This is a genomic window from Arthrobacter sp. AZCC_0090 (assembly GCF_014207375.1).
GTDB lineage: Bacteria > Actinomycetota > Actinomycetes > Actinomycetales > Micrococcaceae > Arthrobacter.
This window is the reverse complement of the sequence record NZ_JACHEE010000002.1, coordinates 455,241-512,911: the sequence shown is the minus strand read 5'-3', so window position 1 is coordinate 512,911 and position 57,671 is coordinate 455,241. Positions and strand designations below refer to the sequence as shown.

Sequence of the window (57,671 nt, the reverse complement as noted above, 5' to 3'; positions counted from 1 at the left end):
AGGTCAACGCTGACCTGCCCCGAAAGCGCCGCTTCCGGCGTCGTTTCTGATTGTGCAATACGTCTCATGGTTGATCACTATAGGTCATTTTGCACCGTCCTGAGAGCTGGCTCACAGGCTTACGGTGGACAGGGGAAACCGCAAACTACTCTGAAGGGACGTCAACGGTGACTGTGCCTACCACCACCCAGACCAAGCCAATACATGCCGCAGAGGCCGCTCGCCGTCCGGGGCTCGGTGCGCAACTGCTGCGCCGCAAGCCCATCGGTCAGATGGTCAGCGAAGCCGGAAGCAGCAAAAGCGGAACGCCACTGGTCCGCAGCTTCGGTGTCCTCCAGCTGACCATGATCAGCGTTGGCGCCACCCTGGGCACGGGAATTCTGGTGATCCTGGGAGAATCCGTCCCCCTGGCCGGCCCCGCGGTCTGGATTTCCTTCGTGGTGGCGGGCCTCGCTGCCCTGTTCTCCGCCGTGTCCTACGCGGAAATGGCGGGCCTTGTGCCTGTGGCCGGTTCCAGTTATTCCTACTCCTACGCCACGATGGGCGAGGGCATGGCCTGGATTTGTGGCTGGTGCCTCGTCCTCGAATACGCCGTCTCCGTAGCTGCGGTGGCCGTCGGTGCAGGGCAATACGTGAACGAAACCCTGGCAGCGTTCGGGCAGGTCCTGCCGGACGCCATGTCCCAGCCACCGGGCAGCGGCGGCGTGGTCAACGTCCCCGCCATGGCGATCGTGGTCCTTGCCATGATCCTGCTGGTGCGCGGCGCCAAGGAGAGCGCCTGGATCAACACCGCGATCGTGACCATCAAGATCGTCATCCTGCTGTTCTTCTGCGCCGTTGCCTTCACCGCATTCAACGCCGGCAACTTCGAACCCCTCATGCCGATGGGTGCCGCAGGCGTCTCGGCCGCTGCGTCCAGGGTCTTCTTCTCCTACATCGGCTTCGACGCCGCCTCCACCGCCGGCGAAGAAGCACGCAACCCCAAGCGCGACCTGCCCCGCGCCATCCTGCTCTCCATGGTGATCGTGACCAGCATCTACGTCCTGGTCGCTGTGGCAGCCATCGGCGCCCGGCCGTGGGAATGGTTCGGCGGCACCGAGGCGGCCCTCGTCCAGATCCTCGAGGAAACCACCCACCAGCCCTGGATCGCGCTCGTCTTCTCCATCGGAGCCGTGCTCGCCATTGCCAGCATCGTCCTGACCGTGCTCTACGGCCAGACCCGTATCCTGCTCTCCATGTCCCGCGACGGACTGGTACCGGAGGTCTTCGGCCGTATCTCCCCGCGAACCGGCACTCCGGTGGCCGGAACACTGATCGTGGGCACCGCCGTCGCACTCACCGCGGGGCTCGTCCCGCTCGGCGCGCTGGCCGACGCCACCAGCATCGGCACCCTCTTCGCGTTCGCGCTGGTCAACGTGGCCGTCATCTACCTGCGGCGCAACCGCCCGGAGCTCAAGCGCAGCTTCCGCGTGCCGCTCTACCCGATCACCCCCGTCCTCGGCACGCTGATTTGTGCCTACCTCATGGCCAACTTGGGCGCCGACACCTGGGTGGTGTTTGGTGGCTGGATGCTCGTGGGGATCGCGCTCTACTTCGGCTATGGACGCCGGAACTCCAAGGTAGCGGCCCTGACCGAACAGGAATACCGTGAACTATCCGCCAGGGTCGCCGACCCGGAAACTGTGAAGGCAGAACTTTCATGACCATCGCCACCGAATTGCCCACGGAACCCACACCCCGCGCAGGGGACACGGGAATTTCCCAAGCAACGCCGGCCGACGCTCCCATCACTATGCTGAATCCGGACTTCCCGTTCAGCTACGACCACTACCTGGCCCACCCCGATGGATTGGCGGTTGTTCCGCCGGAACTGCACGGCACGGAGGTCGCGGTGATCGGCGCAGGCCTGTCCGGACTCGTCACGGCCTATGAGCTTATGAAACTCGGACTACGCCCCGTGGTCTATGAGGCTGACCAGATCGGCGGGCGGCTGCGCACTGCGAGCTTCCCCTCCGCTCCAGGAGTGGTGGCAGACCTCGGCGGCATGCGCTTCCCGGTGTCCGGCAAGGCGTTCTACCACTACGTGGACCTCCTCGGCCTGGACACCCAGGAATTCCCCAACCCGCTCGCGCCCGCAACGTCAAGCACAGTGATCGAGCTGGCCGGACAAAAGCACTACGCTGCCACCTCGGCTGACCTGCCGGAGTTCTTCCACGAGGTTGCCGCAGCCTGGAAGTCCGCCGTGAATGACGGTGCCGCGTTCCAGGAAATGCAGGAAGCCATCCGGGTCCGCGACACTACCCGGATCAAGGAACTGTGGAACGAGCTGCTCCCGCTCTTGGATGAGCAGACCTTCTACGGCTTCATCGCCGCGAGCAAGTCCTTCAAGGAGGCCGGGTTCGCGCACCGCGAGGCCTTCGGGCAGGTGGGCTTCGGCACGGGCGGCTGGGACACCGACTTCCCCAACTCCATCCTTGAGATCCTGCGCGTCGTCTACACCGACGCCGATGACCAGCACCGGCTCATCGCGGGAGGAGCGCAACGGCTCCCCGAGGCACTATGGCACCACGCGCCGTCGGGCATGGCCCACTGGCCAGAGGGCACCTCGCTGGCATCGCTGCATTCCGGTTCCCCGCGCGGAGCCGTGGACCGCATCGAACGCGGCGACAACGGAGATCTGTTGGTGCGCGAACGTTGGGGCCGGGAATCCGGCTACCCCGCCGTCGTGACTACGTGCCAGTCCTGGTTGCTGTCCACGCGGATCCACACCCAGGAATCGTTGTTCCCCTCGGAGCTGTGGACCGCGATCGAGCGCTCGCACTACATGCAGTCGTCCAAGACCTTTGTGATGGTGGACCGGCCGTTCTGGAAGGACATCGACCCCGAAACGGGCCGCGAAGTGCTGTCCATGACCCTGACCGACCGGCTCAACCGGGCAACGTACCTGCTCGACGACGGCGCGGACAAGCCCGCCGTCATCCTGCTTTCCTACACGTGGAACGACGACGCCCTGAAGTGGCTCTCGCTCAGCGCCGAGGAACGCGTCAAACTCATGCTGCACTCACTTGAGCAGATCTACCCGGGCGTGGACATCGCGAGCCACATCGTGGGCCAGCCCATCACGGTCTCCTGGGAAGCCGACCCCAACTTCATGGGTGCCTTCAAGGCCAACCTGCCGGGGCACTACCGCTACCAGCAGCGCCTGTTCACGCACTTCAAGCAGGACAAGCTGTCCGAGAGCCAACGCGGGATCTTCCTGGCCGGCGACGACGTCTCGTTCACCGCGGGCTGGGCCGAAGGCGCCGTCACCACAGGGTTGAACGCCGTGTGGGGCGTGGTGAACCACTTGGGCGGTTCCTCCGTGGCCGGCAACCCCGGTCCCGGAGACTTGTTGGACGAATTGGGGCCGATCAGCCTGGACTAGCCGTATCCGGCCCTATCTCGGACACGAAATGCCCGGCAGGAGAACCCTCCTGCCGGGCATTTCGTTCTTAATCCTGTGCGTGCATCTCTCGGTGGGCCGCTGCCAGCTCCCGGTAGTGAGCCGCGTTGTGTTTCACGCCGTCGAGCTCTTCCTCACTCAGTTCGCGGCGCACTTTGGCAGGCACGCCGGCAACCAAGGATCGCGGCGGGATGACAGTCCCCTCAAGCACGACGGCGCCCGCCGCCACGAGCGAACCGGTGCCGATAACGGCGCCGTTCAGGATAGTGGCACTCATGCCGATGAGGCAGTCGTCCTCCACCGTGCATCCGTGTACGACTGCGCTGTGCCCAACGCTGACGCGCTCGCCGACCGTGCAGGGGAAGCCGGGGTCGGCGTGCAGGACCACGTTGTCCTGCAGGTTCGAGCCGGCGCCGACGCTGATGGCAGCGGTGTCTGCCCGGACGGACACACCGTAGAAGGCGCTGGAGTCCTCGCCAAGGGTGGCCTTGCCGATGATGGACGCCGTGGGAGCTACGAAGGCAGTGTCATGGATGACCGGGGTGTCGCCGGCGAAGGAGTAAATGGGAGCCATGGGCCAAGCCTAGAACATGCTGGCCCCGGCCCAACTCACTCGCAGTAGGTGTCGTTTTGACGCCTTATTACGGCACCTACTGCTAGCCAGTTGGGCCGGAAGGCGTCCGGAGGACCAGGAACTGGTAGTGCTGGATCCATTTTCCCGCACCCGGCCCGGACTCTGCACCCGTGCCTTCGGGCCAGGTCTCAAAGTGTTCCACCGTGCCGTGCGCACCGAAGATGTGGCGCACGGCGGCGTCGCTCCGCCGGCTGAAGAACCGTCGCGGCTCGTCTTCGTCTTCCGGGTTGAGAACTTCCTCATCGTCACCCGACCAGAGCCCGACGCCGATTGGCGCACCGGGCGCCGCGACCCGCACGAGTTCGCTGAGGACGTCGTGGATTCGAGTGTTGGGGACATGGAGGAGAGTACTCATGGTCCACACGGCAGGAAAAGTGGCGTCGGCGAACGGCAGGGCCCGGCCGCTGGCCACGCTGGCGTCCAAGCCTTTGGCCCTAGCGAGGTGGATGCTCTCCTCGGAAAGGTCGACCCCCGTGTAGTGGATTCCTGCCTCCACGAACTTGAGGCCCTCGATTCCGGTCCCGCAGCCCAGTTCGAACAGCGAATGCCTGTGCTCGTCCTTGAGTAGACGGATGAACCAATCGCGGCATTCCACCCGGTGCGGCGTCAGGGCGCGGGTGTGCAGGAGAGTGGCCTGCCGGTCGTAGAACGCGGCGAGATCAGCCTCGTGGTCGGCTTCCGGGATGCGCTGCATGCGAACAGCCTAGGCCGGAGCCTAGTTGAAGACCACCGTGCGGGTGCCGTCCAGGAGGACGCGGTGTTCGGCGTGCCACTGCACGGCCTGTGCGAGCGTGCGACCCTCGACGTTGCGGCCCATCTGCACGAATTGCTCAGCGGTGCGGGCGTGGTCCACACGGATGACCTCCTGCTCGATGATGGGACCCTCATCGAGGTCCGCCGTGACGTAGTGGGCGGTGGCACCGATGATCTTCACACCGCGGGCATGTGCCTGGTGGTAGGGCTTGGCGCCCTTGAAGGACGGCAGGAAGGAGTGATGGATGTTGATGGCCTTGCCGTTGAGCTCGGTGCAGAGCTCGTTGGAGAGGACTTGCATGTAGCGCGCCAGGACAGTCAGCTCGATGCCGTGTTCACGGATGAGCTCGAGGAGTTTCGCCTCGGCCTCCGGCTTCGTGTCCGGGGTGACCGGGATGTGGTGGAAGGGGATGCCATAGAACTCGGCCAGTCCTTCGAGGTCCCGGTGGTTGGACACGATGGCCGGCACCTCGATGGGGAGGGTCCCGGAACGCTGCTGGAAGAGCAGATCGTTGAGGCAATGCGCGTCTTTTGAACCCAGGATCAGGGTACGGACCTTCTGGCCCACCGGGTTGATCTGCCACTTCATGCCGAATTCTTCGGCCACCGGAGCCAGTGCCGAACCCAGTTCAGCCTGGGCAGAGGACGTGGTGGCTTCCACCCGCATGAAGAAGTTTCCCGTGGTGGGGCTGCCATATTGCTGGGAATCGGCGATGTTGCAGCCAGCCTCCAACAAGGCGCCTGCAACGGCGTGCACAATTCCGGGCCGGTCCGGGCAGGACAGGGTTACAACAAAAGACGTGGGCAGGGTGGAGTCAGTCACACAGTCAAGCCTACCGTTGCGCACCTGTTGTACTGTTTAAGTCGTCGCGACTGGCGTTGGGTGGTGTACCACCAGGGAGCGGCATTGATGAAGACCACGGATCGTACGCCTGGGCCGAGGGTCACGTTTTACTGTCGCTGTGCCATGCCCCGTAATCAAAGGGCATGGAAAAAACGCAGCCGGTAGCCTGACCTGTAGTAATACCCGTTGCCTATCCAGGAGATCTTCGTGACCACCACCATCACCTCCGCGACCATCAGCAACCAGCCGCTTGCCGAACTCGACCCCGAGATCGCAGCGGTTCTGGAACAGGAACTCGGCCGCCAGCGCGGCACCCTGGAAATGATCGCTTCCGAGAACTTTGCGCCCCGCGCCGTCATGGAGGCCCAGGGCTCGGTCCTGACCAACAAGTACGCCGAAGGCTACCCGGGCAAGCGCTACTACGGTGGCTGCGAATACGTGGACATTGCCGAGCAACTGGCCATCGACCGCGTTAAGGCTCTCTTCGATGCAGAGTACGCCAACGTCCAGCCGCACTCGGGTGCACAGGCCAACGCCGCAGCGCTGTCTGCCATGATCACACCCGGTGACAAGATCCTCGGCCTGTCCCTGGCCCATGGTGGCCACCTGACGCACGGCATGAAGCTGAACTTCTCCGGCAAGCTCTACAACGTGGCTGCCTACCAGGTGGAGCAGGACACCTTCCGCGTGGACATGGACAAGCTCCGCGAGCAAGCGATTGCCGAGAAGCCGCAGGTCATCATCGCCGGCTGGTCCGCTTACCCGCGCCACCTCGACTTCGCGGCCTTCCGCTCCATCGCCGACGAAGTTGGCGCCCTTCTCTGGACGGATATGGCCCACTTCGCCGGCCTCGTGGCAGCAGGCCTGCACCCGAGCCCGGTGCCGCACTCCGACGTCGTCACCTCCACGGTGCACAAGACGCTGGCTGGACCCCGTTCGGGTGTGATCCTCGCGAAGGAAGAATGGGCGAAGAAGCTCAACTCCAACGTTTTCCCGGGCCAGCAGGGTGGTCCGCTCATGCACGTCATCGCGGCCAAGGCCGTTGCCTTCAAGATCGCCGCGGGCGAGGAATTCAAGGAGCGCCAGGAACGCGTCCTCGAAGGTGCCAAGATCATCGCCGATCGCCTCAACCAGGCTGATGTTGCCGAAGCCGGCATTTCGGTCCTGACCGGCGGCACCGATGTCCACTTGGTCCTCGTGGACCTGCGCAACTCGCAGCTGGACGGGCAGCAGGCCGAAGACCTTCTGCACTCGGTGGGCATCACCGTCAACCGCAACGCCGTTCCGTTCGACCCCCGCCCCCCGATGGTCACCTCCGGCCTGCGCATCGGTACCCCGGCACTGGCTACCCGCGGATTCGGTGCTACCGAGTTCACCGAGGTTGCCGAGATCATCGCTTCGGCGCTGAAGTCCGGTTCCGCTACCGATGTTGAAGCCCTGCAGGCCCGCGTCGACAAGCTCGCCGCTGACTTCCCGCTGTACCCGCAGCACGAGCAGTGGTGAACCCGTCCATGGCGCAGACCGCGAAGATCCTTGACGGCAAGGCCGCCGCCGCCGCCATCAAAGCTGAGCTTACTGAGCGTGTCGCTGCGCTGAAGGCCCGCGGCGTGACTCCGGGCATTGCCACTGTGCTCATAGGTGCGGACCCTGCCTCGCAGCTTTACGTGTCCATGAAGCACAAGCAGTCTGTGGAGATCGGGATGAACTCGATCCAGCGTGAGCTTCCGGCGGATGCCACTCAGGCCCAGGTTGAGGCCCTCATCGACGAACTCAATGCGGACCCCGCCTGCCACGGTTACATCGTGCAGCTGCCGCTGCCCAAGCACCTGGACACCGACGCTATCCTCGAGCGGATCGACCCCGCCAAGGATGCCGACGGCCTGCACCCGACCAACCTGGGCCGGCTGGTGCTCAACGTCAACGGAGAGATCACCTCGCCGCTGCCCTGCACGCCCCGTGGCGTCATCGAGCTCCTGGAGCGCAACGGCTACAGCCTCGCAGGTAAGCACGTTGTGGTAGTCGGCCGCGGCGTCACGATCGGCCGCTCGATTGGCCTGCTGCTCACCCGGCGGGCCGTGAACGCCACCGTGACGCTGACGCACACCGGCACCAAGAACCTCTCGGAGCTGCTGCGGCAGGCGGACGTGATTGTCGGCGCGGCGGGTGCAAAGCACATCGTCAAGCCTGCGGACGTGAAGCCGGGCGCGGCCGTGCTGGACGTCGGTGTCACCCGTGAAACCGACCCCGAGACGGGCAAGAGTAAGGTCCACGGCGACATCGATCCCGCCGTTGCCGATGTAGCCGGCTGGATTTCGCCGAACCCCGGTGGCGTGGGTCCCATGACCGTGGCGCTGCTCATGACCAACGTGGTCGAAGCCGCGGAACGCCAAGTGGCAGCGGGAAGCGTCTCCGGCGTCGCCTGATTTTGCTCCCCACCAGCGTGTAGGGCGCCTACTCCCTCGGGAGTAGGCGCCCTACACCGTTAACCCGACGACGCAGGCGCCCTCCGCGGCTAGGCTCGGAGCATGCAGCGGCGTTTCCAGGGTCCTCCCACGAGTTTCATCGTGATCGCGGTGGCCCTGATCCAGGTCCTGGGGACCGTCTTTTCGGCGAGCCACCAGACTGCACTGCGTCCCTTGGACCCGCTCGCCTTCATCCTGTTGCTGGCAGGACCCGGGGCCTTGGCTTTCCGGACCAGCAGGCCGGTGGTCATGCTACCGGTGACCCTGGCGGCCACGTTCAGCTATGTGCTTCTCGGTTACGCCTGGGGCCCGATCGTGCTGTCCCTCGCGTTGTCGATCATCCTGACCGCGGCGGCGGGGCTGCGCTGGCAGGCCTGGATTGGGGCAGGGATCTGCGCGGCGGCCATCGTGCTGTTTGCCGTCATTGCCGGGGATGAGGCGGGGCTTGTCCGTTCCTCCGCCGGTGTCGCGTGGGCGGCGATCCTCGTGCTGATCGGTGAAGGCTTCCGACGGCGGGGCGAGCGGATGGCCGAATACCGGCGACGGCGCGAGGCCGCGAAACAGGCCGAACGGGACGAATACCGGCTCACGCTCGCCCGGGATATCCACGATGTGGTGGCCCACTCCCTGTCGATGATCAACGTCCAGGCCTCCGTGGCGCTCCACTTGGGCACCAACGATCCCGAGAAGCTCCGCCCGGCGCTGGAAGCCATCAAGGCAGCGAGCAAGGAATCCTTGGCCGAGGTCCGTCAGCTCCTCGGCGTACTGCGCGACGACGCTCCGTTGAGTCCTGCGGCGCCACCAAGTCTGGCGCGGATCCCGGAACTCGTGGAGGACGCACGGCACGGCGGCCTGCAGGTGCGATTCGAAAACTCGGTGTCCCCGGAACGAGTTGGTACGGCACAGCAGGAAACTGCCTACCGGATTGTCCAGGAAGCGCTGAGCAACGTCCGCAGGCACTCAGGCGCGGCGTCCGCCGTCGTACGTCTGGAATTGGCGGCGAACGCGCTGAAGGTGAGGATCGACGACGACGGTGCAGGCATGCGGGGAGCGGCCGCCGGCAACGGGCTGACAGGTATGCACGAGCGCGTCGACGCCTTGGGCGGGACACTTAGCCTGACGCCGCTGGATCCCGGGCTGCGCGTTGAGGGGAACCTCCCGTTGAACTTCACTCAAGGAGAACACCGGCCATGATCCGCTTGCTGCTCGCCGACGACCAGACCCTTATCCGGGCGGGATTCCGCGCGCTCCTGGATGCTGAACCGGACATGGAAGTGGTGGCGGAAGCGGGTACTGGCCGCGACACCGTCAGGCTGGCCGAGCTTGAAGCACCCGACGTCATCCTGATGGACATCCGCATGCCCGATGGCGACGGGTTGACCGCAACCCGGCAGATCCTGGCCAACCCCCGCCTCGCGCACACGCGCATCATCATCCTCACCACGTTCGAGTTGGACGAATACATCGCTGAGGCGGTGCGCGCGGGCGCCGCCGGCTTCCTCGTCAAGGACACCGAACCGGAGGAACTGATCCGCGCCGTGCGGGTGGTGCACGACGGCGATGCCCTGCTTTCGCCTTCGGTGACACGCCGCATCATGGCCCAGCTCGCCGTGCAGAGCAAGGCGGCGTCGAAGACAATACCCCTGGACCAAATCACCGAGCGCGAACGGGAAGTCCTGGCGCTGGTAGGCGAAGGCCTGAACAACGCGGAGATTGCCGAAAGACTGTTCATCACCCCACTGACGGCAAAGACCCACGTTTCCCGGATCATGACCAAATTGCTCGTGCGGGACCGGGCGCAATTGGTGGTCCTGGCGTACGAATCAGGCTTGGTCCGGCCCGGGTGGAGCAGCTAGCCGTTCCGCGCAGTCTCCCGGGGGAGTAGGCGGCCGGACGCAAGTGCCTCCCGGTGGCCGACGCGTTTCGATGGGCCAAAAACCAGACTGGAACCAGAGCCGAGATACGGCCTGTTGAGAGTTTGGACTGGACATGTTGACATCACTAAGCACCACCATCGGCGCCGCGGCCGCCCAGCTGCCTACCGACGTCGTCCATGGACCCGGGGACGGATTCGTCTTCTGGCCGTTTTTCCTCCTGATTCCGCTGTTTTGGATCCTGGTCATCGGATTCTTCATCTTCTTTGGCCGCCGCATGTGGCGCCGGAACCACTACTGGGCCGCAACCCAGGGCGCCGAAAGCGTACTGAGGGAACGCTACGCGCGGGGCGAAATCGACGAGACGGAGTACCGCCAACGCCTGGAAGTGCTGCGGGCACATCCGACGAAGTGAGGCGCCGGCGGATTCTGCTGGATCATTCGCCATCGCTCAACCAGCAAGCCCCGGAACCACGCGGTTTCGGGGCTTGGCGCGTGGAATGATCCAGCAGAATGTCACGCTGCCGGGTTATTCCAGAAAATTGCGCAATACCTCTTTCACGTATTCCTTGGCTCTACTAGTCTGCTGTGGGTGCACAATGAAGCCACCCGCTCTTTCTCCACGTCAGCCAGCCGACAGATGAACCCACCCGCAGTCATCACAGCCGAAAACCTCACCAAGACCTATGGTGAGCTCACCGCCGTCGACGGCATCTCATTCGAGGTTTCGGCGGGGGAGTCCTTCGGGCTGCTGGGGCCCAACGGCGCCGGCAAATCAACCACCATGAAGATGATCGGCGGAGTCTCCCAGCGCACGTCAGGGAAGCTCAGCATCATGGGCCTGGACCCGGAAACCCACGGCCCGGAAGTCCGTGCGCATTTGGGCGTGGTGCCCCAGCAGGACAACCTGGACGAGGAACTGAAGGTCCGCGAAAACCTGATCGTCTACGGCCGCTACTTCGGGCTGCCTTTGAGCTACTTGCGTCCCAAGGCCGATGAACTGCTTGAGTTTGCGCAACTGTCGGACAAGGCCAAGTCCAGGGTCGATGCCCTCTCGGGCGGCATGAAAAGGCGCCTGACAATTGCCCGCTCGCTGATCAACGAGCCCAAGATCCTGCTCCTGGATGAGCCCACCACGGGCCTGGATCCGCAAGCCCGCCACATCCTCTGGGACCGGCTGTTCAGGCTCAAGGAACAGGGCGTGACGCTGATCCTCACTACCCACTACATGGACGAGGCCGAACAGCTTTGCGACCGGCTGATCGTGGTGGATAAGGGCCGGATCATGGCCGAAGGATCGCCCGCCAGCCTGATCCGCGAATACTGCACGCGAGAGGTCCTGGAGCTCCGCTTCGGCTCAGAACGCAATACCACCATCGGCGTCGAGCTCGAAGGCGTCGGCGAACGCGTCGAGACGCTGCCGGATCGCGTGCTCATCTACGCGGACGACGGTGAATCGGCCTTGGAGCAAGTCTCCGCGCGCCGGCTCCGCCCCCTGACCTCGCTAGTGCGGCGTTCTTCGTTGGAGGACGTTTTCCTCCGGCTGACCGGACGGAGCCTTGTTGATTAGCGGGCGGTTGGCTTGGGGACAGTTGATGAGCGGAGAGCAGACGAGGAGGGCACATGACTGACGCGCAACTCCCGACGGCGGTCCATCCCTTGCGTGCTCACTCGCCGGCCATCTCGGCCAGCCGGGCGCGACGCTGGGGATCGTTTTTCTACGCGGAGCAGGCACTTCGAGTGATGCGTGGCTACGGTTGGTCCGTGTTCCTGTACAGCGTGGGGCAGCCGGTGGCGTACCTGTTCGCGATGGGCATCGGGCTGGCGAGCCTGGTGGACGCGAACAGTGCGGCGGTATTCGGCGGTGTGAGCTACTTGGCCTTCATTGCGCCGGCACTCCTCGTCTCATCCGCGGTCATGACGGCATCGGGGGACTTTTCCTACCCGATCATGGACGGCTTCAAGTGGCGCCGTGTGTTCTATGGCCCGCACGCTTCCCCGCTCGTTCCCCAGCAGATTGCCGCGGGCCACATCATGGCCAGTGCCTTGAAGTTCCTCGTGCAATCGGTGGTCTACTTCGTTATCGTAGCCATGTTCGGCGCCTCGCCGAGCCCTTGGGGCTGGGTGTCGGCCGTGGTTGCCACGATAGCCGGGCTGTCCTTCGGGCTGCCGCTCATGGCCTATGCGTCGACCATCACCAAGGACGCCGGCCAGTTCGCACTCGTGCAGCGATTCATCGTGGTGCCTTTGTTCCTGTTTTCGGGGACCTTCTTCCCCCTGGACTCGCTGCCGATAGGGGTCCGCTGGATCGGCTGGATCTCTCCGGTGTGGCACGGCACGGAGCTGGGCCGCGTCTTCACTTACGGTCTTGAGGAGAGCCCTGTGCTGACCCTGATCCACGTCCTGTTCCTTGTTGGCGCGGCCGCCACCGGGTGGACGCTGACGCGGCGGCAGTTCGTTAGGAGGATGGGGGCATGAGTGCCCTGGCTGAAGGCCAAACCGGACCGCAAAGCGCCACGGACGCTGCCCGCGAACGCACCTTTGGCCCGCTGTACTCCCGCAATGCACTTGCCGTTGTGGCCCGGGGGCTCATGGCGGCGAAAAGCAGTACATGGTTGATCCTGGTTTCCGGGTTCTTCGAACCGGTGCTGTACCTGATTTCCATGGGCGTTGGACTGGGTCCGATCGTGGGTACCGTGGCGGGGCCTGGCGGCCAGGAAATCAGTTACGCGGCCTACATTGCGCCAGCCCTCCTGGCAGTGTCTGCGATGAACGGCGCCGTCTACGACTCAACGTGGAACGTCTTCTTCAAGATGAACTTCGCCAAGCTGTACCAAGGCATGCTCTACACCTCCCTGGGGCCGTTGGATGTAGCCATCGGGGAGATCTTCCTGGCCCTGCTGCGTGGTCTCCTGTACGCAACGGGCTTCACCGCAGTCATGGGCGTCATGGGTCTCATCACCACGCCCTGGGCCATCCTGGTTGTCCCTGCGTCCGTGCTGATCGCTTTCGGCTTTGCGAGCTTCGGCATGGGCATCACGAGCTTCATGAAGACTTTCCAGCAGATGGACTGGATCAACTTCTTCATGCTGCCCATGTTCCTGTTCAGCGCCACCTTCTACCCGATAACCGTCTATCCGCAGTACATTCAGTGGCTCATCCAGGCGATGCCTCTGTGGCATGGCGTGGAGCTCTTGAGGCAGATCAGCATTGGTTCTTTCAGCCCTGCCACGGCGGTTCATATCGCCTACTACCTTGTGATGATCGCACTCGGCATCATGCTCACCACCGGGCGATTGCGGAAACTCTTCCTGAAATAGCCTCGACTCCTTGAAGACCAGGCTGTTCGCCGGGGGTGGAAGCGGCTGGCTCGCCCTGCGGAGTTTGCGACAATGGGTGCATGCAATCTCTCGGCGACTCCCCGTCATCTGTTCCCCCGTCCGCTTCCGCCAAGAGCCCTTTCAAAGGCTTCCGCATCGGTGGACTGGGCATGACGGTGGTGCTCATCGCTTTCCTGGTGGCCGTGATCTTCGCGGCCAACCAGAACGACGTGGTCGGCTGGATCGTCGCCGTTGTTTCCTTTGGCTGGCTCGCCCTCGCCGCTTTCGTGGTCTTCAGCATCCAAAAAGCTGCCAGGCGGGCCGGAGAGAAACTCTCCGAAGCACAGAACGCCTTCAACGCGGCAACCGGCCGGGCGCCGTCGTCGTCGAGCGCCGACCACGGCGGCACACGGGTGGTGGCGGAACGCAGCGAAGCGGATGAAATCCGTGACCTCAAACTGGACCACTCGTTCAAGATCGTCCAGGTGCAGGTTCGCGTGGTGGAGGCGGAGCGTGCCAAAGGCGAATCAGCTGATCAGGACACCATCGACCGCGCGTTGGAGACCATCGCCATCACGTCAAGCAACGCCAGGGACATGATCAAGTCGTCCGGCGGAACCGACGAGCCCGTCTCGGGCACCATCATCGACTAGAGTAGGCGGGGTGAGCTCGGCATTGAAGAAGGACTTCCTTCGCATCGCAACGGTCAACGTCAACGGCATTCGCGCCGCCTACAAGAAGGGGATGGCGGAGTGGCTGGAGCCGCGCGACGTCGACATCCTCTGTCTGCAGGAGGTTCGTGCGCCTGATGAGGTGGTTCACCAGCTCATCGGCGAAGGCTGGCACATCCTCCACGCCGAAGCCGAGGCCAAGGGCCGCGCCGGCGTAGCGATTGCCTCCCGGCAGGAACCCACTGCCACCCGCGTGGGTATTGGCGACGACTACTTCGCCACCACCGGGCGCTGGGTGGAAGCCGACTACGTCGTTCGGGATGGCGGCGGCAAGGACACTACCCTGACCGTCGTCAGCGCCTATGTGCACTCCGGCGAGGTAGACACCCCCAAGCAGGTGGACAAATACCGCTTCCTTGATGTCATGATCACGCGGCTCCCCGAGCTCGCCAAGCATAGTGACCACGCCTTGGTGGTTGGCGACCTCAACGTCGGCCACACGGAGCTCGACATCAAGAATTGGAAGGGCAACACCAAGCGTGCCGGCTTCCTTCCTGAGGAGCGTGCGTACTTCGATCGTTTCTTTGGCGACGAGATTGGATGGAGGGATGTCCACAGGGGCCTGGCAGGAAATGTCGATGGCCCCTACACCTGGTGGTCCCAGCGCGGTAAGGCCTTTGACACTGACACAGGCTGGCGCATCGACTACCACATGGCCACTCCTGGACTCGCGGCAGCCGCTCTTTCGGCCGTCGTTGACCGGGCGCCGTCGTGGGACACCCGTTTCTCCGACCACGCACCGCTGGTAGTCGACTACCAGCTCTAGGCTTTCGAAAGTTTCCTCATGACCAGTTCAACCACAACTGAACCCGCTGCAGCTGCAGCCAAGGCATCATCCACCAAACTCCCAGTCGGTGCCAAGCACCGCGTCCTGTCGGGAATGCAGCCGTCCGCGGACTCTCTGCACTTGGGGAACTACCTGGGCGCTCTGGTCCCTTGGGTCCGGATGCAGGACGAGTACGACGCCATTTTTTTCATCCCGGATCTGCACGCGATCACTGTGCCGCAGGACCCCGCCGAGCTGGCACGCCGGACGCGCGTCACTGCTGCCCAGTACATCGCCGGCGGCGTAGACGTGAAGAAGTGCACGCTGTTCGTCCAGTCCCAGGTTCCTGAACACGCCCAGCTCGCCTGGGTCCTGGGCTGCATCACCGGCTTCGGCGAGGCCTCGCGCATGATCCAGTTCAAGGACAAGTCCTTGCAACATGGTTCGGATCACGCCAGCGTCGGGCTCTTCACATACCCGATCCTGCAGGCAGCCGACATCCTGCTGTACCAGCCGCACGGAGTGCCCGTGGGTGAAGACCAGAGGCAGCACATTGAGCTCAGCCGCGACCTGGCCCAGCGTTTCAACAGCCGCTACGGCGAGACGTTCCAGGTGCCGCAGGCCTTCATCCAGAAGGAATCGGCCAAGATCTACGATCTCCAGAACCCTACGGCCAAGATGTCCAAGTCCGCAGAGTCGCCGGCCGGTTTGATCAACCTGCTGGATGATCCGAAGGTCACGGCCAAGCGCATCAAGTCCGCTGTCACGGATACCGAGACGGAAATCCGCTTCGACCGTGAGGCCAAGCCCGGCGTCTCCAACCTGCTGAGCATCTACTCGTCCATCAGCGGGCAACCGGTGGAAAAGATCGTCGCGGATTACGAAGGCAAGATGTACGGCCACCTGAAGGTCGATCTTGCCGAACTCGTTGCCGGCCACCTCGGGCCCATCAGGGACCGCGCCAACGAACTCCTCGCGGACCCGGCAGAGCTCGATCGGCTCCTGGCTCTTGGGGCGGACAAAGCCCGTGAAATCGCCTCGGCCACCCTAGCCGACGTCTACGCCAAGGTGGGCTTCCTGCCTTACGGCGGGCCTCAGGGAATCCGCTAAACCCATGTGCGCGGCTGGCAAGCTCAGCGTCCAGGCTGGCTCCCTTAGAGGGGGAGCCGGCCGGGCCGCTGATGCCCGCCCGGACGCGGGCGCACACCAGTCTGCCAGCCCGTGCGGCGACAGCATGTGCGTGGGTGTCATCCTGGGCTTCCCCCCGGATGTGGCGCAGGAGCTGCAGCAGTGGCGCGCCTCCTTCGGTGATCCCATGGCCAAGGTCATCCCTGCCCACATCACACTGGTCACCACCACGCCGGCGCAGGATTGGGAAGCCACACGGGAGCACGTTCGGGAGATCGCCAGGCGCCAGGCGCCGTTCAAGATCACCATTTCCGGCACGGGCTCCTTCCGTCCCGTGTCCCCAGTGGTGTTCCTGAACGTCGAAGACGGCTTCACGGAGTGCGTGGGCCTGCACGAACAACTGCAGACAGGTCCACTGGAACGCGATCTTCCTTTCCCTTACCATCCCCACGTGACGGTAGCCCACGACGTCGCTCCAGAAAGCTTGGATGAGGCCGAAACCGTTCTCAAGAACTACACCGCCACCTTCCCTGTGGTTAGCATGGGACTTTACGAGCACGACAACAATGGCATCTGGCAGCTACGGGAAGAGCTCGATTTTGGCGGGGACACAGATCAAGCACGGGAAAGCACAGCCAACAGCGGAGACTCCTCCCCAACCAACTGAGCTTGCCAAACTCAGGCTGCAACTCATCCACCGCAGGCTCGACTGGGGCCACGCGCGGCGCTCCAACGCCGGCACCGTGCCGAAGCTGATGGCCTTCGTGCAGTTGTTCCTTGCCCGGCTGAACACCTTCCGGCCCATGCGGGCGTGGCAGCACTACTCCTTGCGGCACGGGCCGCTCATGAGTGCCGGCATCGGGTTCACCATGTTCTTCTCCATCACCGGGTTGCTGGCCACGGGATTTTCCGTTGCGGGACTCGTCTTGAGCGGCCAACCATTCTTGGTGGACGCCATCATCGCGAACATATCCAAGAGTGCCCCGGGGCTCTTGAAGGTAGATGGTGGCGAAGGCCTGGTCAATCCACATGACCTGCTCAATCCGAACGGCCTGGGCTGGACCGCGGTCATCGCCGCAGTGGTCACGGTGTTTACCTCTTTGGGCTGGATCGCGAGCGTGCGCGAGGGATTGCGCGGGGTCATGGAATTGCCGCCCCTTCCCCGCAACCCGGTCCTGGCCAAATTGTTCGACGCCGGGACGCTCCTACTGCTCGGCGTGGCGCTTGCGCTGAGCGCAGGTGTCTCCCTGGTCTTCGGGACGGCGGCCAGTTGGGTGATTGCCCTGCTCGGCTTGGACGAAGGCATAGCGGGACCCGCGATCGGCGTCGTGAAACTGGTGGTGCCATTGCTGCTGAACTGGGCGACGGCGGCCATCCTGTTCCGGCTTGCCGGGGGCCTTCCGCTCAGGCGGCGGGCCTTCTTGGAGGGAACCATCATCGCCGCGGTCGGCACCACCGCTCTCCAAGTCTTCAGCACCGAACTCCTGGCCCGCGCGGGGCAGAACCCCGTCCTCGCACCCTTCGCCATCATCATCGGGCTTCTCATCTGGTTCAACCTGGTCAGCCAGGTCTATCTGGTGTCCGCGGCGTGGTCGACCATCAGGGAAGTGGACGCGGACGCACACGAGCCGCACCGCAAGGCCGCCCTCGGATCTCGGCACCTTCCGCCCCATTCCTTCCCCGCGAGAGGCAAGTAGGGCCTAGGGCGTGTCTCCTCATGCTGTCAGCCAGATGCTGATGGCGCGGAGGACCGCGCCGCCCCGGTAGGTGAGGGCGAGCTTGTCGTAGCGGGTGGCCCCCGCCACTGCTTGAAGGTGTTGAAGTTCCGTTCGACGACGTTCCGGCCTTTGTAGTCTTCCTTGTCAAAGGCCGGAGGTCGTCCGCGGTTGACCTTCAGATGCTTCATCAGATGCGGGAACATCGGCGCGTCCCCTCCCTGACCCGGTGCGACCAGCAAGGTCAGCGGCTGGCCCTTCCCCTCGACCAGGGCATGGATCTTCGTGCTCAGCCCGCCGCGGGAACGGCCAATGGCATGATCGGGCCGGTTTAGCAAACAGATTCATGTAATTCGACGGGGCCCCTGTGGCGCGGGGAAGGTTCGTGCCGTGCTGGTAGGCACGGTTCACCCTCGAATCGACCGAGACCGACCAATCCACCTCGCCCCGGGAATCCGCCACCGTCAGCTCGGCCAGGATCTTCTCCCATGTATCGTCGCCGCTGTAGCGGCGGTGCCGCTTCCAGATCGTCTGCCAGGGGCCGAATCCGCCAGGAACATCACGCCATGCGATCCCGCACTGATACCGGTAAATGATGGCCTCGACCACACGCCGGTCATCCCGGAACGGACGACCCCGGAGACCATCGGATGAGGGCAGCAAAGGCTGGATGCGCGCCCACTGCCCATCAGCCAAAACAGAATCACGAGACACCCGTCCAGCATCCCGGACCACCAGCCCGGACTTTAGGAGACACGCCCTAACGCGTCGGCGCAGGTTCCCCGCGGGACCCGGTCTTGGTGCTCCTCGTACGTCGACTTCGAACAGCTTCCGGTCGTTTGGACCTGATTGCCCCACTGTCTTTGCGCTGCCGGGGTGCTGCGCTCATGTAAGCGAGAAACGGATCAGAGCCGTGGCTCCAATGGCGATGTATGCGACCGGGGCGACACCTGCCGGCATTCGCCGCGCTGTCCCCGGACCCGGCGCAGCACGGGTGAGGAGGCAGGCAGTTGTGCACCACAAGAGAGTCATTGCCAGGAAGCAGGCCGCTGTCACGACTCCCGCAGCTTCATCGACGCCGTGGAACAGCGGGATGTACAGTGCCATGTTGTCTCCTCCGTTGGTGACCGTGATGCCAACGACTGTGAGTGTGGTCCCGGCCTCTGTTCTCGGGCGCTCCCTGCGGGGCTGCCTGTCCCGGCGCCGGAGTGACTTGAGGCTGATGACGATCGGGATCAGGGACAAGTACCGGATCCAGGACGTCGGCACGTCGTTCAGGGCTTTGGCCGCGACGAAGGCTGCGGCAGTGAGCAGTCCGATGCCGATGATCTGGCCCGCCCAGATCCGCGCCGTGTTCCTGGCACCCGTTGCCCGGTCCAGTGCGAAGAGCGCTGTAAGTACCAAGAAGTCGTCGAGATTGGTTGCGGCGTAGGTTCCTGCGGCGGTGGCGAGGATACCGGCGTCCATCGCTGCCTCTCAGCGCAGGGCGAAGACGGCGCAGGCGCTGCCTGCAAGGCACCCAACGCCAGCCCGGTCGGTTGAGAAAGCCCGGGCCCGGGCAGAAGCCATGATCTCGACGAGCTGATCCTCGGGCGCGGTTCTAATGGCTCGCTCGCCGCGCGGCATGGTCCGTTTGCAGCCGGGAACCTTCAGGGCGGTGCGCCTGGGCCTGTCGCCGTGCACGAGTCTCAACATGTTCAGCAGCCCTTGATCAAACGAGCGGGTGCCAGACCGCTCGATGCCTGTGCGGGTCGCGGGCTGTGTTCTGCGATGCGAGCAGGCATTGCCGGCTCGTCTAAGCGCACGATCTGCAGGTCCATGAGAGTGGGGGGCTCGGCGCCGGCCCGGGAGACCGTGACGGCGGCTGCCTGAGCCGCCAGGGTCCCCGCGGCCGCCAGTTCGGAATTGTTGAAGGGCGGCCGTCCCAGGTTGAGGAGTGCCGTGAGGAGGGCGGACATATAACTGTCTCCTGCGCCTACCGTGTCCTGAACTGTTGTTGAGACTGGCTCGATCCCGATGATGTCGCCGCCGGATACGAGGAAGGAACCTCCGGCTCCTGCCGTCACGGCGACAACAGGACCATTGCCGGCTATCGTTCTGGCCGCCTCTTGCGCAGTGAGGCTTGGATAGAGGTAGGCGGCATCCTCGTCGCTGAGCTTGACGATATCGGAGAGGGCCACGAGGCGTTCGAAGCGGGCCAATGCGCTGGCCGGATCTCCGGTGAGGGCCGGTCGAATATTGGGGTCGAAGCTGACAGTCGCGTGCTGGCCGAGTTCGCGGACGATCTCCTCTACCCGGTCTGCGCCAGGGGCGAGGAATGCCGCCACCGAGCCGACGTGAATGTGATCAACTTCCGGGAGTGCAGCTTCGACCGGGAGGCACCAGTCCAAATCGAACGTGTAGCGGGCAGCACCACCGCTCTGGATGTCCGCCAGTGCCGTGGACGTCACCGGGAGGGACCAAGACTCGGTCAGGATCTCGATGCCGGAGGCGCGAAGGCGGGCCGCGATCGCCTCGCCGCGTGCGTCGCGGCCCAGAGCGGTGAGGAACGATGTTGCGACGCCAAGCCGCGCGAGTCCGAGGGCCACGTTCGCCGGAGAGCCTCCCGGGTGTTCGCTGATCCCTTCGGCGGTGTCGATGATGTCTGTCAGGGCCTCGCCCACAACCAACACTTGCTTTCCTGGCCAAGCCCCGGACGTCATCTTTTGGCGGTTCCCGGGGCTGGTTTCGGTAACCTCCCGGCTCCCGCTATCGGGCGCCCGCTGATCAGCTACGGTCGGGTTTTGCATCTGGACTCCTTAAGTTGAATATGGTTCGAAGGTTGCCGCGGGCTCATGGCGCCGTGAAGGGGTCCGCGCCGGTTTCCTGCTTTGCGGCGCACACCAAAGAAGATGCTGGGACAGCGCCTCTCCGGGTGATCAGGCCCTCTCACACAAGACGCTGGCTCTCTGCTCCCTCCTCGGGGACACCTGGCGGCCGTTGGCAGCGGATCCGGTCCGGTCTGACTTTTCCGCAGGAAGGACAGGCAGGTCCCTTGGGCAACCAAGGCGTGCGAGCTGGCAGATCGTGGGCCGCATCCACGCCCACGGTGACTCGTTGGACATGGCTTCCTTGGCGGGACCCTCACGGATTGTCCTCCGGTTCCCGCACTAGGCCTGCCTAACGGCGGCGGAAACCTTCCATTCAATAGCGGCAGCCGCCGGAGGCTAGCCTTTGACCGCGCCGACGGTCATTCCGGCAATGACCTGCTTCTGGAAGAGCGCATAGATGACGAGCTGGGGCAACAGCACGAGAGTCGCGGCCGCCATCATGCCCCCGTAATCGACCGTGTACTGTCCTTGGAATCGCGATACCGCCAGCGAAACCGTCACCATATCCGGGTTGTTGATCAGGATGGACGCGAACGGGAATTCATTGAAGACATAGACCACGTTGAAGATGAGGATCGTCGCGATTACGGGCCGCATCAGCGGCAGCACGACGGTCCAGCACAGCCTTCCGAGCCCTGCACCATCGATGATTGCCGCTTCCTCAAGTTCGGACGGAAACTCCCTCAGGAAACCGGTCAGCAGCAGTGTATTGAACGGAATGGACACCGCGATGTAGGGCAGGATCAGCGCAGCGTACGTTCCGAATACACCGAACGCCAGGTCGAGGCGGTAGACCGGGAAAAGCAGGATGTAAACGGGCACCGCAAGGCCGGCGAGGATGTAGAAACGCAGGCTCGACTGGACTTTCCGGTGCCGGAATATCATCCGCGTCAATGCAAACGCGGCCGTGAATGAGATCGCCGTTCCGACGGAGACAGCGACGACCGCGATCAGGACGGTGTTCCCGTACATTTTCAGCAGCGGCAGCGACCCGATGACAGTCAGGTAATTGTCAAGAGTCAGATTGGTGAGTGAGAACGGGTTTCCGAGGATGTTTCCGCTTGGCTGGAATGAGAGCAGGACGATCCAGAGGAGCGGGAGGACCACGAGGAACGTGATCAAGTAGGCGACCGCGCCCGAGGCGATCGCCGCGGCCCTCCGCCGGGTCCGTTTCGGCTTCTGATGCTCCGGGGTTGTCCCGGTCAAATCGGTGCTCATGGATTCATCGATGACGTCGGTCCGGGTGGTTCTCATGCTGTCTTCCGCTCGCGCGAGAGGGCCAGGTATGCAACGGAAACGACTGCGCCCAGCACCGTGATGATGACGGCCAGGGCCATGCCCAGGCCATATTTCTGGTTGGTGAAGGTGGTGAAGTACATGTAGCTGACAAGGGTTTCGGACCGGTGGACAGGACCGCCTCCGGTGAGCATGTAGACGAGCTCAAAGATCTTGAAGACGCTTGTAATCATCAGGATTGTGACGATCGCAAAGGTCTCGCGCATCATCGGAATGGTGACGTAGCGCAGCTGCTGAAACCCGGTGGCGCCGTCGAGTTCGCTGGCTTCCATGACATCCTCGGGCAGCACCTGCCGGCCCGCGTAGAAGATCGTCATGGCGAAGCCGATGCTGCCCCAGATGAAGACCAGCGCAACCGCGTACGGTGTCAGGGTGTCCCCGCCGATCCATTGGACCGGGGCCACCCCCACGAAACCCAGCAGCCGATTGAGCAGGCCGATCTTCGGGTCGAGGATGAAGACCCAGATCAGCCCGACGAGGATCGGCGCGATGATGGCCGGACCGAAGACGAGGGCGCGAAGAGCCCCGCCGCCGGGAACCTTGCGGCGAAGAAGAAGCGCGAGAGCGAAGGATCCGGGGACCAGCAAGACGATGCTGACGATGAGAATGATGACCGTGTTCTGCAGCGCCCGCCAGAAGAAGGGGTCTTGGCCCAGCGAAATGTAATTCTGGAGACCGATGAACTCAGGGCTTCCGAATCCCTGGAACTTGGTGAAGCTGAAGCCTAGGGAGTAGATGACGGGGTAGACGAGGAACAGGGTGAAGAGGATCAGCGCTGGTGCGATCATCACGAGGATCTTCCAACGGGAACTTATCCATGTCACGGGTTGAGACTTTCTGCAGGTGTTGGACTGCCGGCGGCTCCGGCTTCGAGAGCCAGAGCCACCGATCAGCTACTTGGACTGGACAGCGGCCTGGACAAGGTCGACGGCCTGCTGGGGTGTGAGCTGGTTCTGAATCACGCCGTAGATGCTGTCATACATTGCGTTGGCGACAGGGGTCGATACCAGGAGGTCCGGCTGGGACTCTGGGCTCGAAACGCCGGGGGCGCTGGCCGCGTCCAGGGCGGCCCTCAACGCACTCTGAGATGACGGGTCCACCTTCGGCTTGTAGGTCGTGACCGGGGGCTGTCCGTTGTCGACAAGCATCTGCTGGGCTTCGTCGCCGTAGTAGAAGGCGATGAACTTCTTGACGGCGGCGAGCTTGGCGTTGTCCTTTGAGACCTTCGCACTGACAACAAGGGGTGCGGAGGCGACGTTCATGATGATGTTCTGGTTGCCGACGCCGTCTTTGAACTGGGGTCCGGCCCAGAAACCCACGTTCCCTGCAACGGAAGACTTCTGAATGGCGCTCGAGCCCCAAACGCCCGCGTCGAGCATGGCCGCCTTGCCGCTGGTGAACTGGTCCACTGCCTGCTGGTAGGTCTGGGTCGAGACGTTGGACGCGAATGCTCCTGCGTCCCGGAGCTCGGCAATGTGCTGGTAGAGGCGAAGGAAGTCCGCATTGTTGAAGCTTCCAGTGCTATTGAGGATGCCGTCGATCTTGTCGGCGTAGCCGAAGCGGTCCAGATCCGTGAGGAAGCTCCACACGCTGAAGGCAGACTGATTGGCCCCGTTCGAGATGGTGGTGATCCCCTTTTCCTTCAGCTTCTTGGCAACAGCCAGGAGATCGTCGAACGTGACGGGAACCTGGAGCCCGTTATCCTGCAGGATCTTCTTGTTGTACCAGAGGCCGGTGAGGAGTCCCTGGTAAGGGACACCATAGATGGCGTCGCCGGACGTGAAGTTGGAAACCGTGCTCTTGGGGAACTTGTCACTCAAGCCAAGCTCGCTGAGCACCGGGGAGAGATTCATCAGCTTCCCGCCCTTGAGCATGTCTTCGGCGTTGGACTTGTACACCCAGAAGACATCAGGCAGGGTATCGCTCTGCGCGGCAATGGAGAGCTTCTGCAGATGCTCGGCAACCGCTTCACCCGTGACCTCCACTTTGACGTTGGGATTCGCTTTCTCGAAGGCCTGGATGATGGCCCAGGTGGCAGGGTCGGCCGTCTTGACGTCGGGGTTCTGCATAGACAGCGAGATTGTCGTCGGGCCGTCAGATGCTGACGAGCTCGACGAACAGCCCACGAGGCTGCCCATAGCGGCTGCAGTCACAAGGGCTGCCGCGGCAAGGCGTCGGGCCCGCCCGGCGGTGGTGATTGAGAAGGACACTTTCATCTCCTTTGACGAGCGAGAGGGCGCTGGTGCCCTCTCGGATTCGGGTGGTTGGGTGCCCGCAGAAGGGGGAATGAACGAGCCACCCAAGTCTGTTTGTCGAAACGTTTGCGCGAAACGTTTGTCTGACGTTAGAACGCGGTGCTTTGATTGTCAAGCATCGGACTAGTCGCCGGCCGGTTGCCGGCGGTAGTCTTCCGTGGACTCGCGCCATTCGATGCGCTGCTGCAGTCTGACGGTGCGCGGACTTGCCTCGGGGGTGCGGAGCCGCTCAACGAGCAGATGCACTGCCGCCGCCCCCATGTCGAAGGCGGGCTGCCTGACCGTGGTGACTCGCGGCTGGAACAGGTCCGAATTGTCAAAGCCATCGAAGGTTGCGAAAGCGATGTCGCGGGGAGTTGATATTCCCGCACGGGCCAAGGTCCGCAGGCTAAGGGCAGCCAGGGGCGTACTGCAGGCTATGACCGCGGTAATTTGGCCGGTGCGGAGTGAATTGCCGAGCTCCTCCGCCAGTGCTTCTCTGTCTGTTCCGGTGATGATGAGCTGTTCGTCGAGGCCGAGCCGCCCCTCGAGCGAGGCGTCCGTAAAGCCGCCCATGCGTTCCTGGAGCGTGGGCACGCGGACGTCTCCGGCCACGAGGGCGAAGCGCCTGTGGCCGGAGACGATCATGTGCGTGACCAGCTGGCGCATGGTTTCCCGGTTGTCTGCGCCGACCTGGTCGAAGGGGAGTTGGGAGAAGATGCGGTCCAAAAGGATCGTCGGCGGCTTCTCCTGTTCCAGGGCCTGCAGCAGGGCAGGGTCCGACTCCGCTGCCCTGGCCAGGATCAGTCCGTCCACGCGTCGGTTCAGGAGCGTCTGGACGGCTTTCTTTTCCCGGTCGGCGTTCTCGGCAGAGTTCGCCAGAACCAGGGTGAGGCCGTTCTCGACGGCGGCATGCTCGACGCCGTGGACCATTTCGGCGAAGGCCGGCTCGCCGGCATCCGAAACCACGAGGCCGATGCTATCAGTCTGGGAGCGCCGGAGTGCTCTTGCCAGTGCGTCCTGCCGATAGCCGGTGGACGCAATTGCCGCAAGGACGCGCTTTCGCGTCTCCGGCTCCACGTTGCGGGTTCCATTCAGCACGTGCGAGACCGTGGATATGGACACCTTGGCCTTGCGTGCAACTTCAACCATCGTCGCCATTGCTCACCTCATCATGTAGCGGCGCATCGTTTGCGCAAGTTTGGAACTACCTTACTTCAGCTCTGGAACCTCCATGTCGCCGGGGAAAACGGTGGCCCAGTTGCGCTTGCTGCTGGAATGAGCCTATCATCCAGTCACGCAAACGTTTCGATGCTTCCGATCCTTTGCAGCAGGCAGAGACAGACCCGGGAGTACAAGGAAGGACAACGGTGACCGAAAACCACACGCCAGCGGGCATCCTCGGGGACTTGACCCGGGCCCATCGCGCACGAACAGCACGGGCGTCAAGCTTTGACCAGACCGGCAGGAACCGGGATAACTGGATCGTCATGCCCGGTGAGGAAAGGACGCTGGCTGATATTGAAGGCCCGGGGTACATCACCCATATCTGGATGACCCAGTCATGCCGGAACCAGCCGGGGCCGGGCCAGATCGATCCGAACGTCGTCGGGGTCCCGATGCTGGAGATCCATAACGCCCTGGGCGTGAGCTGGGAGGTCGTTGATCCCGACTACTACCGGAAGATTGTTCTGAAGATGTATTGGGACGACCAGGAGACGCCGAGTGTGGTCGCGCCGCTTGGTGATTTCTTCGGCCTGATGAACTCGCTCTCGGGTTCGTACGACTCACTGCCGCTGTCTGTCTCCGCCAAGGAACCGGAGCTTCACACCTTCGGCGGTTCCGCAGCTTTCAACAGCTACTTCCGGATGCCCTTCGGAAAGCGCGCGAGGATCGTCGTCGAGAACCAGAACGACATTCCTTACCTCCAGTACTTCTACATTGACTACGAGCTCGTCAAGGAGCCGCTTCCCGAGAACACTCTCTACTTCCACGCACACTGGCGTCGCGCTCTACCCAGCGGCTGGGCACCTGACCTGCAGGCCAACAGCATCGAAACCACGGTGGCGAATCTCGACGGGAAGGACAACTACGTCGCGCTCGAGACTGAAGGCCGCGGGCACTACGTAGGGTGCACACTGGCTGTCCGCCACTTCCAGGGCTCCTGGTGGGGCGAGGGAGACGACATGATCTTCATCGACGACGACACCTGGCCCCCGAGCCTCCACGGAACAGGAATGGAGGACTACTTCGGGCACGCCTGGGGCATGCAGCACAACGCCTACCAATTCAACGGAACCATCGTCCACGAAGAGAACGTGCCCGGATTCCACCACAGCTACCGGTTCCACATGGTCGACCCCATCCGATTCGAAAAGCGGATCAAGGTCACCTTCGAGCACGGTCACGGCAACCATCTCTCGGACGACTGGTCGTCCACCGCGTACTGGTACCAGACTCTTCCCTCCCCGATCCTTGCCATTCCCGGGGTGGAGGAGCGGCTGCCTCTGCGGCCGATCGACCGCGTGATCCAGGCGCCTCTTCCGGAACTGAACGAGGAACAACAGGAAGCCCGGGCGGCTGCTGCCAAGCGAATGGAGGATTTCACGGCCAAGCGCGATGCCCTTCGTGAAGAGCGGCGTCTGCAGGTCGATGAATGGGAGCAGGGAAACGTTGAGATCGCCCGCGCCATCCGGGCCCGTTTCGACGGGGAGGAAAGCTGATGCGGCCGGCGTTCCACTTCGTCGCCGAGAGCGGCTGGATCAACGACCCGCACGGCATCACCGTCAAAGACGGGCAGTACCATCTCTTCTACCAGTACGTTCCCGACAGCACCATCTGGGCCCCCAACTGCCACTGGGGTCACGCCCGTGGATCGGACCTGTTCTCGCTCGAACAGCTGCCGGTCGCGATCGAACCTGGCGATGGTGACGAGGGTATCTGGACGGGCTCTCTCGTCACCGATGACAACGGAGACACCCGCATCTTCTACACGTCAACGGCACAACCGAACATCGGCATCGGCCGCATTCGAGTCGCTTCCCCCGTCGACACGTCCTGGATCGAATGGCAGAAGGGAGACTTTGTCGCCGACGCGCCCTCCGGACTCGACATTGTCGCTTTTCGGGACCCCTTTCTCGTCAAAGAATCGACGGGCTGGCGCATGTTCGTTGGAGCGGGGTCATCTGATGGCACCGCCATGGCGCTCAGCTACAGCTCAGCCGACCTTGATGCCTGGGAATACGAGGGCGTTGCCCTCCAACGTTCGACCGATGATCGAGAGCCGGTATGGCTGGGTGCGCTGTGGGAATGCCCCCAGATCTTCGACATCGACGGCCGCCACCTGATGGTCTCCTCGGTCTGGGATGATGACGTACTGCACTACGCAGGCTATGCCGTGGGCAGTTACGCCGACGGGCGCTTCGAGGCGGGGTCATGGGGGCGCCTTACCTATGGCCCCAGCTACTACGCGCCATCATTCTTCCGTGATGCACAAGGCCGTCCGTGTCTGACGTTCTGGATGCGTGGCATCGCCGATCCGGATTCGGGCTGGGCCAGTGCCCACAGCGTCCCTCATGTTCTCAGCCTCAAGGAGAACCGGCTGGTCGCGACCCCGCATCCGGACCTTGAGAAGTACAGATCCCCAGCTTCCGACGGCGGCGATCTTCCCGGACTCTCCGGGGACATCGTATGGTCTCCGTCGACCGGCGAATCCCTTCGAGTCACATCAGCCGGGAAAAACGTCTTCGTTCTTGACGTCGATTCCCAGAATCTCATCGCCAAGACCGAGGCCGAAACTTTCGATGTCCCCTACCTTGGGGGTGATGTCCGGATCATCCTCGACGCCCAAGCAATCGAGGTCTCGTCGACGTGGGGAATTCTCGCATTCGCAGCTGCGCCAGAGGGTCCAACGTACAGCGTGGACGCGCTCGACGCGACCATCTACCCTCTAGACCCCCGGGGATGAGCGACGGCCACGGCAAGTCGTCACCATTGTCTGGAACACCCGCGGCGTCCGCCGACAGGCACGGACCAGCCGACAAGAGGGCGTCTTCCTGGCCAGATAGTCCGCAAAAGCAGCCGGTAGCACAGGCCCGAAGAAAGGACACACAGGGCTGACCCACGGAAGGGGTGGGTTGTCATGGTCGTTGCAACACCCGGAAATTTTGGGTCTTGCAACGACCATGCCTCGTTAAAGATTTCGGAAGGGGGATGCCCCGAATTCCGGCTCACGGCTTCGTTCCATTAGACAACGCCACGGGGACTAATGGCGGGGCGCCTGTCGGAGCATCGTATATCCAAGGTTGTCTCGGGTCCGGCGGTTCCGGCACGGAACCGCCCTCGTTTATAGGCTGGTCTTGTCCACGTGATTCTCCTTTGAATTGGGCTGCCGGCTAAGCGGCCGGTCGATGAGCGGTCTCGCCCAGCCGGGTTAGGGCGTGTCTCCTAAAGTCCGGGCTGGTGGTCCGGGATGCTGGACGGGTGTCTCGTGATTCTGTTTTGGCTGATGGGCAGTGGGCGCGCATCCAGCCTTTGCTGCCCTCATCCGATGGTCTCCGGGGTCGTCCGTTCCGGGATGACCGGCGTGTGGTCGAGGCCATCATTTACCGGTATCAGTGCGGGATCGCATGGCGTGATGTTCCTGGCGGATTCGGCCCCTGGCAGACGATCTGGAAGCGGCACCGCCGCTACAGCGGCGACGGTACATGGGAGAAGATCCTGGCCGAGCTGACGGTGGCGGATTCCCGGGGCGAGGTGGATTGGTCGGTCTCGGTCGATTCGAGGGTGAACCGTGCCTACCAGCACGGCACGAACCTTCCCCGCGCCACAGGGGCCCCGTCGAATTACATGAATCTGTTTGCTAAACCGGCCCGATCATGCCATTGGCCGTTCCCGCGGCGGGCTGAGCACGAAGATCCATGCCCTGGTCGAGGGGAAGGGCCGGCCGCTGACCTTGCTGGTCGCACCGGGTCAGGGAGGGGACGCGCCGATGTTCCCGCATCTGATGAAGCATCTGAAGGTCAACCGCGGACGACCTCCGGCCTTTGACAAGGAAGACTACAAAGGCCGGAACGTCGTCGAACGGAACTTCAACACCTTCAAGCAGTGGCGGGGGCCACCCGCTACGACAAGCTCGCCCTCACCTACCGGGGCGGCGCGGTCCTCCGCGCCATCAGCATCTGGCTGACAGCATGAGGAGACACGCCCTAGTCGCCTAAGTACTGTCCGGCCCAAGCTGAGATGATCCGGGCAACCCGGGCGGCCTGTCCCTTGCCCGTCAGCAGGTGGTCGCTGCCTTCGAGCGAAACGAAGCTCCGGGGGTGCCTTGCCGTTTGGAAGATCTCGCTGGCATTGTCGATGCCCACGGTGTTGTCTGTGGGGGAGTGCAGGACCATGAGGGGTCTGTGCAGCGTACGGATGCAGTCGCTGAGGTCGGCCCGCTCCACGTCTTCCACAAAGTGGCGGCGAACCTCCATCCGCCTGCCGCCCAGGTTGACCTCCGCGCGGCCCTCGCTGAGGATAGTGCTCACTTCGGCGTCGAACATGTGCTCCACGTGCCTGGGCTCGAACGGGGCGCCGACCGTCGCTACGGCCCGTACCTCGGGAAGGCTGAGGGCGGCCGCCAGCACGGCAGCCCCTCCAAAGGAGTGGCCCACCAAGAGGGAGATTTCCTTGTCCGAGGCACGCATGAACTCGGCGGCGCGGATGGTGTCTGCCACTTTGACGCTGAACGATCCCGCGGACCATTCGCCGGCGGAGTCACCCAGTCCAAGGTTGTCGAAGCGAAGCATCCCGACGCCAAGGTCCGCCAAGCCCTTGCAGATGCGCGAGGCAGAGGGGCTGTCCTTGCCGAGGGTCAAACCATGGGAGAACACACCCCAGCCCCGGACCGGGCCCTCAGGAACGTCCACGATCCCTGCCAGGAGATCTCCGGTGCTGCCTTCGAAGCTGATCTTCATGGATTTGGACACCCTGCCCGCCTTTCGTTGTGCGAGTTGCCCGGGCTTCCCGGGCGACCCTTAAACAACGACGACGGCGCCCCTCACCAGAGCGGTGGGCGGCGCCGTCGTCGTCGTAGTCTAAATTCTGGACTAGATCTTGCGTGCCAGGATGGCCTGCTTGACCTCGGCGATGGCCTGGGTCACCTGGATGCCACGAGGGCAAGCCTCCGAGCAGTTGAAGGTGGTGCGGCAGCGCCACACCCCTTCCTTGTCGTTGAGGATTTCCAAGCGCATGTCACCGGCATCGTCGCGGGAATCGAAGATGAAACGGTGCGCGTTCACGATGGCGGCCGGGCCGAAGTACTGACCGTCCGTCCAGAACACGGGGCAGGACGACGTGCAGGCAGCGCACAGGATGCACTTGGTGGTGTCGTCGAACCGTTCACGGTCCTCGACCGATTGCAGGCGTTCCTTGGTGGGCTCGTGGCCCTTGTTGATCAGGAACGGCATGACCTCGCGGAAGGACTGGAAGAACGGCTCCATGTCCACGATCAGGTCCTTCTCCACCGGGAGGCCCTTGATCGGTTCAACGGTGATGGGCTTGGACGTGTCCAGGTCCTTCAGTAGGGTCTTGCATGCGAGGCGGTTACGGCCGTTGATGCGCATGGCGTCGGAGCCACAAACGCCGTGTGCACAGGAACGGCGGAAGGACAGCGAGCCATCGATTTCCCACTTGATCTTGTGCAGGGCGTCCAGCACTCGGTCGGTGCCGTACATCGTCAGCTGGTGGTCTTCCCATACGGGCTCTTCCGAGACCTCAGGGTTGTAGCGTCGCACGCGCAAAGTGATGTTGAAGGTGGGAATTTCCCCACCCCCACCAATGTGCGCGGGCAGCTCGATCTTGGATGCTGGCTCAGCAAGTTCAGCAGACATCTTAGTACTTCCTCACCATCGGCTCGTAGCGCGTAAAGACAACAGGCTTGGTGCCGAGTCGGATGCCCGCGATTGCTTCCGCAGATCCGTCCGCTGGGGCGTGCTCATCCTTATACGCCATGGAGTGCTTCATGAATTTTTCGTCGTCGCGCTCCGGGAAGTCCTCCCGGAAGTGGCCTCCACGGGACTCCTCGCGGTGCAAGGCAGCAACGGTCATGACCTTGGCCAGTTCCAGCAGGAAGCCCAGTTCCACCGCTTCGAGCAGATCAAGGTTGAAGCGCTTTCCCTTGTCCTGGACGCTGATGCGCTGGTAGCGCTCCTCGAGGGACGCGATGTCCTTGAGTACCTGGTTCAAGGTGTCCGCGGTACGGAACACCTGCATGTTGGCATCCATGGTGTCCTGCAGTTCCTTGCGGATCGCGGCGACCCTTTCGCCGCCGTCGGAAGTGCGGACGTGGTTCAGCAGATCCAGCGTGTAAGCCTCCGGGTCTTCCGGGAGCTCCACGAAGTCAGCCGTCTTGGCGTATTCGGCGGCAGCAATGCCCGCACGCTTGCCGAAGACGTTGATGTCCAGCAGCGAGTTGGTACCCAAACGGTTGGAGCCGTGGACGGAGACACAAGCGACTTCGCCGGCCGCGTACAGGCCCGGCACGATCGTGTCGTTGTCCTGCAGGACCTCGGTGGTGATGTTGGTGGGGATGCCGCCCATGGCGTAGTGCGCCGTCGGGAACACCGGAACCGGTTCCGTGTACGGCTCGACACCGAGGTACGTGCGCGCGAATTCGGTGATGTCCGGAAGCTTCGCGTCAATGTGGGCGGGCTCAAGGTGCGTGAGGTCGAGGAGGACATAGTCCTTGTTCGGGCCGCAGCCGCGTCCTTCGCGGACTTCGTTTGCCATGGAACGGGCCACGATGTCGCGGGGAGCGAGGTCCTTGATGGTGGGGGCGTAGCGTTCCATGAAACGCTCACCCTCGGAGTTGCGAAGGATGGCGCCCTCGCCGCGGGCAGCTTCCGAGAGGAGGATGCCCAAGCCTGCGAGACCGGTCGGGTGGAACTGGAAGAACTCCATGTCCTCCAGCGGGATTCCGCGGCGGAAGGCGATACCCATGCCGTCACCGGTCAGGGTGTGGGCGTTGGAGGTGGTCTTGAAGACCTTGCCTGCGCCGCCGGAGGCGAACACTACGGACTTGGCCTGGAAGACGTGCAGTTCGCCGGAGGCGAGGTCGTAGGACACGACGCCGGCAACGCGCTTCTGCTTGTACGGCGTTCCGTCTTCGCGGACGGCGTCTTCCTCGACGGTCAGCAGGTCCAGGACGTAGTACTCGTTGTAGAACTCAACGTTGTGCTTGACGCAGTTTTGGTACAGCGTCTGCAGGATCATGTGGCCGGTGCGGTCTGCTGCGTAGCAGGCCCGGCGGACCGGAGCCTTGCCGTGGTCGCGGGTGTGGCCACCGAAACGGCGCTGGTCAATGCGGCCTTCGGGCGTGCGGTTGAACGGCAAGCCCATCTTCTCCAGGTCCAGCACGGCGTCGATGGCTTCCTTCGCCATGACCTCGGCTGCGTCCTGGTCAACGAGGTAGTCGCCACCCTTGATGGTGTCGAACGTGTGCCACTCCCAGTTGTCCTCTTCGACGTTGGCCAAGGCTGCACACATGCCGCCCTGGGCCGCGCCAGTGTGGGAACGGGTGGGGTAGAGCTTGGTCAGTACTGCGGTGCGTGCGCGCTGACCGGATTCGATCGCGGCGCGCATGCCGGCGCCGCCGGCACCGACAATAACGACGTCGTACTTATGGACCTGCATACCAGATGCTCTTTCTCTCTAAGTCAGATGGTCGGCGGAGCCTGCTCCGCGTGTTTTGCACAGCCGGACGAGCCGGTGGTGCAGCGGAGCAGCTACGGCGCCGGGCAGAACCCGCCCGGCAGCTGAACGCCGTTGACGACGGGGCACGGGTTGAACGTGAAGATCACCAGCGTGCCAAGAACGATGATGACGAAGCTGGCCGCGTACAGGACCACCTTGAGCCAGAAGCGGGTGGCGTCCTTTTCGGCGTAGTCGTTGATGATGGTGCGGACGCCGTTGGTGCCGTGAAGCATCGCGAGCCACAGCATGGCCAGGTCCCAGAACTGCCAGAACGGATCGGCCCACTTGCCCGCCACGAAGCCGAAGTCGATGGCGTGGATGCCCTCTCCGACCAGCAGGTTCACGAACAAGTGGCCGAAGATCAGCACTACGAGCACGACGCCGGAGAGCCGCATGAAAAGCCACGCGAACATCTCGAAGTTCCCCTTGGAACCCGTGCCGCGGCGGTACTGCGGAGCGATCTTTCCACTGCGTGGGTTCTGAATATCAGTACTCATGGCTTAGTGGCCTCCCAGAGCGAGGGACAGGTGACGGACGGCGAAGGCCGCGAAGGCAACCAGCCAGAGTGCCAGGACGACCCACAGCATCTGGCGCTGGTACTTGGCGCCCTTCTTCCAGAAGTCAACGGCGATGATGCGCAGGCCATTGAAGGCGTGGAAAACGATGGCTGCGACGAGGCCCGTTTCGCCCAGGGCCATGAGGGGGTTCTTGTAGGCGCCGATGACGGCCGTATAGGCCTCTGGGGACACACGCACCAATGAGGTGTCCAGCACATGGACCAACAAGAAGAAAAAGATCACAACACCGGTAATGCGGTGTCCAACCCAGGACCACATGCCTTCACGGCCGCGGTACAAGGTGCCAGCTGGTTTTGTCGGCACTGAATAAACCTTCCTGCAACACAGCGGCGCTGGCACGGGATCCATGCGGGGGGAACGCCAGCTGCGAGAGCACTCGTAGCTCAGCCTAAATCTAGGCTTCGCTCACAGCTTATTCAATTTAGGCGCCCCTTCTTGTAATCAGGTTGCGGGTGTTCGCCTGAATTCCGGTCTTTTCGCGGCGACGGTGAGACGAAGACCACAAAGTGGGACTTGCTCGGGTGTCCGATAAGGTATTGCGGTGAGTACAGACAACGCTGCAAGCACTGAATCGCCATTGCGCCACTTCCATGCGGTCATTCCGGCCGGCGGAGTGGGCACGCGCCTATGGCCGCTTTCGCGTGCGGCCGCGCCCAAATTTCTGCACGACCTCACGGGTTCGGGAAGCACCCTCCTGCGGGCTACGTATGATCGCCTGGAACCGTTGGCCGGCAATCGCGTCCTGGTGGTCACGGGCGTTGCGCACCGTGCTGCTGTCTGCCGCCAGCTTCCCGAAGTGGGCGACGACGAGCTGGTGCTCGAAAGCGAACCGAAAGACTCGGGGGCGGCCATCGGCCTCGCGGCTGCCATCCTGCACCGCCGCAACCCGGACACCATCATGGGTTCCTTCGCGGCTGACCACGTCATCAGCCCGGACAACCTCTTCCAAGAGACTGTCCGCGAGGCTATCCACACCGCCGCTGCTGGGAAGATCGTGACCATCGGCATCAAGCCCACGCATCCCTCAACCGGTTTCGGTTACATCCGCACCGGCGACTTGCTCAATGTGGATAACGCGCCGAACGCGCATGCAGTGGTCGAGTTCGTCGAAAAGCCGAGCGAGGACATCGCCAAGAAGTACCTCGAGACCGGCGACTATGTCTGGAATGCCGGCATGTTCGTCGCCCCTGTGGCACTCATGCTCAAGCACCTCGAAGCAAACCAGCCGGTCCTGTTTGCGGGCTTGCAGGAAATTGCGGAAGCCTGGGACACTCCGGAGCGCGATGAAGTGACGGCCCGGGTGTGGCCCACGCTGCCCAAGATCGCCATTGACTATGCGGTGGCGGAACCCGCCGCAGCGGCGGGGGATGTCGCCGTCGTGCCTGGTACCTTCCGATGGGACGACGTCGGAGACTTTGCCGCGATCGGCCGCCTCAACAATGCCGGCGACGTCGACGAAGTGACGGTCCTCGGCGAAGGCGCGCGTGTCTTCACCGAGAACGCCAGCGGCGTGGTTGTCTCCGACACCAAGCGTGTGATCGCGCTCATCGGCATCAAGGACGTCGTGATCGTGGACACCCCTGACGCCTTGCTTGTCACCACCAAGGAGCATGCTCAGCGGGTCAAGGGAGCGGTGGACGCGCTCAAGGCAAGCGGGGACACTGACGTCCTCTAGCTCGCGAGCCTGAGGCACGGTCCGTAACCAAGAGACCCCTTTCGTTATTCGAAGGGCACGGATGGCTAGAGTTGTGGAGTGCGCAATTTCACTACAGAAACCCAGCCGACCCCCGTGGTGAGGCCGTGGCTTGACGATCTCCTGCCGGAACTCATTGAATTCCGGCGGGATCTCCATGCGCATCCGGAACTTTCCTTCAAGGAATTCCGCACCACGGACAAACTCGTTGAGCGGCTCGAGGCGGCCGGACTGAACCCTCGCCGCCTGGAAGGCTCGGGGGTGACGGTCGACGTCGGCGAAGGACCCATCGCCACGGCGCTGCGCGGCGATATCGATGCCCTCCCCATCATCGAGGAGACCGGGCTTCCGTTCGCTTCGAAGAACCACGGCGTGACCCACGCCTGCGGGCATGACGTCCACACCACCAGCATGCTCGGGATTGCCCTGGTGCTGCACGCCATTCACCAGGAATCGCCGCTGGGCGGCACGGTACGCATCATCTTCCAACCGGCGGAGGAAACCATGCCCGGCGGTGCGTTGTCCTGCATCGAGCAGGGCGTCCTCCAGGGAGTCCCGCGGATTCTGGCGCTGCACTGCGATCCGCGCATCAATGTTGGCCAGATCGGCACGCGCATCGGGGCCATCACCTCGGCCTCGGACACCATCAAGATCGAATTGACCGGGCGCGGCGGCCACACTTCCCGGCCCCATTTGACGGAGGACTTGGTCTTCGCGCTGGCCCAGATCGCTATCAACGTCCCGGCCGTCCTGTCCCGTCGCGTGGATGTCCGTAGCGGTGTCTCGGTGGTGTGGGGCCAGATCACGGCAGGTTCGGCGCCCAACGCCATCCCTGCCAACGGTTACATGGCCGGCACCATGCGCTGCCTGGACCGCGATGCATGGCACAGCGCGGGGGAGCTGTTGGATGACGTTGTCCAGCAAGTTGCCGCGCCGTACGGGGTCGACGTCCACCTTGAGCACACGCGGGGCGTCCCTCCCGTGGTCAACTCGGAACACGAGACCGCCCTCATCGAAGCCGCTGCCCGGGCCGAACTCGGCGAGCACGCCGTCGTCCTGACGCCGCAGTCCATGGGCGGTGAAGACTTCGCCTGGTTCCTGGCGGACCTGCCCGGCGCCATGATGCGACTCGGAACCCACACGCCTGGCGGTGAAGAATACGATCTCCACCGCGGTGACTTCATCGTGGACGAACGTGCCCTCGGCTTTGCGATCCAAGTCCTGGCCGCCGCCGCATTGCGCACCATCCGGGACCTCTAAGACGGCGGTCGCTCGCTCACTTTTGGTCGAAAGCCCTGGGATCCTCCTGCAGATCATTTGCAGGAGGATCCTGTCTTTTGGGCTTGTTTGTGAGCGGGCGTCGCGGCTCCAATTGAGTTGTGCACAATCTAATTGTGAGCTATCGTTAGGGCTATGAGTGAAGCTCCCCGTCTCAACCACCAAGTCTGTTTCGCCCTCTACTCAGCATCGAAGGCGGCCACGGCGGTCTACAGGCCGGTGCTGGATGAGCTTGGGCTGACGTATCCGCAGTACCTCGTGATGCTGGTTCTCTGGGAAAACGAGCCGCGAAGCGTCCGGGAACTGGGTACTGAGCTGGGACTCGACTCGGGAACCCTGTCGCCTCTGCTCAAGAGGCTTGAAGCCTTGGGCCTGGTGGAGCGCCGGCGTTCGGCCGAAGATGAGCGGCGCGTCGAAATCCACCTGACTGACTCAGGTCGTGCCCTCAGTGCCCGGGCGGGGGCCGTCCCACAGCGACTCGCCGACGCCGCGGGGTTGAGCGCCGCCGAACTTGCGCAGCTTCACGACACCTTGGGCCGGCTTACCGCCGCCCTCCATTCAGCCATCTGATCGTCCATCCATCCGAAGAAAAGGAACCACAGTGAAGACTTTGTACACAGCCGAGGCGCTTGCCTCCGGCGAAGGCCGTGACGGCAACGCACGCACCAACGACGGGAAGCTGGACGTAGCACTCGCCAGCCCGGTGGAACTGGGCGGAAACGGCCAGGGAACCAACCCTGAGCAGCTTTTCGCCGCCGGTTACGCGGCGTGCTTCCACTCGGCACTGCGGCTGGTGGGACGCAAGGCCCGGGTGGATCTCAGTGATTCCGCGGTCGCCGCCAAGATCCACTTCGGCGCCCTGGAGGGCAGCGAAGGATATGGACTCGCCGCCGAGCTTGAGATCGCCCTGCCGGCCCTCGACCGGGAAACCGCCGAGCAGCTCGTGGCCAAGGCCCACCAGATCTGCCCGTACTCCAACGCGACCCGCGGCAACATCGCCGTCGACATCAAGCTTGTGGAGGTGGCCGCATGAGCGCCGTACTTCCCAAGCGCACGCGCGAAATCCAGCTTGCATCCCGCCCGCAGGGGCGCCCGGTCCAGGAGAACTTCCGCTTGGCCGAGACCAATCTGCCGGAGCTGCAGGACGGCCAGATCCTGGTCCGCAACGAGTTCATGTCCGTTGACCCCTACATGCGCGGCCGCATGAACGACGCGAAGTCCTATTCGGCACCTTTCCGTCTCGATGCAGCGCTCGACGGCGGTGCGGTGGGTGAGGTGATCGCGTCCCGTTCCGACGCGCACAAGGTGGGCGACGTCGTCGTGCACCAGCTCGGGTGGCGCGAGTTCTCCGTGGTAGACGCCGCACGTACGACACCGGTCCCGGCCGGGTTGGCGCCGTCATCGGCATTCCTCGGTGCGCTCGGCATGACAGGCCTGACGGCATATGCCGGGCTGCTCAAGGTGGCTGAGTTCAAGGCCGGAGACGTCGTCTTCGTTTCCGGTGCCGCGGGCGCCGTCGGCTCGATCGTGGGCCAGGTCGCCAAGGCTATGGGGGCCTCCAAAGTGATTGGCAGCGCAGGTTCCCCCGAGAAGGTGGCGCGCCTGCTCGAACTCGGCTTCGACGCCGCCTTCGATTACCACGACGGTCCGGTGGTGAAGCAACTCCGTGAGGCAGCGGGGGAGCGTGGCATCGACGTCTACTTTGACAACGTGGGCGGCGAACACCTTGAGGCCGCCCTCTCGGTCCTCACGGTGGGCGGGCGCGTGGCGATGTGCGGCGCCATCTCGCAGTACAACTCCACGGAGCCCACAGCTGCTCCGCGCAACCTGGCCGTCGCCATTGGAAAGCAATTGACCCTTCGCGGCTTCCTGGTAGGCGGGCAGCGCCAGCACGCCGCCGAGTTCGCCGGGAAGATGGCCGGATGGCTGGCCGATGGGACGGTCCGCTACGACGAGACGATCGTTGACGGGCTGGAAAACGCGCCGCAGGCCTTCATTGATCTCCTGGATGGGGCGAACACCGGCAAGATGCTGGTCCGCCTGCACTGAGTACGATCCTGCACCGAGTACCATCCCGCACCGAGCACCGGCCGCGGCGGGCGGATATCCTAGGACGGTTCGCTGGGAGTTCCACTACTGCTTGGTAACAAAAGCTCAACAATCTTCGGGTTGTTGGGCTTTTGTGTTACCGGGGTGTGTTTCATCCCACTAAAGTTGTGCCATCAGTGCGCCCCAGGCGCAGTGCTGCGAAGCATCAGTGAAAACAGAATTTCAGCCTCGAGTTTTCGAAACGGACACTCATTGACCAACTGTCGTAGCATCAATCACTTTCTTCCTGGAGGAAAATTGAAGCAATCACTGCGTGCCACCCTAAAGCGCGGTTCATTTGCAGGCGTCGCAACTGCGGGCGCCGCTGCTCTTTTGCTGGCAGGCTGCGGTAGCGCACCGTCTGCGTCGAGCTCGGGCAGCGCCACGAAATCCGACTACACCGCATGCATGGTGTCCGACTCCGGTGGTTTCGACGACAAGTCGTTCAACCAGTCAGGCTATGAGGGTCTTCAGGCAGCGGCGAAGGATCTTGCCATCCAGGAGAAGCATGTCCAGTCCAAGGCCGACACGGACTACGACCCCAACCTCCGTTCCATGGTCCAACAGGGCTGCAAGCTGACGGTTACGGTCGGCTTCCTCCTGGGCGATGCCACGAAGAACATTGCCACGGCAAACCCGAACAGCCACTTCGCCATCATCGACTACTCGGACCCCACCTTCCCGAAGAACGTCAAGCCGATTGTCTATGACACGGCCCAAGCCGCATTCCTCGCCGGCTACCTGGCCGCAGGTACCTCCAAGACAGGCAAGGTTGCGACCTTCGGTGGCCTCAACATCCCCACCGTGAGCATCTTCATGGACGGCTTCTCTGACGGCGTGAAGTACTACAACCAGAAGAAGGGCAAGTCTGTCCAGCTGCTTGGCTGGGACAAGGACAAGCAGGACGGCACGTTCGTCGGCGACTTCAAGCAGGTCGACAAGGGCAAGGTCCTCACCCAGGGATTCCTGGACCAGGGCGCCGACGTCGTCCTTCCCGTCGCTGGTCCGGTGGGCGCGGGCGCAGGCAGTGCGATCGTTGACGCCAAGGCAAAGGGCACGGACGCAAAGCTGATCTGGGTCGACTCGGACGGCTACCTGACCGCACCCGCCTACAAGTCGGTGATCCTGACCTCGGTCCAGAAGACCATGGCCACCGCTGTCCAAACGGTCATCAAGGCCGACAAGGACGGCAAGTTCGACCCCAGCCCTTACGTTGGCACACTTGACAACGGAGGCGTGGCGCTTGCCCCGTTCCACGATCTCGACTCCGCAGTGCCGGCGGATATGAAGAGCGATCTTGACCAGCTGAAGAAGGACATCATCTCCGGCGCAGTGAAGGTCGAATCAAAGTCCAGCCCCAAGTAATATTCCAGGCTAAACCGCGTCGCGCTGCCCTTCAGCCGAGTTTTGGCAGAAGGGCAGCGCGTTCTGCGTTGCCTTCAATTTTGCTCTTCGACACTCCTTGGCCGAGCACTATGCTGGGAGCACGGTGATGACGAGGAGCCATCCTTTATAGATGGGTTGGAGTTTTGAAACTCGAACTGAAAGGGATCACGAAGCGCTTCGGATCCCTCGTAGCCAATGACCACATCGATCTCGTGGTTGAACCCGGCCAAGTCCATTGCCTTTTGGGCGAAAACGGTGCCGGCAAATCCACCCTGATGAATGTCCTTTACGGACTCTACGATCCCAGCGAGGGCGAAATCCTCGTTGACGGCACGCCGGTCATCTTCAAGGGTCCCGGCGACGCCATGGCGGCAGGCATCGGCATGGTCCACCAGCACTTCATGCTGATTCCCGTTTTCACCGTGGCCGAAAATGTAGCCCTGGGAAATGAAGCCACCAAAGCCGCCGGTTTCCTGAACTTGGATGAAACCCGCCGCAAGATCTCCGAGATTTCCAAGCAATATGGATTTCACGTCGACCCCGATGCGCTCGTGGAAGACCTTCCCGTGGGGGTGCAGCAGCGGGTCGAGATCATCAAAGCATTGGTGCGCGACGCCGAAGTCCTGATTCTCGATGAACCGACTGCCGTTCTTACTCCGCAGGAAACCGATGAGCTCCTTGACATCATCAGACAGCTCAAGGCTGCCGGAAAGTCCATTGTCTTCATTTCGCACAAACTGCGTGAGGTCAAGGAAATTTCGGACACCATCACCGTGATCCGGCGGGGGAAAGTGGTCGGTCAAGCTGACCCCTCGGCGTCACCAACGGAACTCGCCTCGGCGATGGTTGGGCGGGCAGTCAGCCTGACCCTGGAAAAAAAGCCCGCCCAGCCGGGGGAGGCGACCTTCAAGGTCCGGGACCTCACCGTTGTTGACCACAACGGCCAGCACGTCGTGGACGGGCTGAGTTTCGACATCGCCAAGGGCGAAGTGCTTGCCATTGCCGGTGTCCAAGGCAACGGCCAGACCGAGCTCACGGAAGCCATCCTCGGTGTCCAGCCCCACGTCACCGGGTCCATCACCCTTGACGACGTCGAACTGCTCGGCAGGAGCGTCAAGCAGGTCCTATCCGCCGGCGTCGGGTTCGTCCCCGAAGACCGCAAGATCGACGGTCTGGTTGGAACGTTCTCCATTTCCGAGAACATGATCCTGGACCTTTACGACAAGCCGCCCTTCGCCCAAGGCATCGGCATGAAACCGGCCTTGATTGCTTCCCACGCGGAGAAAAAGGTCGAAGAGTTCGATGTGCGGACGCCGTCGATCAACGTCGCCGTAGGCACGCTCTCCGGCGGAAACCAGCAAAAGGTGGTGCTGGCGAGGGAGTTGTCCAGGCCATTGAGGCTCTTCATCGCATCACAGCCCACCCGAGGCCTCGACGTCGGCTCCATCGAGTTCGTGCACAAACGGGTCATTGCCGAACGGGACAACGGAACCCCGGTGATGATCGTCTCCACGGAACTCGATGAAGTGCTTGAGCTCGCTGACAGGATTGCCGTTCTCTACCGTGGGAGGCTCGTCGGGATTGTTCCCGCCGGTACCTCCCGCGACGTGTTGGGCTTGATGATGGCAGGCGTTCCGGAACACGAGGCAGAACTGACTGCGCACAAAACCCTCGAGGGAGGAACACATGTCTGAGTCCAACACCCCTCGACACAAACAAGAGGTCAACCCGGTGCTTCCAGAAACTCTGGCTGACGAGGTCGTCCTGGATGTCGCGCTGGACACTGCTGACGGTGCGATGGCCCCGTCAGCAGTTCCGGCTACCAGCCAAGGCGGCCAGATCCCGCACGCCGCCGGTGGTTCAGTCTTCCGGCAGATCGTGAGCGGAAACGCCATGGTATCGGTGTTGTCAGTGCTCCTCGCGATTGTGCTCGGCGGAATCCTGATGGCCGTGACCAACCCCAAAGTGGCAGAAACGGCAGGATATTTCTTCGCGCAGCCGGGGGACATGCTCACCGAGGTCTTCAGGCCGTACGTCGCCCTGGTCCAGGGCTCGCTCTTCAACTGGGCCGGGGCCGACGCCGCAGCCCAGCTGTACCCGATCACTGAAACTCTGACGGTGTCCACGCCCCTGATTTGCGCAGGGCTCGGCGTGGCATTGGCCTTCCGTGCGGGACTGTTCAACATCGGCGCGCAAGGCCAAATCATCTTTGGTGCCCTGTTCGGGGCCTACGTTGGCTTCACGTGGCACTTGCCGTTCCTGGTCCACCTCCTGGTGGTCATCGTTGCCGGACTCGTCGGCGGCGCGGTGTGGGGCGCCGTCGTCGGTCTCCTCAAGGCGCGGACCGGGGCGCATGAGGTCATCGTGACCATCATGCTGAACTACATCGCCAATTTCCTGCTCCTTTTCCTCCTGACCACTCCGGCTTTCCAGCGCAAGGGCTCGACCAACCCGATCTCGCCCTTCCTGGACCAGTCGGCGCTGTTTCCGGAGTTGCTCGGTCCGCAGTTCAGGCTCCACGCCGGCTTCCTCCTGGCCGTGGTGGCGACCGCCTTCGTCTGGTGGCTCCTGAACCGCTCCACGCTTGGCTTTGAATTCCGGGCCGTGGGCGCCAACCAGAGCGCGGCACGCACCGCTGGAATCAACGTTCCGCGGGCCGTGATCCTGGTCATGGCGATTGCGGGTGCGCTTGCAGGCCTCGCTGGCATCGCGCAGGTGTCAGGGACGGAGAAGTACCTTTCGGGAGGCGTCGCGGCTTCCATCGGATTCGATGCCATCACCGTCGCGCTGTTGGGCCGTTCGACGCCGTGGGGAACCTTCTTCGCCGGTCTCCTGTTCGGTGCGTTCCGGGCGGGGGGCGTCGCGATGCAGGCACAGACCCAGACCCCGATCGACATCGTTTTGGTCATCCAGTCCCTGATCGTCCTCTTCATTGCGGCACCCCCACTGGTGCGCGCGATCTTCGGACTGAATCCCCGGAAAAAGAAGAAGGCCCCGGGAGGGCCCGGCTCCGGAACGATCCCCTCCGGAAAAATCGAGAGCGGAGCGGCAACAGCATGAGCACCACAACAACGCAGCCCGGTAGTGGCACGCCCGCCGGCAACGCTCCTGATCGCTCCGGAAAGCCGGGCGTCAGCGAACTGGTGAGCTGGAAAGCCGGAATCGGGCTGTCCCTGCTAGCAATCCTCGGAACCGTGCTGTTCGGATTCATGTCCAATTCGAAATCTGCAGGCTTTGGCATAGCCGAGGCGGCGAATGAAGCGGCCTCCAACGTGGCTGCGTGGGTCACTTTGGTCCTGGCACTTCTTCTTTCGGCCTGGCTCGGATACCTGTGGTTCGTCCGCCGTCGTTCGGGCCCCGCATCGGGTTCGGGCCAACTACCGGGCTGGCTGCCCCCAGCCACCGTCGCCGCGGTTGTGGTGCTCGGCTTGGCCGCGCTCGGAGTGGCAAAGGTTTCCAAGATCACGCTTCCATCGGCGGCCATCGGCTGGATCGCTGCGGTGATTCTCCTGGGCCTGGCCGGCTACACGGTGTACCTCACCCAGGCGAAGAAGGCCACGCCCCGCTGGGTGGGCGGTACCTTTGCCGCAGTGTTCCTCATCGGGTTCATGGTCTGGATCGTGGCTGGCGGAAATGGCGATGAGCCTTCCATCTCCCTCGCTGGACTGATCGCAGGATCCGTCACCTTGGCCGTGCCGCTGGTCTTCGGATCCCTGTCCGGGGTCCTGTGCGAACGCGTCGGCGTGGTCAACATCGCCATTGAAGGACAGCTCCTTTTGGGAGCGTTTTCAGCGGCCGTTGTTGCTACGGTGACGCACAACGTCTACGCCGGACTGGTCGCTGCGGCAGTGGCCGGGTCGCTTGTTTCCCTGGTCCTGGCTGTGGTCAGCATCAAGTACCTCGTCAACCAGATCATCGTGGGCGTCGTCCTCAACGTCCTCATCAGTGGATTGACGAGCTTCCTGTTCTCGACCCTGCTGACGGCGGACCCGGAGGGCCTCAACAAGCCCGGCCGCCTGCCTCCGGTGGATATCCCCTTCCTGTCCGATATCCCCATCATCGGCCCCATCCTGTTCCACCAGTCCCTGGTGGGCTATTTGATGTACGTCGCCGTGATCGTGGTTTACCTCGGCCTTTTCCACACGAAGTGGGGGCTCCGTGTGAGGGCCGTCGGCGAGCACCCGCAGGCGGCCGACACCGTGGGCATCAACGTCAACCGGACCCGTTTTTGGAATGTGCTCATGGGCGGCGCTATCGCGGGTATTGGCGGCTCATTCTTCACGCTGGTTTCCGTGGATGCGTTCAGCAAGGACATGTCCGGAGGCCGCGGGTACATCGCGTTGGCGGCGTTGATCTTCGGACGTTGGAACCCGATCGGCGCGTTCCTGGCCGCATTGTTGTTCGGCTTCGCGGACAACCTTCAGAGCGTCATCACCATCATCGGATCGCCCGTGCCGAGCCAGTTCATGGCCATGCTTCCGTATGCCTTGACGGTCTTCGCGGTCGCTGGGTTGGTGGGAAGGTCCCGGCCGCCGGCGGCAAGCGGCATACCGTACGTCAAGGGTTGACCGTGGCGGCCACGGATACCGGAGGGGTGGACTGGGCGGCCCTCGAAGCCGCTGCGGTCACCGCCATGGGTAAGGCTTACGCTCCGTATTCGAAGTTCCCGGTGGGGGCCGCCGCCCTCACCGAGGACGGACGGATCGTCAGCGGCTGCAACGTGGAGAACGCCAGCTACGGCCTCACACTGTGTGCTGAGTGCGCCCTGGTGGGTGACCTCCACATGGGTGGAGGCGGCAGACTGCGGGCATTCTACTGCGTGGACGCGAAGGGGAACATTCTCATGCCGTGCGGCCGCTGCAGACAATTGCTGTATGAATTCCGGGCACCCGGCATGCAGCTCATGACAACACAGGGCATCAAGACCATGGACCAAGTGCTGCCCGATGCCTTCGGTCCCGACAACCTGGAGGAGAACCGGTGACACAGACTGAAGCGTTTGATGCCGTTCAGATCATCAGCATCAAGCGGGACAAGGGCACCCTGAGCCCGGAACAGATCGACTGGACCATCGATGCTTACACCCGCGGTGTCATTGCCGACGAGCAGATGGCGGCCCTGAACATGGCCATCCTGCTCAATGGAATGGACCGTGCCGAGATCTCGCGCTGGACCGAGGCGATGATTGCCTCGGGCGAGCGAATGGACTTCTCCAGCCTTCGGCGTCCCGACGGCGGCATGAAGGCCACCACGGACAAGCACTCCACAGGGGGAGTCGGGGATAAGATCACCCTTCCCCTGGCGCCATTGGTGGCGGTCTTCGGAGTGGCGGTTCCCCAGCTTTCCGGCAGGGGGCTGGGCCACACTGGCGGGACCCTGGACAAGCTCGAAGCGATTCCCGGCTGGCGGGCGAACCTGAGCAATGCAGAAATCCTGGCCCAATTGCAGGACGTTGGAGCGGTCATTTGCGCAGCCGGCACCGGATTGGCTCCGGCAGACAAGAAGCTCTACGCCCTCCGGGACGTGACGGGCACGGTGGAAGCCATCCCGCTGATTGCCTCGTCCATTATGAGCAAGAAGATCGCCGAGGGCACGGGATCCCTGGTGCTTGACGTGAAGGTGGGCTCGGGGGCGTTCATGAAGGACGAGGCCCGCGCCCGCGAGCTGGCCGAAACCATGGTGGCACTGGGCAAGGATGCCGGCGTCAACACCGTGGCCCTCCTGACCAACATGGGTACTCCACTGGGCTTGACCGCGGGAAATGCCATCGAGGTGGAGGAATCGGTGGAAGTGCTTGCAGGCGGCGGTCCGGAAGACGTCGTCGAACTGACCGTCAGGCTCGCTGAAGAGATGCTGGCCTGTGCCGGAGTGCACGACGCCGACCCCCGGGCCGCGCTCAAGGACGGCCGAGCGATGGACGTCTGGAACCGCATGATCGAGGCCCAAGGGGGCGATCCGCGCGCGGCCTTGCCAGTAGCCAAGGAATCGGAGGTCATCCCGGCCCCGGCCGACGGCGTCCTGGTGGAGCTCGACGCATTGTCAGTGGGTGTGGCTGCGTGGCGCCTCGGCGCCGGACGTGCCCGGAAGGAAGACATCGTCCAGGCCGGTGCAGGGGTGCGCATGCACGCCAAACCGGGCGCCTTGGTGCGTGCGGGGGAGCCGCTGATGACCCTGCTGACTGATACCCCCGAGAAATTCGAAAGGGCGAAGGAAGCCCTGGAGGGGGCCGTGCTTATCGCCCCCGAGGGCTCGCGGCCTGCGCAGCGGCTCATCATCGACCGGATCTCCTAGGCTGGTCTCCCGGGCCGTTTCGGACGCCCGGGAGACTATCCTCCCGGCCATTCGTTAGGAAGACCGTGCAGGCAATCAACGACTTCATCCTCGCCGCAGCCGGGCAGCCCTGGGTATTGCTTCTGGTCTTTGCTTGCTGCGTGATCGACGGCTTCTTTCCACCCATTCCCAGTGAATCGGTGGTGGTTGGACTCGCGGCCGTCTGCGCGACTGCGGGAGTGCCCAATGCATGGCTCCTGATTTTGGTGGGTGCGCTGGGGGCTTTCACGGGCGACAACATCGCCTACTTGATCGGCCGCCAAATAGGTGTTCGCCGCTGGCGGTGGATGCGTTCCCAGAGGATGCAGGGCGCCTTCCGTTGGGCTGGACGGGAACTTCGACGCCGGGCCGCGTCACTGATCATGGTGGCTCGGTTCATCCCCATCGGTCGTGTGGCGGTGAACCTCACTGCCGGAGCCACGCACTTCTCGCACGGGATGTTCGTGGCACTGACGGCCATGTCTGCCGTTCTGTGGGCCGGCTATTCGGTGGCCATCGGCTTGTTCTTCGGCCAGTGGTTCGAACACAACCATTTGCTTGGGGCGATCATCGCGATCGTCGCGGCAGTCATCCTCGGAATCATCGTGGACCGGGTCATCAGCACAGTCCGCGGCTCCGTCCCACTGGACGCGGTCGATGGGGGCGAAGCTGACAAGGCGGCCGAAGTGGCCGAAGCGGCCGAAGATGCCGGAGAGGCGGAAGAGGAACCCGTTCCTTAGCCAGGATTGCCTGGCCACGACCCCCGTCAGGATCGCGTCGCCTCCTCCCTGGGTACTTGCGCTCGGCACCGGAAGATCCTCCCGTGGGCGGATGCTTCCTTGTGACTTGCAGGTTAGCCTTAAATTGTGTTCGTCTCCGGCCGGGCGTAGCGAACGACGCTCCGGCCGTGGGACACTGGATAGCGATCTATGTCACGCGACCGTGTGACTTTCCTTGAGGAGCAATGCCTGCGTGGAATTCATGAACCACATGCTCGAGCATGCCGCCGGGCAGCCGTGGATCTACCCAGTGCTCCTGGTTTTCTTTTTCATCGACGGCTTTGCCACGATCCTTCCGAGTGAAACCGCCATTGTAGGGCTCTCGGCCTTGGCAATGCACCGCGGTGAACCCAATCTGTGGCTCCTCGGCTCTACCGCCCTCATCGGGGCCATGGCCGGCGACAACATGGCTTACATGCTGGGCCGCAAGATCGGCTTGGACCGCTGGAAGTGGATGCGCAAGCCGAAGGTCCAGAAGATGTTCGCCTGGGCGCACTACGAACTGGACAAGCGCGGTGCCGTGCTCATCTTCACCGCCCGGTATATCCCGTGGGGCCGTGTGGCCGTGAACTACGTCGCTGGACAAACCGGGTTCCGCCACAAGACCTTCTTCTGGCTGGATGCGTTCGCCTGCTTCACCTGGGTGGGCTATTCGATTGGCATTGGATCGCTGGCGGGCCACTGGGTGCACAACAACCCGCTCCTCGGCGTGGGGATTGCCGTGGCATTCGCGGTGGTGCTCGGCGTTATTGTGGACCACTCCCTGCGTTGGTGGCACAAGCACCTTGAGAAGAAGGACACAGAGAAGAAGGACGCTGCTTCCGCGGAAGCAGCCGCAGCAGATGCAGGCACCGCAGTTAACGCGACTGCCGGCGTCGAGCGCTCACACCCTGCTGGCTAAGCTTCTTCCGGCCCCCTAGAGTTGGGGGGTGACTGAGCCCATTGTTGATGCTGCCCCTGCCCTTGACTTCGACCTGAAGAGCCTCCCGAAGGTTTCCCTTCACGACCATTTGGACGGGGGACTGCGCCCTGCCACCATCATCGAGCTGGCGGAGGCCGTTGGCCACACCTTGCCTTCCACGGATCCCGTAGCGCTCGGCCAGTGGTTCCGAGAGTCTGCCGACTCCGGTTCGCTGGTCCGTTATCTGGAAACCTTCGACCACACGATTGCGGTCATGCAGACCAAGGAAGGCTTGGCGCGCGTCGCCAAGGAGTTCGTTGAGGACCTGGCCGACGATGGCGTCGTGTACGGCGAGATCCGTTGGGCACCTGAGCAACACCTCCAAAAGGGCCTCACTTTGGACGAGGTTGTGGACGCCGTCCAGGAAGGGCTCGACGCCGGCGTGGACGCTGTTGAGGAGTCCGGCCGCCAGATCCAGGTGGGCCAGCTCATCACGGCGATGCGCCACGCTGACCGCGGCCAGGAAATCGCCGAGCTCGCCGTGCGCCACCGCTACAACGGCGCTGTCGGTTTCGACATCGCCGGGGCCGAAGACGGCTTCCTGCCTTCCCGTTTCAAGGACGCCTTCACCTACTTGGCCGAGCACAACTTCCCGGCTACCGTGCACGCCGGCGAAGCAGCAGGCCTGGAGAGCATCCAGTCCGCCCTGGTGGACGGACGCGCCCTGCGCTTGGGCCACGGCGTACGCATCGCAGAGGACATCACCGTTGAATACGAGGATGCCGAGAGCGAGGAAGCCGACGACGACGTCGAGGACACCGTTGGCATGGTCACCTTGGGTGAGGTGGCTGGCTGGGTCCGCGATCGCGGGATTGCGCTGGAGATCTGTCCTTCGTCCAACCTGCAGACCGGAGCGATTGCGAACTTCGGCGAAGGGATCGAGAACCACCCGTTGGACATGCTCTACCAGTTGGGCTTCAACGTCACCATCAACACTGATAACCGGCTCATGAGCGGTGTCACGCTGACCGACGAGTTCGAGCTTCTCGTGGAGACCTTCGACTACGATCTCGACGATCTCCTGGAACTGACCCTCAACGCGGCCGAGTCGTCGTTCCTGCCGCTGGACGAAAAAGAAGCGTTGGTGGAGTACATCAACGACGCCTACGCCAACCTTGCCTAACGAGACTCCTGGCGGTGCCGGAAATCCAGTCGGGCCGCTCAGAGGGCCCACGGCAGCAGGGGTCCCCGGCCGAGCTTGCGAGGTTGGGGAGCTGCTGGGGACGATTGCCTCTTTGCGCGAGCACTGTCCGTGGATGGGGGCGCTGACCCACGAATCCTTGGTCGAGTACCTGATCGAGGAAGCGTACGAGGTGGTCGACTCGATCGAGGCCGGTGTGTCCGGTTCCGATACTTCCGACGAACTCCGCGGCGAGCTGGGCGACGTGCTGCTTCAAGTGGTGCTGCACGCCCGGCTCGCCGAGGAGCAAGGACGGTTCACGTTCGACGACGTCGCCCGCACCATCACCGAGAAGATGGTGCGGCGCAATCCGCACGTCTTCAAGCCTGACGGTTCCTTGCAGGATTCCTTCCCGGCCACAGTGGAGGAGATCGTCGAAACGTGGGATGTCGTGAAGAAGGCGGAAAAGCCTGCGCGCTCGGATCCTTTCGAAGGCATCCCACCCCATCTTCCTGCCCTCGCTTTGGCGCAGAAATCCCTTGACCGTGCCGAACGCGCGGCGCGTTCGGGCAGCCCCGAAAGCGTTGGCCGCTCCATTGTGGCAGCGGAGGTTCCCGACTCCGAAGCCGCACTTGGAGACTTGCTGCTTGCCGTCGTCGCAGGTTCGAAGGAGAAGGGTTTCGACGCCGAACGGGCCTTGCGCGCAGCTGTCCGGCGCTACCAGGGACGCGAGGGCGAAGCCACATAACGTGAGGGGTCCGACGCTGTTCCGTAACGTTGGCCGGTCTCGACTAGGCTAGTGGGGACGAGGACGTCGAGAATTTCCCTCTAGATTCCCAGTAAATCGCTTCACCATAAGGAGCAGTCCATGGCGCTTATCGATGCCATCCACGCCCGCGAGATCCTTGATTCCCGCGGAAACCCGACAGTAGAAGTTGAAGTTCTGCTTTCCGATGGCCAGATCGGCCGCGCTGCAGTTCCCTCCGGTGCGTCCACCGGCGAGCACGAAGCCGTTGAACTGCGCGACGGCGACAAGGGCCGTTACCTCGGCAAGGGCGTCCAGAAGGCCGTTGACGCGGTCATCGACGAAATCGCCCCGGCCCTCATTGGCTTCGACGCGACGGACCAGCGCAGCATCGACCAGGCCATGATCGACCTCGACGGCACCCCGAACAAGGGCAAGCTCGGCGCCAACGCCATCCTCGGCGTTTCCCTCGCCGTGGCCAACGCAGCCGCCGCTTCCGCGGACCTGCCCCTGTACAAGTACCTGGGCGGCCCGAACGCCCACGTCCTTCCCGTCCCGCTGATGAACATCCTCAACGGTGGCTCCCACGCCGACTCCGACGTCGACATCCAGGAATTCATGATCGCCCCGATCGGCGCCGAGACCTTTTCCGAAGGCCTGCGCTGGGGTGTTGAGGTCTACCACAACCTCAAGTCGGTCCTGCAGGCCAAGGGCCTCTCCACCGGCCTCGGCGACGAAGGCGGCTTCGCTCCGAACCTCCCGTCCAACCGCGCCGCACTGGACCTGATCCAGGAAGCCATCAAGAACGCCGGTTACACGCCGGGCAAGGACATCGCCCTCGCACTGGACGTCGCCTCCTCCGAGTTTTACAAGGACGGCGCCTACCAGTTCGAAGGCAAGGCACTCTCAGCCACCGAGATGAGCGCCTACTACGCCGAACTCGTTGCCGACTACCCGCTGGTCTCCATCGAGGACCCGCTGGACGAAAACGACTGGGAAGGCTGGAAGACCCTCACCGACGCCATCGGCGACAAGGTCCAACTGGTTGGCGACGACCTCTTCGTCACCAACCCGATCCGCCTGCAGCAGGGCATCGACGCCGCTACGGCCAACTCCCTGCTCGTCAAGGTCAACCAGATCGGTTCCCTGACCGAAACACTGGACGCCGTTTCCCTGGCCCAGCGCTCCGGCTACACCACCATCACCTCGCACCGCTCCGGCGAAACCGAGGACACCACCATTGCTGACATCGCCGTTGCCACCAACGCGGGCCAGATCAAGACCGGTGCCCCGGCCCGCTCAGAGCGCGTCGCCAAGTACAACCAGCTGCTGCGCATCGAAGAAGAACTCGACGACGCCGCACGCTACGCCGGCCGCAGCGCTTTCCCGCGTTTCAAGGGCTAGTATCCGCTGAAACTGCTGACCGGTGGCTATGGTGGAAAGACCGTAGCCACCGGTTCTGTTTAACGAAATTCCGGCGTTTCGAAATGCGAGCGCACTTCGGCAAGACCGCAGGCTTCATGAGGCACACGAAGCGCAGCAACCCGCCAGGCAAATACCAGGCATTACAGGAGTGTCATGGCCACCCGCCGTCCCAAGGTCCCCCGGGCAGACGCCCTGGGGCGGTCGCCCCAAAAGAACCCCGACGGCGGCCACGTCATCCGTGCCGACTTCGGCGAGTCCCGCAAGGCAACGCCTGCACAGCAGGAGCCCCAAGCCCACGCAGGGCCAAAGACGTCGTCCACCGCCAGGCCCGAAGGCGGCGCCCACAGCAAGGCCCAATCTGCCTCGAATTCTGCTTCTGCGGCGACGAAGTCGGGACGTCCGGCGCAGGGCCGGGCTGGAAACACCGGCACGGCGTCCACCAAGGCATCCGGTGCGGACTCCGCCCACCCCGGTAAGGACAAAGCGGCCGGCCCCGTGCCCGCCAAGGCGTTCTCCGGGCGCATGCTGGCACTCGCCGTGGTGATGGTCGCGATCACGATCATGCTTGCGCCCACGGTCAAGATCTTCCTCGAGAAACGAGCGGAAATCTCCGCCCTGGAGGCAGACATCGCGAGCAAGCAGGCGGAGCAAGTGGGCCTCAAGAAGCAGATCACCCGCTGGCAGGACCCCAACTACGTGAAACAACAAGCCCGCGACCGCATTAACATGGTTATGCCGGGTGAAGCAGGCTACTGGGTGTTCGGTGGCGATGTCCCCGCCGGTACTCCGGCTGGACGCACCGGCTCAGGAGCTTCCGGAAGCCCTACCAATCTGCCGTGGGTGGATGGGCTGTGGGAATCCATCAGACGCTCGGCAACAGACTAGACGCGGCGCCCGCCGCCGTCGTGCCCTCATAGGCATGGCCAAACAGGGCAGGAAGGATGGCAGCGCCAGTGGAAGATAACTTGGCACCTGCATCGCAGGAGCCCCGCAAGCCATCAGCACATGACCTAGAAATCCTCAGCCGCCAGCTCGGCCGACCCGTTCGCGACGTCGTCGAAATCCCGGCACGCTGCGTGTGCGGCAACCCCCTCGTCGCCGCAACCGCTCCGCGCCTGAGCAATGGCACCCCGTTTCCCACGACGTTCTACCTGACGCATCCCGTCATTACCGCCGCCGTGTCGCGGCTGGAGGCCGGCGGGCTGATGAATGAGATGAACGAACGGCTCACGGCCGACGAGCCCTTGGCGGCAGCATATCGGAGCGCCCACGAGGCCTATCTCCAGGCGCGTGACGAAATCGCCGGACGTGCCGGTACCGGCGAAGTTCCCGAGATCGCGGGGGTCTCGGCCGGTGGCATGCCCACGCGTGTCAAGTGCCTCCACGTCTTGGTTGGCCACTCCCTGGCGGCCGGGCCTGGAGTCAATCCGCTCGGCGACGAGGCCATTGAAGCGATCAGCGAATGGTGGACCGCGGACCGCTGCTACTGCGACGGCGCTTGGGACAGCGCCGGGGAGGCCCCGACCAAGGACCTCAGCCGCCACGGACCGCAGGGTCTTCCGGACATCGTGGGCCGTCCTGCACCTGTTCGCAAATCGACGTCCTCCCAAACAACAGATGTACCTTCCGGCGGGCCGCATGCAGGGGAGCACGACGCATGAGCCGCGTCGCCGCTATCGATTGTGGCACCAACTCGATTCGCCTCCTCATCGCGGACGCCAGCGGTGACAATACGGGGTCTGTCTTGCGCGATGTTGTCCGTGAGATGCGCGTGGTCCGCCTCGGCCAAGGAGTGGATTCCACCGGTGAACTTGCCCCGGAGGCTCTCGAACGCACCTTCGCGGCAACTGGCGATTACGCCGAACTGATCCGCCATCATGGCGCCGGGAGTGTCCGCTTCGTGGCGACGTCCGCGAGCCGTGATGCGCGTAACCGGGACGTCTTCGTCGACGGGATCCGGAACCTGCTGGGTGTCGAACCCGAGGTCATCTCCGGCGACGAAGAAGCCGCTCTGTCGTTCGCTGGGGCAAGCAGCGTGCTTCCTTCGCGCGGCAAGGCCCCGGTTCTCGTGGTGGATCTCGGCGGCGGAAGCACCGAGTTCGTCCTCGGAGACTCCGACGGCGTCATTGCCGCCAAATCCGTCGACATCGGCTGCGTGCGCCTGACCGAACGGCACCTCCGCAACGACCCTCCGACGCCGGAGCAGATCGCCGCCGCAGAAGCCGACGTCGACGCGGCCATTGACCTCGTAGCCCGCACTGTCCCGTTAGGCCGGGCCACCGCCGTCGTGGGCGTTGCGGGTTCCATCACCACCATCACAGCACATGCCCTGGGCTTGAGCGAGTACGACCCCGCACGGATCCACGGCGTCAGCCTGGATCTGGGGACCATCAGCGACGCCGCCACGAGCCTGCTGGAAATGAGCCGCGAAGAGCGCGCCCGGCTGCCCTACATGCACCCCGGGCGCGTCGACGTCATAGGAGCCGGAGCCCTGGTATGGCGCCGCATACTTCAGCGTCTGGCCGAGATCGGAGGCGGCTCCATTACCGCGGCCACCTCCAGCGAGCATGACATCCTTGACGGCATCGCGCTGAGTATTCTGAGTATTCGTTAAGAATGGGTATTCGCTGATGATGCTGCTATACCGTTGGCGCCGCCGAACCGGATCGGCCGCGCTGGCCGCGATGCTGGCCGGGGGAAGCCTGGCAGGGGCCTTGTTCACGGCGCCCGCGGCGTTCGCCGACTCCTGGCGCGACAAGGAATACTGGCTCAACGAATACGGTATCTCCGCCGCTTGGCAGGTATCCAAGGGCGCGGGCGTGAAAGTGGCCATCATCGACAGCGGGGTGGACGGACAACACCCCGATCTCAAGGGTGCGGTTGCGGGCGGAGCTGATGCTTCCGGCTCGGGCGATCCGAACGGACAGAAGAGCATCGGCGCCAAACCCGAGCATGGAACCCTCGTCGCTACTCTCTTGGCTGGGCGTGGACACGCTTCAGCCAGCCCTTCGGCGTCTCCATCGCCGTCGCCCTCCTCAGGCTCCGTTGGACCGGACGGAATCGTTGGCGTGGCGCCTGAATCCGAGATCCTGTCCGTCTCCGCCTGGCTTGGTTCGCCGAACCCTGCGGGCAAGACCGACCAAGAGCAGATTCCCGAAGCTGTTCGATGGGCAGTGGACAACGGCGCCAAAGTCATCAATATTTCCCTTGGCAGCACCTCGCCCGATTGGCCCCAGAGCTGGGATGCGGCGTTCCTCTACGCAGAACAGAAAGACGTGGTGATCGTGGCCGCGGCGGGCAACCGCATTGGCGGGAACGTCCAGGTGGGCGCGCCTGCCACCATTCCAGGCGTACTGACCGTTGCCGGTCTTGACCGGAACCGCACGGCCAGCGTCGATGCTTCTTCGCAAGGGATCAGCATCGGCGTCTCCGCACCCGCGGAAAAGCTGGTTGGCGGCCTGCCCGGGGGGAGTTACGAAGATTGGGCGGGTACCTCCGGCTCCGCGCCGATTGTCTCCGGCGTCGCAGCGCTGATCCGTTCGAAATGGCCGGACATGAGCGCCAAGCAGGTCATCAACAGGATCGTGTCCACGGCCGAGGACGCAGGGGCACTCGGAAAGGACCCCATCTATGGCTACGGCATCCTCAACGCCGAAGCGGCGTTGAAAGCCGATGTGCCCGAGACTAAGAGCAATCCGCTGGGGTCCATCGCGGACTGGATCAGGGTCCACCGGCGGGGGAACCTCAGCAGCCCTACACCTGAACCGACGTCCAAGCCGAGCAGCCCCGCAGCCACCTTGGCGGATCCCTCAGTTCCGGTGGCGAAGGCGCCCTCGCAGGCCGACACAGCCGTTCCGGCCGCGGTGGTCATCGGCTTTGGTTCGCTTTTCGTGGCCATCGTTGCGGGCGCCTCGATCCAGTTGAGGCGTGCTTACCGGAGCTCCCCGGAACGGCCCGAAGAAGCAGTCACGGGCGTGGCGGACGTGGTGGATCCTAGTACTCCGAAGTAGCCCGCGGTGCTTGTATGGCGGCCTAGGGAAATAGTTAGTGAAGATTTTCACAAGGTGCTGTACTCTATTCTTATGGCAACCACCCCTGAGCTCATTGACCGTCCCCGTGTTCTCGTTGTCGGCGGCGGATACGTCGGCCTGTACGTAGCACTCAAGCTGCAGAAGAAGATCGCGAATGCCGGCGGAATCGTCACCGTCGTTGATCCGCTTCCCTACATGACCTACCAGCCCTTCCTTCCCGAAGTGGCCGGCGGCAACATCGAGGCCCGCCACGCCGTCGTCTCGCACCGCCAGCACCTCAAGCAGACGGAACTCATCCAGGGCCGTGTCACCAGCATTGACCACCAGAACCGCACCGCAGTTGTTGCCCCCGCTGACGGTGGCGAGCCTTTCGAGATTCCCTACTTCGACGTCGTGGTTGCCGCCGGCGCCATCACCCGCACCTTCCCGATCAAGGGCCTCGCCGATGAGGGCATTGGCCTGAAGACCATCGAAGAAGCGGTCGCCCTGCGCAACAAGGTCCTTGAGCGCATCGAGGTCGCCTCCACCATGACGGACCCCGCTGAGCGCGCCAAGGCCCTGACCTTTGTTGTTGTCGGTGGCGGCTTCGCCGGTATTGAATGCATCACCGAGATGGAAGACCTGGCCCGCGCCGCCGTGAAGAACAACGCGCGCATCCGCCAGGAAGAAGTCCGCTTCGTCCTCGTCGAAGCCATGGGCCGCATCATGCCCGAGGTCACCGCAGCCCAGGCCGAGTGGGTTGTTGAACACCTGCGCAGCCGCGGCATCGAGGTCCTGCTCAACACCTCCCTCGACAACGCCGAGGGCAGCCTCAAGCTCATCAACCTGCCGGACAAGACTCCCGCGCAGGAATTCGAAGCCGACACCCTCGTGTGGACGGCAGGCGTGCAGGCCAACCCGATGATCCGCTCCACCGACTTCCCGCTGGAGCCCCGCGGACGTGTCCGTGTCCTCCCGGACCTGCGCATCGCAGGTGACGAAGGCATCATCGACAACGCCTGGGCGGCCGGCGACATCGCTGCCGTTCCGGACCTCACGGGCAGCGGCCTGCCGGACGGCACCTGCGTTCCCAACGCCCAGCACGCACTGCGCCAGGCCAAGCGCCTGGCCAAGAACCTGTGGGCCTCTCGTTGGGACAAGCCGATGGGTGACTACAAGCACAAGAACCTCGGCGCGGTTGCCGGCTTCGGCGAATGGAAGGGTGTTGCCAACATCAACATTCTTGGCCGGATCGGCCTCAAGGGCGGCCTCGCCTGGCTGGCCCACCGCGGCTACCACGGCTTGGCCATCCCCACCGGTGAGCGCAAGGTCCGCGTGATCTTCAACTGGCTCCTGGGCATGACCATGGGCCGCGACACCACCCAGCTGCTGGACCTTGACAACCCGCGCGGAGCCTTCGTGGCCGCGGCCACCCCGGCCCCCAAGCCGGCTGCTGCACCGGCCCCCGCTCCGGTTGCCGAACCCGCCGAGGCCAAGGCCCCGGTGACGGCCGACGCCAAGTAGGCGCACACAAGCAGTCCCGACGACGGCGGCCGCCTCCCACATGGGAGGCGGCCGCCGTCGACGTTTAACTCACAGTCCAGACAGCGACGGCGGGTCGGTCCCGCCCGCGACGGTGGGTCGGTCCCGCCCGCGACGGTGGGTCCTAGACTTGTCAGCATGGCTGGCGAAAGCGATCTGACAACCCTCCTCACATCCATGCGCCCCGTGGTTCGCGACGGTGACTATGTGTATGCGTTGTGGCCTCACGGCAAGCCGCTTGAGGGCCACATTGAAGCCGCTGTACGGGAGGCCGAGGGCCTCACCGTGGTCCTGCACCGCGAAGAAGCCGAACGTTTGGGACTGTCCTACGATTTCGTGGCGGCGTGGATCACCCTTCAGATCCACTCCGCGCTGGAAGCGGTAGGCCTGACGGCAGCCGTCAGCTCCGCCCTGACCACTGCCGGTATCAGCTGCAACGTCCTGGCGGGGTTCCACCACGACCATCTGCTGGTTCCAGCGGCCGAACGCGGGCACGCCATGGAGGTGCTGCAGCGTCTGTCACAAGGGTTGGTGTTACGGACGGAGAAGCCGGCTGATCGCGAGGAGGTCCTGGACCTGACCGCCAGCGCGTTCTCGATCAACCCGGTCACAGGCCTGCCGATCGAAGGAACCCCGGCGGAAGCGAAGCTGTTGCGGGAACTGTTCGACTGCGACGAGTATCTTCCGGAGTTCAGCGTCGTGGCCGAGATCGGCGGGGAGATCGTGGGGCACATCATCAGCACCCGCGCCCGGGTCGGAAATCTCGACGTTTTGGGATTGGGCCCCATCAGCGTCCAGCCGCACCTGCAGCGGCGTGGCATCGGATCAGCCCTCCTACGTGAAACTGCTCGACGGGCCGAGGACGCGGGCGAACCGGGCATCGCCTTGTTGGGGAGCACTGAGTACTATCCGCGCTTCGGATATCTTCCCGCCAGCACGCTGGGCGTGACTG

At 63.5% G+C, this 57,671-nt stretch carries 54 protein-coding genes and 2 pseudogenes (2 of these 56 cut by a window edge); 40 read left to right on the top strand and 16 right to left on the bottom strand.

Annotated elements, in window-relative coordinates; genetic code table 11:
- A protein-coding gene (gene alr / locus HNP00_RS05010) for an alanine racemase (RefSeq protein ID WP_184736560.1) crosses the window boundary here: on the bottom strand, window positions 1–68 show its 5' portion. It extends 1,153 nt beyond the left edge of the window; 68 of the gene's 1,221 nt are visible here — the first part of the coding sequence; its start codon is at window positions 66–68; its stop codon lies beyond the left edge, outside the window.
- Window positions 69–272: 204 nt separating this feature from the next.
- Here alr and HNP00_RS05005 point away from each other — a divergent pair, with 204 nt between their 5' ends.
- Both HNP00_RS05005 and HNP00_RS05000 read left to right on the top strand, forming a co-directional pair.
- On the top strand, window positions 273–1,703 hold the full coding sequence (locus tag HNP00_RS05005; protein ID WP_221451224.1) for an amino acid permease: 1,431 nt from the start codon (window positions 273–275) through the stop codon (window positions 1,701–1,703).
- Window positions 1,700–3,424, top strand: a complete 1,725-nt coding sequence (locus HNP00_RS05000) for an NAD(P)/FAD-dependent oxidoreductase (protein ID WP_184736556.1) — start codon at window positions 1,700–1,702, stop codon at window positions 3,422–3,424. Before HNP00_RS05005 ends, HNP00_RS05000 begins: the two co-directional genes overlap by 4 nt.
- 67 nt (window positions 3,425–3,491) lie before the next feature.
- On the opposite strand, the gene HNP00_RS04995 is transcribed toward HNP00_RS05000, so the two are convergent.
- The 3 genes from HNP00_RS04995 to purU all read right to left on the bottom strand — a co-directional run bounded on the left by HNP00_RS04995 (window position 3,492) and on the right by purU (window position 5,652).
- Window positions 3,492–4,016 carry a gamma carbonic anhydrase family protein gene (locus HNP00_RS04995; RefSeq protein WP_184736554.1) on the bottom strand — a complete coding sequence of 175 codons (525 nt, stop codon included), beginning with the start codon at window positions 4,014–4,016 and terminating at the stop codon, window positions 3,492–3,494.
- A gap of 82 nt (window positions 4,017–4,098) precedes the next feature.
- On the bottom strand, window positions 4,099–4,770 hold the full coding sequence (locus tag HNP00_RS04990) for a class I SAM-dependent methyltransferase (protein WP_184736552.1): 672 nt from the start codon (window positions 4,768–4,770) through the stop codon (window positions 4,099–4,101).
- Window positions 4,771–4,791: 21 nt separating this feature from the next.
- Window positions 4,792–5,652, bottom strand: a complete 861-nt coding sequence (purU, locus tag HNP00_RS04985; RefSeq protein ID WP_184736550.1) for a formyltetrahydrofolate deformylase — start codon at window positions 5,650–5,652, stop codon at window positions 4,792–4,794.
- Between the two features lie 228 nt (window positions 5,653–5,880).
- Between purU and glyA the strand changes: the two genes are divergently transcribed.
- From glyA to HNP00_RS04920, 13 genes are all read left to right on the top strand, one after another.
- Window positions 5,881–7,176 (top strand): serine hydroxymethyltransferase, encoded by a 1,296-nt coding sequence (glyA, locus tag HNP00_RS04980; RefSeq protein WP_184736548.1) that lies wholly within the window; start codon window positions 5,881–5,883, stop codon window positions 7,174–7,176.
- Between the two features lie 8 nt (window positions 7,177–7,184).
- Window positions 7,185–8,096: a bifunctional methylenetetrahydrofolate dehydrogenase/methenyltetrahydrofolate cyclohydrolase gene (locus HNP00_RS04975; RefSeq protein ID WP_184736546.1), complete on the top strand. Its 912-nt coding sequence runs from the start codon at window positions 7,185–7,187 to the stop codon at window positions 8,094–8,096.
- Between the two features lie 102 nt (window positions 8,097–8,198).
- On the top strand, window positions 8,199–9,329 hold the full coding sequence (locus tag HNP00_RS04970; RefSeq protein ID WP_184736544.1) for a histidine kinase: 1,131 nt from the start codon (window positions 8,199–8,201) through the stop codon (window positions 9,327–9,329).
- Window positions 9,326–9,991 (top strand): response regulator transcription factor, encoded by a 666-nt coding sequence (locus HNP00_RS04965; RefSeq protein ID WP_184736542.1) that lies wholly within the window; start codon window positions 9,326–9,328, stop codon window positions 9,989–9,991. The genes HNP00_RS04970 and HNP00_RS04965 overlap by 4 nt, the downstream gene beginning before the upstream one ends.
- Before the next feature lie 133 nt (window positions 9,992–10,124).
- Entirely contained in the window at window positions 10,125–10,424 is a 300-nt protein-coding gene (locus tag HNP00_RS04960) for an SHOCT domain-containing protein (RefSeq protein WP_184736540.1), read from the top strand.
- 225 nt (window positions 10,425–10,649) lie between these two features.
- The gene (locus HNP00_RS04955) at window positions 10,650–11,579 is read left to right on the top strand and encodes an ABC transporter ATP-binding protein (protein WP_184736537.1); all 930 of its coding nucleotides are present in this window, start codon (window positions 10,650–10,652) and stop codon (window positions 11,577–11,579) included.
- Window positions 11,580–11,632: 53 nt separating this feature from the next.
- Window positions 11,633–12,487: an ABC transporter permease gene (locus tag HNP00_RS04950; protein WP_184736535.1), complete on the top strand. Its 855-nt coding sequence runs from the start codon at window positions 11,633–11,635 to the stop codon at window positions 12,485–12,487.
- The gene (locus HNP00_RS04945) at window positions 12,484–13,329 is read left to right on the top strand and encodes an ABC transporter permease (protein WP_184736533.1); all 846 of its coding nucleotides are present in this window, start codon (window positions 12,484–12,486) and stop codon (window positions 13,327–13,329) included. The genes HNP00_RS04950 and HNP00_RS04945 overlap by 4 nt, the downstream gene beginning before the upstream one ends.
- A gap of 80 nt (window positions 13,330–13,409) precedes the next feature.
- Window positions 13,410–13,982 carry a hypothetical protein gene (locus HNP00_RS04940; RefSeq protein WP_184736531.1) on the top strand — a complete coding sequence of 191 codons (573 nt, stop codon included), beginning with the start codon at window positions 13,410–13,412 and terminating at the stop codon, window positions 13,980–13,982.
- 10 nt (window positions 13,983–13,992) lie between these two features.
- Window positions 13,993–14,826, top strand: a complete 834-nt coding sequence (locus HNP00_RS04935; protein ID WP_184736529.1) for an exodeoxyribonuclease III — start codon at window positions 13,993–13,995, stop codon at window positions 14,824–14,826.
- An 18-nt stretch (window positions 14,827–14,844) separates the two neighbouring features.
- Window positions 14,845–15,936 (top strand): tryptophan--tRNA ligase, encoded by a 1,092-nt coding sequence (trpS, locus tag HNP00_RS04930; protein WP_184736527.1) that lies wholly within the window; start codon window positions 14,845–14,847, stop codon window positions 15,934–15,936.
- Between the two features lie 4 nt (window positions 15,937–15,940).
- Window positions 15,941–16,621, top strand: a complete 681-nt coding sequence (locus HNP00_RS04925; protein WP_184736525.1) for a 2'-5' RNA ligase family protein — start codon at window positions 15,941–15,943, stop codon at window positions 16,619–16,621.
- Between the two features lie 85 nt (window positions 16,622–16,706).
- Window positions 16,707–17,651, top strand: a complete 945-nt coding sequence (locus HNP00_RS04920) for a YihY/virulence factor BrkB family protein (protein ID WP_395893784.1) — start codon at window positions 16,707–16,709, stop codon at window positions 17,649–17,651.
- A gap of 18 nt (window positions 17,652–17,669) precedes the next feature.
- On the opposite strand, the pseudogene HNP00_RS04915 reads toward HNP00_RS04920, so the two are convergent.
- The 7 genes and pseudogenes from HNP00_RS04915 to HNP00_RS04885 form a co-directional block, all read right to left on the bottom strand.
- Window positions 17,670–18,383 (bottom strand): annotated as a pseudogene (locus tag HNP00_RS04915) (IS5 family transposase).
- Window positions 18,384–18,554: 171 nt separating this feature from the next.
- On the bottom strand, window positions 18,555–19,136 hold the full coding sequence (locus HNP00_RS04910; RefSeq protein ID WP_184736520.1) for a cadmium resistance transporter: 582 nt from the start codon (window positions 19,134–19,136) through the stop codon (window positions 18,555–18,557).
- 230 nt (window positions 19,137–19,366) lie between these two features.
- Window positions 19,367–20,458, bottom strand: coding sequence for a carbohydrate kinase (locus HNP00_RS04905; RefSeq protein ID WP_260404760.1), 1,092 nt, complete (start codon window positions 20,456–20,458; stop codon window positions 19,367–19,369).
- 417 nt (window positions 20,459–20,875) lie between these two features.
- Window positions 20,876–21,793 carry a carbohydrate ABC transporter permease gene (locus HNP00_RS04900; protein ID WP_221451142.1) on the bottom strand — a complete coding sequence of 306 codons (918 nt, stop codon included), beginning with the start codon at window positions 21,791–21,793 and terminating at the stop codon, window positions 20,876–20,878.
- Window positions 21,790–22,659: a carbohydrate ABC transporter permease gene (locus HNP00_RS04895; protein ID WP_184736518.1), complete on the bottom strand. Its 870-nt coding sequence runs from the start codon at window positions 22,657–22,659 to the stop codon at window positions 21,790–21,792. Before HNP00_RS04895 ends, HNP00_RS04900 begins: the two co-directional genes overlap by 4 nt.
- A 69-nt stretch (window positions 22,660–22,728) precedes the next feature.
- Complete coding sequence (locus HNP00_RS04890) at window positions 22,729–24,045, bottom strand: ABC transporter substrate-binding protein (RefSeq protein ID WP_221451141.1); 1,317 nt, start codon at window positions 24,043–24,045, stop codon at window positions 22,729–22,731.
- Between the two features lie 168 nt (window positions 24,046–24,213).
- Window positions 24,214–25,230, bottom strand: coding sequence for a LacI family DNA-binding transcriptional regulator (locus HNP00_RS04885; protein ID WP_184736514.1), 1,017 nt, complete (start codon window positions 25,228–25,230; stop codon window positions 24,214–24,216).
- A gap of 209 nt (window positions 25,231–25,439) precedes the next feature.
- On the opposite strand from HNP00_RS04885, the gene HNP00_RS04880 reads away from it, so the two are divergent.
- The 3 genes and pseudogenes from HNP00_RS04880 to HNP00_RS04870 all read left to right on the top strand — a co-directional run bounded on the left by HNP00_RS04880 (window position 25,440) and on the right by HNP00_RS04870 (window position 29,265).
- Window positions 25,440–26,792, top strand: coding sequence for a glycoside hydrolase family 172 protein (locus tag HNP00_RS04880; RefSeq protein WP_184736512.1), 1,353 nt, complete (start codon window positions 25,440–25,442; stop codon window positions 26,790–26,792).
- Complete coding sequence (locus HNP00_RS04875) at window positions 26,792–28,036, top strand: glycoside hydrolase family 32 protein (protein WP_184736510.1); 1,245 nt, start codon at window positions 26,792–26,794, stop codon at window positions 28,034–28,036. Before HNP00_RS04880 ends, HNP00_RS04875 begins: the two co-directional genes overlap by 1 nt.
- 515 nt (window positions 28,037–28,551) lie before the next feature.
- A pseudogene (locus tag HNP00_RS04870) lies at window positions 28,552–29,265 on the top strand (IS5 family transposase).
- An 11-nt stretch (window positions 29,266–29,276) separates the two neighbouring features.
- Here the strand turns inward: HNP00_RS04870 and HNP00_RS04865 are convergent.
- The 5 genes from HNP00_RS04865 to sdhC all read right to left on the bottom strand — a co-directional run bounded on the left by HNP00_RS04865 (window position 29,277) and on the right by sdhC (window position 33,686).
- Window positions 29,277–30,041, bottom strand: a complete 765-nt coding sequence (locus tag HNP00_RS04865) for a S9 family peptidase (protein WP_184736508.1) — start codon at window positions 30,039–30,041, stop codon at window positions 29,277–29,279.
- Window positions 30,042–30,161: 120 nt separating this feature from the next.
- A complete protein-coding gene (locus HNP00_RS04860; protein ID WP_078105990.1) occupies window positions 30,162–30,944 on the bottom strand; it encodes a succinate dehydrogenase iron-sulfur subunit in 783 nt (260 codons plus the stop codon).
- 1 nt (window position 30,945) lies between these two features.
- The gene (sdhA, locus tag HNP00_RS04855; RefSeq protein WP_184736506.1) at window positions 30,946–32,745 is read right to left on the bottom strand and encodes a succinate dehydrogenase flavoprotein subunit; all 1,800 of its coding nucleotides are present in this window, start codon (window positions 32,743–32,745) and stop codon (window positions 30,946–30,948) included.
- A 92-nt stretch (window positions 32,746–32,837) separates the two neighbouring features.
- Window positions 32,838–33,302, bottom strand: a complete 465-nt coding sequence (locus HNP00_RS04850; RefSeq protein WP_184736504.1) for a succinate dehydrogenase hydrophobic membrane anchor subunit — start codon at window positions 33,300–33,302, stop codon at window positions 32,838–32,840.
- Window positions 33,303–33,305: 3 nt separating this feature from the next.
- A complete protein-coding gene (gene sdhC / locus HNP00_RS04845; protein ID WP_184736502.1) occupies window positions 33,306–33,686 on the bottom strand; it encodes a succinate dehydrogenase, cytochrome b556 subunit in 381 nt (126 codons plus the stop codon).
- Between the two features lie 238 nt (window positions 33,687–33,924).
- Here sdhC and HNP00_RS04840 point away from each other — a divergent pair, with 238 nt between their 5' ends.
- From HNP00_RS04840 to HNP00_RS04735, 22 genes are all read left to right on the top strand, one after another.
- Window positions 33,925–35,058 (top strand): mannose-1-phosphate guanylyltransferase, encoded by a 1,134-nt coding sequence (locus tag HNP00_RS04840; protein WP_184736500.1) that lies wholly within the window; start codon window positions 33,925–33,927, stop codon window positions 35,056–35,058.
- 78 nt (window positions 35,059–35,136) lie between these two features.
- Entirely contained in the window at window positions 35,137–36,336 is a 1,200-nt protein-coding gene (locus tag HNP00_RS04835) for an amidohydrolase (RefSeq protein WP_184736498.1), read from the top strand.
- Between the two features lie 153 nt (window positions 36,337–36,489).
- Window positions 36,490–36,924, top strand: coding sequence for a MarR family winged helix-turn-helix transcriptional regulator (locus tag HNP00_RS04830; RefSeq protein WP_184736496.1), 435 nt, complete (start codon window positions 36,490–36,492; stop codon window positions 36,922–36,924).
- A 31-nt stretch (window positions 36,925–36,955) separates the two neighbouring features.
- Complete coding sequence (locus tag HNP00_RS04825; RefSeq protein WP_184736494.1) at window positions 36,956–37,387, top strand: organic hydroperoxide resistance protein; 432 nt, start codon at window positions 36,956–36,958, stop codon at window positions 37,385–37,387.
- A complete protein-coding gene (locus HNP00_RS04820) occupies window positions 37,384–38,403 on the top strand; it encodes an NADP-dependent oxidoreductase (protein WP_184736492.1) in 1,020 nt (339 codons plus the stop codon). Before HNP00_RS04825 ends, HNP00_RS04820 begins: the two co-directional genes overlap by 4 nt.
- Window positions 38,404–38,700: 297 nt before the next feature.
- Entirely contained in the window at window positions 38,701–39,807 is a 1,107-nt protein-coding gene (locus tag HNP00_RS04815) for a BMP family protein (RefSeq protein WP_184736490.1), read from the top strand.
- Between the two features lie 164 nt (window positions 39,808–39,971).
- Complete coding sequence (locus HNP00_RS04810; RefSeq protein ID WP_184736488.1) at window positions 39,972–41,522, top strand: ABC transporter ATP-binding protein; 1,551 nt, start codon at window positions 39,972–39,974, stop codon at window positions 41,520–41,522.
- Window positions 41,515–42,888: an ABC transporter permease gene (locus tag HNP00_RS04805; protein ID WP_395893781.1), complete on the top strand. Its 1,374-nt coding sequence runs from the start codon at window positions 41,515–41,517 to the stop codon at window positions 42,886–42,888. Before HNP00_RS04810 ends, HNP00_RS04805 begins: the two co-directional genes overlap by 8 nt.
- Window positions 42,885–44,396, top strand: a complete 1,512-nt coding sequence (locus HNP00_RS04800; RefSeq protein ID WP_260404759.1) for an ABC transporter permease — start codon at window positions 42,885–42,887, stop codon at window positions 44,394–44,396. Before HNP00_RS04805 ends, HNP00_RS04800 begins: the two co-directional genes overlap by 4 nt.
- Before the next feature lie 2 nt (window positions 44,397–44,398).
- Window positions 44,399–44,812, top strand: a complete 414-nt coding sequence (locus HNP00_RS04795; RefSeq protein ID WP_395893780.1) for a cytidine deaminase — start codon at window positions 44,399–44,401, stop codon at window positions 44,810–44,812.
- Entirely contained in the window at window positions 44,809–46,119 is a 1,311-nt protein-coding gene (locus HNP00_RS04790; RefSeq protein WP_184736484.1) for a thymidine phosphorylase, read from the top strand. The genes HNP00_RS04795 and HNP00_RS04790 overlap by 4 nt, the downstream gene beginning before the upstream one ends.
- Before the next feature lie 65 nt (window positions 46,120–46,184).
- Entirely contained in the window at window positions 46,185–46,877 is a 693-nt protein-coding gene (locus tag HNP00_RS04785) for a DedA family protein (RefSeq protein WP_184736482.1), read from the top strand.
- Between the two features lie 250 nt (window positions 46,878–47,127).
- The gene (locus tag HNP00_RS04780; protein WP_184736749.1) at window positions 47,128–47,817 is read left to right on the top strand and encodes a DedA family protein; all 690 of its coding nucleotides are present in this window, start codon (window positions 47,128–47,130) and stop codon (window positions 47,815–47,817) included.
- Between the two features lie 28 nt (window positions 47,818–47,845).
- Window positions 47,846–49,000 (top strand): adenosine deaminase, encoded by a 1,155-nt coding sequence (locus HNP00_RS04775; RefSeq protein WP_184736480.1) that lies wholly within the window; start codon window positions 47,846–47,848, stop codon window positions 48,998–49,000.
- Between the two features lie 133 nt (window positions 49,001–49,133).
- Complete coding sequence (locus HNP00_RS04770; RefSeq protein ID WP_184736478.1) at window positions 49,134–49,745, top strand: MazG nucleotide pyrophosphohydrolase domain-containing protein; 612 nt, start codon at window positions 49,134–49,136, stop codon at window positions 49,743–49,745.
- Window positions 49,746–49,865: 120 nt separating this feature from the next.
- Window positions 49,866–51,146: a phosphopyruvate hydratase gene (eno, locus tag HNP00_RS04765; protein ID WP_184736476.1), complete on the top strand. Its 1,281-nt coding sequence runs from the start codon at window positions 49,866–49,868 to the stop codon at window positions 51,144–51,146.
- Window positions 51,147–51,320: 174 nt separating this feature from the next.
- Window positions 51,321–52,052, top strand: coding sequence for a septum formation initiator family protein (locus HNP00_RS04760; RefSeq protein ID WP_184736474.1), 732 nt, complete (start codon window positions 51,321–51,323; stop codon window positions 52,050–52,052).
- A gap of 56 nt (window positions 52,053–52,108) precedes the next feature.
- The gene (locus HNP00_RS04755) at window positions 52,109–52,828 is read left to right on the top strand and encodes a DUF501 domain-containing protein (RefSeq protein WP_184736472.1); all 720 of its coding nucleotides are present in this window, start codon (window positions 52,109–52,111) and stop codon (window positions 52,826–52,828) included.
- A complete protein-coding gene (locus HNP00_RS04750) occupies window positions 52,825–53,781 on the top strand; it encodes a Ppx/GppA phosphatase family protein (RefSeq protein ID WP_184736470.1) in 957 nt (318 codons plus the stop codon). Before HNP00_RS04755 ends, HNP00_RS04750 begins: the two co-directional genes overlap by 4 nt.
- A 16-nt stretch (window positions 53,782–53,797) precedes the next feature.
- The gene (locus HNP00_RS04745) at window positions 53,798–55,177 is read left to right on the top strand and encodes a S8 family serine peptidase (RefSeq protein WP_184736468.1); all 1,380 of its coding nucleotides are present in this window, start codon (window positions 53,798–53,800) and stop codon (window positions 55,175–55,177) included.
- 72 nt (window positions 55,178–55,249) lie between these two features.
- Window positions 55,250–56,701 carry an NAD(P)/FAD-dependent oxidoreductase gene (locus HNP00_RS04740; RefSeq protein ID WP_184736466.1) on the top strand — a complete coding sequence of 484 codons (1,452 nt, stop codon included), beginning with the start codon at window positions 55,250–55,252 and terminating at the stop codon, window positions 56,699–56,701.
- Window positions 56,702–56,857: 156 nt separating this feature from the next.
- A protein-coding gene (locus HNP00_RS04735; protein ID WP_184736464.1) for an N-acetyltransferase crosses the window boundary here: on the top strand, window positions 56,858–57,671 show its 5' portion. 107 nt of this gene lie beyond the right edge of the window; the window shows 814 of its 921 coding nt (coding positions 1–814); its start codon is at window positions 56,858–56,860; its stop codon lies off the right edge, out of view.

Coding starts and splice junctions, on each gene's coding strand:
- HNP00_RS04860 (WP_078105990.1), bottom strand. CDS start 30,944: ATGTCTGCTGAACTTGCTGAGCCAGCATCCAAGATCGAGCTGCCCGCG.
- HNP00_RS04950 (WP_184736535.1), top strand. CDS start 11,633: ATGACTGACGCGCAACTCCCGACGGCGGTCCATCCCTTGCGTGCTCAC.
- HNP00_RS04820 (WP_184736492.1), top strand. CDS start 37,384: ATGAGCGCCGTACTTCCCAAGCGCACGCGCGAAATCCAGCTTGCATCC.
- HNP00_RS04940 (WP_184736531.1), top strand. CDS start 13,410: ATGCAATCTCTCGGCGACTCCCCGTCATCTGTTCCCCCGTCCGCTTCC.
- HNP00_RS04975 (WP_184736546.1), top strand. CDS start 7,185: ATGGCGCAGACCGCGAAGATCCTTGACGGCAAGGCCGCCGCCGCCGCC.
- HNP00_RS04885 (WP_184736514.1), bottom strand. CDS start 25,230: ATGGCGACGATGGTTGAAGTTGCACGCAAGGCCAAGGTGTCCATATCC.
- HNP00_RS04740 (WP_184736466.1), top strand. CDS start 55,250: ATGGCAACCACCCCTGAGCTCATTGACCGTCCCCGTGTTCTCGTTGTC.
- trpS (WP_184736527.1), top strand. CDS start 14,845: ATGACCAGTTCAACCACAACTGAACCCGCTGCAGCTGCAGCCAAGGCA.
- HNP00_RS04945 (WP_184736533.1), top strand. CDS start 12,484: ATGAGTGCCCTGGCTGAAGGCCAAACCGGACCGCAAAGCGCCACGGAC.
- HNP00_RS04995 (WP_184736554.1), bottom strand. CDS start 4,016: ATGGCTCCCATTTACTCCTTCGCCGGCGACACCCCGGTCATCCATGAC.
- HNP00_RS04925 (WP_184736525.1), top strand. CDS start 15,941: ATGTGCGCGGCTGGCAAGCTCAGCGTCCAGGCTGGCTCCCTTAGAGGG.
- sdhA (WP_184736506.1), bottom strand. CDS start 32,745: ATGCAGGTCCATAAGTACGACGTCGTTATTGTCGGTGCCGGCGGCGCC.
- HNP00_RS04910 (WP_184736520.1), bottom strand. CDS start 19,136: ATGGACGCCGGTATCCTCGCCACCGCCGCAGGAACCTACGCCGCAACC.
- HNP00_RS04780 (WP_184736749.1), top strand. CDS start 47,128: ATGCTCGAGCATGCCGCCGGGCAGCCGTGGATCTACCCAGTGCTCCTG.
- HNP00_RS04990 (WP_184736552.1), bottom strand. CDS start 4,770: ATGCAGCGCATCCCGGAAGCCGACCACGAGGCTGATCTCGCCGCGTTC.
- eno (WP_184736476.1), top strand. CDS start 49,866: ATGGCGCTTATCGATGCCATCCACGCCCGCGAGATCCTTGATTCCCGC.
- HNP00_RS04830 (WP_184736496.1), top strand. CDS start 36,490: ATGAGTGAAGCTCCCCGTCTCAACCACCAAGTCTGTTTCGCCCTCTAC.
- HNP00_RS04770 (WP_184736478.1), top strand. CDS start 49,134: ATGGGGGCGCTGACCCACGAATCCTTGGTCGAGTACCTGATCGAGGAA.
- HNP00_RS04955 (WP_184736537.1), top strand. CDS start 10,650: ATGAACCCACCCGCAGTCATCACAGCCGAAAACCTCACCAAGACCTAT.
- HNP00_RS04960 (WP_184736540.1), top strand. CDS start 10,125: ATGTTGACATCACTAAGCACCACCATCGGCGCCGCGGCCGCCCAGCTG.
- HNP00_RS04805 (WP_395893781.1), top strand. CDS start 41,515: ATGTCTGAGTCCAACACCCCTCGACACAAACAAGAGGTCAACCCGGTG.
- HNP00_RS04755 (WP_184736472.1), top strand. CDS start 52,109: ATGGCAGCGCCAGTGGAAGATAACTTGGCACCTGCATCGCAGGAGCCC.
- HNP00_RS04905 (WP_260404760.1), bottom strand. CDS start 20,458: ATGCAAAACCCGACCGTAGCTGATCAGCGGGCGCCCGATAGCGGGAGC.
- HNP00_RS04850 (WP_184736504.1), bottom strand. CDS start 33,302: ATGAGTACTGATATTCAGAACCCACGCAGTGGAAAGATCGCTCCGCAG.
- HNP00_RS05005 (WP_221451224.1), top strand. CDS start 273: ATGGTCAGCGAAGCCGGAAGCAGCAAAAGCGGAACGCCACTGGTCCGC.
- HNP00_RS04875 (WP_184736510.1), top strand. CDS start 26,792: ATGCGGCCGGCGTTCCACTTCGTCGCCGAGAGCGGCTGGATCAACGAC.
- HNP00_RS04745 (WP_184736468.1), top strand. CDS start 53,798: ATGATGCTGCTATACCGTTGGCGCCGCCGAACCGGATCGGCCGCGCTG.
- HNP00_RS05000 (WP_184736556.1), top strand. CDS start 1,700: ATGACCATCGCCACCGAATTGCCCACGGAACCCACACCCCGCGCAGGG.
- HNP00_RS04970 (WP_184736544.1), top strand. CDS start 8,199: ATGCAGCGGCGTTTCCAGGGTCCTCCCACGAGTTTCATCGTGATCGCG.
- HNP00_RS04900 (WP_221451142.1), bottom strand. CDS start 21,793: ATGAGAACCACCCGGACCGACGTCATCGATGAATCCATGAGCACCGAT.
- HNP00_RS04800 (WP_260404759.1), top strand. CDS start 42,885: ATGAGCACCACAACAACGCAGCCCGGTAGTGGCACGCCCGCCGGCAAC.
- HNP00_RS04750 (WP_184736470.1), top strand. CDS start 52,825: ATGAGCCGCGTCGCCGCTATCGATTGTGGCACCAACTCGATTCGCCTC.
- HNP00_RS04760 (WP_184736474.1), top strand. CDS start 51,321: ATGGCCACCCGCCGTCCCAAGGTCCCCCGGGCAGACGCCCTGGGGCGG.
- HNP00_RS04965 (WP_184736542.1), top strand. CDS start 9,326: ATGATCCGCTTGCTGCTCGCCGACGACCAGACCCTTATCCGGGCGGGA.